This window comes from Azoarcus indigens (assembly GCF_004361735.1).
GTDB lineage: Bacteria > Pseudomonadota > Gammaproteobacteria > Burkholderiales > Rhodocyclaceae > Azoarcus > Azoarcus indigens.
Genome location: NZ_SNVV01000008.1, coordinates 114,462 through 170,050 on the forward strand (window position 1 = coordinate 114,462; position 55,589 = coordinate 170,050).

The following is a 55,589-nucleotide window of genomic DNA, read 5'->3' on the forward strand; positions in this document are numbered from 1 at the left end:
GGCCCTTCAGCACGACGAAGGCAACGATGGCTTCGCCGGTGACGTCGTCCGGACGGCCGACCACCGCCGCCTCGGCCACCTTCTCGTGGGCAACCAGCGCGGACTCGATCTCCATCGTGCCCATGCGGTGGCCGGAGACGTTCAGCACGTCGTCGATACGGCCGGTGATGGTGAAGTACCCGGTGTCCTTGTCGCGGATGGCGCCGTCGCCCGCCAGGTAGAGCTTGCCCTTGAAATCTTCCGGGTAGTAGGACTTCTTGAAGCGGTCCGGATCGCCCCAGATGGTGCGGATCATGGACGGCCACGGGCGCTTCACCACCAGGATGCCGCCCTGGCCGTTCGGCACTTCGGTGCCGGTCTCGTCCACCACCGCGGCCTGGATGCCGGGGAAAGGCAGCGTGCAGGACCCGGGCACCAGCGGCGTCGCGCCCGGCATCGGCGTGATCATGTGGGCGCCGGTCTCGGTCTGCCAGAAGGTATCGACGATGGGGCAACGGCCGCCGCCGACGTTCTCGTAATACCACTCCCAGGCCGCCGGGTTGATCGGCTCGCCCACCGAACCCAGGATGCGCAGGCTGGAAAGGTCGTACTTGCTCGGGTGCAGCGACGGGTTGTTGTCGGCGGCCTTGATCAGCGAGCGGATCGCCGTCGGCGCGGTGTAGAAGATGGTGACCTTCAGGTCCTGGATCATGCGCCAGAAGCGGCCGGCATCCGGGTAGGTCGGCACACCTTCGAACACCACCTGGGTGGCGCCGCAAGCCAGCGGGCCATAGGCGATGTAGCTGTGGCCGGTGACCCAGCCGATGTCGGCGGTGCACCAGAAGATGTCGGAGGGCTTGATGTCGAAGGTGTATTGCATCGACAGCACTGCCTGCAGCAGGTAGCCGCCGGTGGAATGCTGCACGCCCTTCGGCTTGCCAGTGGAACCGGAGGTGTAGAGCAGGAACAGCGGGTGCTCGGACTCCACCCATTCCGGCTCGGCGGTATCGGCCTTGCCTTCGATCAGGTCGGTGTACCAGATGTCGCGGCCGGCGGTGAAGCCGACCTCGGCGCCGGTGCGCTTGACCACCACCACCTTCTGCACCGACTCGCAGCCGCCCAGCGACAGCGCCTCGTCGGCGATCGGCTTCAGCGGCAGGCCCTTGCCGCCACGGAACTGACCGTCGGCGGTGATCACGACGGAAGCCTGGGTGTCGTTGATGCGGTCGCGCAGCGCCTGGGCGGAGAAGCCGCCGAACACCACAGAGTGGGTCGCGCCGATACGGGCGCAGGCCTGCATGGCGACGATGCCCTCGATGGACATCGGCAGGTAGATGACGACGCGGTCGCCCTTCTTCACGCCCAGGTCGCGCAGGCCATTGGCCAGTTTGCACACGCGGCCCAGCAACTCCTTGTAGGTGACGCGGGTCACCCGGCCGTCGTCGCCTTCGAAGATGATGGCGACCTTGTCACCCAGCCCGCGCTCGACGTTGCGGTCTAGGCAGTTGTAGGAGGCGTTGATCTTGCCGTCGGCAAACCACTTGAAGAAGGGCGCGTTGCTCTCGTCCAGCACCTGGGTGAACGGCGTGTGCCAGGTCAGCGCTTCGCGGGCACGGCGGGCCCAGAACCCTTCGTAGTCGTCCGCCGCTTCCTTGCACAGGGCGCGATACGCGTCCATACCCGGTACCGCAGCATTCTTCACCACTTCTTCCGAGGGGTTGTAGATGCGTACCTGCTGTTCGTTGGACATGCTCACCTCTCCTCAACGTGACTGATGGTCGATTCAGACCGTGTTCTGTCGGCAGCGGAACTCGGCGGTTCCCGTCCGCGACCGGTCGGTTCCGGCTGCACTCCGCACCACCGGGGTGCGGGATAGAGGGCATTGAAGAACAGGTATCTTACACAGGACTTACAGGCTGACGCAGGGGTTTTTCACCCCGCAGCGCACAATGCCATTTGGATTGACGCACCAAAATCGGGCAAAAAAAGACCGGCCAGGGCCGGTCTTTCCTATGCTGGATCGATGCGCCGGTCAAGCCTTCCCCGGCTCCCGCCGAAGGAGATAGATACCCACCAGAAAACCCACGCCACATAACGCGGCGACGTAATACGCCGGCCCCAGCGGATCTGCCTTGAGCATCAGCGACACCACCATGGGCGTCAGGCCGCCGAAGATGGCGTAGGAGAGGTTGTAGGAGAAGGACAACCCGGAAAAGCGCACCTTGGCCGGGAAAGCCTTCACCATTACATATGGCACTGCACCAATTACCCCCACGCACAAACCGGTCACCGCGTAGAGCGGAAACAGCAGCTCGGGATGGGTGTGGAGGCGGGTGTAGAACAGCCAGGAGACGACCGCCAGCAGCAGACTGCCGACGACGAAGGTGCGCCCGGCGCCAACCCGGTCGGCGATGGCGCCGGAGGCGGTACAGCCGATGCTCAGCAGCACGATGGCCAGGCTGTTGGCCTGCAGCGCGGTAGCCGCATCGAAGTGGTACACCGTCTGCAGCACGGTGGGCGTCATCAGGATCACCACCACGATGCCGGCGGACAGCACCCAGGTGAGCAGCATCGACACCACCACCGCGGCACGATGCTCCCGCACCACCGTCTTCAGCGGAATCTCTTCGGCCAGCGCCTCGCGCTGCTTCAGTTCGGCGAATACCGGCGTCTCTTCCAGCCAGCGCCGCAGATACACCGACAGCAGGCCGAACACCCCGCCGGCGATGAAGGGGATACGCCAGGCGTAGGCGGCAACCTCTTCGGCGATGAACACGGTGTTGATCAGCGTCGCCATCAGCGAACCCAGCAGGATGCCGGCGGTGAGGCCGCTGGTGAGCGTGCCGCAGGCATAGCCGACGTGCTTGGAGGGCACGTGCTCCGCCACGAACACCCAGGCGCCCGGCACTTCGCCGCCAATGGCAGCCCCCTGCACGACCCGCATGAGCAACAGCAGTAACGGCGCGGCAATGCCGATCTGGGCGTAGGTGGGCAACATGCCCATCACCAGCGTGGGCACCGCCATCATGAAGATGCTCAAGGTGAACATCCGCTTGCGGCCCAGCATGTCGCCGAAGTGCGCCAGCACGATGCCGCCCAGCGGACGAGCGAGATAGCCGGCGGCGAAGATGCCGAAGGTTTGCAGCTGTCGCAGCCATTCCGGCATGTCGGGCGGGAAGAAGAGCTTGCCGACGACGGTGGCGAAGAAGACGAAAATGATGAAGTCGTAGAACTCGAGTGCGCCGCCCAATGCGGAGAGGGACAGCGTCTTGTAGTCGCCGCGCGTCAGTGGACGCGCAGGAGCGGGAACATCCTGGGAAAGAGCGGACTGCATGATCGGGCGGAAGGGGCATGCTTCGTGAGGAAAGCCGAGAAGAATAGCAGAAACGCCAGTCACTTACCGAAGCGCCCCCCCTTCTTCAAGCTGGTCAGGTCCTGTCTTGCCGCCGCGCCGCGTGCCGGTCCGGGACAACCGCAAGCGGGGGGCTCAGTCACCGCTGGCTAGGTAAACTCGTCCAGCCTCCTCGCCCCACCGCCGCGGCCCTGCACGCCGCCTCGGCGCGAGCGCGGGCCGGAGAAGAAAGAGGCTTCTACCAAAGGGACTCCAGGCCCCTCCTGTCCTGCGCGTACGGCGCCCCTCTCGACCGACCAAATGGGTGCGCCCCATCTCGCCCAAGCAAGAGGCGACGCCGTTGGTTCCCTATGCGCTGCATCTGCTTCGCGCCACAATCATCAGCCCGGGTTTTCCCTAGGGCCGCCGGTGCTAAAATCCCGCGGTTTGCCCCCACTACGTTCTTTTCGTTCCCATCACCCCGGAGACCTCGCCATGACCGTGATTCGCGAAGAAGACCTCATCCAGTCCGTCGCGGATGCCTTCCAGTACATCAGCTACTACCATCCGCTCGACTACATCAAGGCACTGGGTGAGGCCTGGGAACGGGAAGAGAGCCCGGCGGCGAAGGATGCCATCGCCCAGATCCTCACCAACTCGCGCATGTGCGCCGAGGGCCACCGCCCCATTTGCCAGGACACCGGCATCGCCGTGGTCTTCCTCAAGGTCGGCATGAACGTGCAGTGGGACGCCAGGATGAGCGTCCAGGAGATGGTCAACGAGGGCGTGCGCCGCGCCTACAACCACCCGGACAACAAGCTGCGCGCCTCGGTGCTGCTCGACCCGGCCGGTGCCCGCAAGAACTCCAAGGACAACACCCCCGCCGTGGTGCATTACGAGATCGTTCCCGGCGACCATGTGGAAGTCACCTGTGCGGCCAAGGGCGGCGGCTCGGAGAACAAGTCCAAGATGGCCATGCTGAACCCGTCCGACTCGCTGGTGGACTGGGTGCTGAAGACGGTGCCGACCATGGGCGCCGGCTGGTGTCCGCCGGGCATCCTCGGCATCGGCATCGGCGGCACGCCGGAGAAGGCGATGCTGATGGCCAAGGAATCGCTGATGGCGCCGGTGGACATCCACGAGCTGCGCCAGAAGGCCGCCTCCGGCGCCGCGCTGAGCCGCGTCGAGGAACTGCGCCTGGAACTGATGGAGAAGGTGAACGCGCTGGGCATAGGCGCCCAGGGCCTGGGCGGCCTCACCACCGTGCTGGACGTGAAAATCCTCGACTACCCGACGCACGCCGCCTCCCTGCCGATCGCGATGATCCCCAACTGCGCCGCCACCCGCCACGTCCACTTCGAACTGGACGGCTCCGGCCCGGCAAAACTGGAAACGCCCCGCCTGGAAGACTGGCCGCAGGTCACCTGGACCGCCGACACCAACGTCGCCACCCGGGTGAACCTGGACACGCTGACCAAGGAAGAAGTCGCCGCCTGGAAGCCGGGCCAGATCCTGTTGCTGAACGGCAAGATGCTCACCGGCCGCGACGCCGCCCACAAGCGCATCCAGGACATGCTGGCCAAGGGCGAGAAACTGCCGGTGGACTTCACCAACCGCGTCATCTACTACGTCGGCCCCGTCGATCCGGTACGTGACGAAGTCGTCGGCCCGGCCGGCCCCACCACCGCCACCCGCATGGACAAGTTCACCCGCATGATGCTGGAGCAGACCGGCCTCATCTCCATGATCGGCAAGTCCGAGCGCGGGCCCGTTGCCATCGATGCCATCCGCGACAACAAGTCCGCCTACCTGATGGCGGTCGGCGGCTCCGCCTACCTGGTGTCCAAGGCCATCAAGGAGGCCAAGGTGGTCGGCTTCGCCGATCTGGGCATGGAAGCCATCTACGAATTCACCGTGCAGGACATGCCGGTGACGGTAGCGGTGGACTCCAGCGGCACCAGCGTGCACAACACCGGCCCGAAGGAATGGCAGGCCAAGATCGGCAAGATTCCGGTCGCGGTCGCCTGATCCGGCGCCTCTACGGCCCCAGCAAAGCCCGGTGGAGCGATCCACCGGGCTTTTTTCTTGCCCGGCCGGTTCGCGGCCGGCGCCAAATACCCCTACCGGCAACGCACATTAGCTGACATTTTCTTACGGGATACCCGGCTGTATTTACCTGCCGCCGTTGATTGACCAGAATGGGAAGTCTTCTCGTCCAGGCCATCGCGAACATCGTGCACTCCGCCCGTCGCACCCGTCTCCTGTACGGGATCTGCATCTTCGCCAACCTTGGCCTGCTGGCGGCCGCCGGGCTGGCGGCCTCCGGTCCGCTGGCGGGCTGGCCCACGAGCGCCCTGCTGGTCTGTCTGCTGCTGGCCTTCTCCGCCGCCACGCTGGGACTGGTGCGGCTCTTCGCCATCCCCAAGGCAGTCAGCACCACGCTCTCTGCCGCCCTGCGCCAGTTCGAACCCTTCGCCCAGCGCAGCGCCCTCGGCCTCAGCCTGGTGGATCTGCATGGCCGGGTACGCTACATCAACCCGGCGCTCGCCCGGCTGGTGGGCGAAGACAAGCCGCAGGACGCGGTCGGCCGCCGCATCAACACCTACTACCCGGAAGCCCAGCAGCGCCGGCTGGACGAAGAGATGCTTCCCTGCCTGGTGGAGCATGGCCACTGGGAGGGCGAGTTCGAATTGCTGTGCGGCGCCCACGCCCGGGTACCGGTGGAGGAGCAGGCCTTCCTGCTGCGCGACGGCGAGGGCCTGCCCCGGCTCATCGTCGCCATCTATCGCGATCTGCGCGAACAGCGCCGCACCGAGCAACAACTGGGTGACGAGCAGGCGCTGCACGAGCAACTCGTCGGCGTCCTGCCCGGCATCTACTGCGTGCTCGACGAAAGCGGCCGGCTGCGGCGCTGGAATCCCAACCTGGAGCGCTACACCGCCTGCACCACCGCCGAACTGTGCGGACAACTGCTGGCGGACCTGTTCGAGCCGGAGGATGGCGCCGAGATCACCGCCACGCTGAAGCGCGCGCTGAGCAATGGCCACGCCGAAGTGGAAACCGCCCTCACCCAGCGCGACGGCGGCCGTGCGCCCTTCCAGCTCTCGGCGCACCGCGCGGTGCTCGGCGGCCGCATCCACCTGCTCTGCTTCGGCCTGGACACCGCCGAGCGCAGCCGCGCGGATGCCCGCCTGCGGGTGCTCGGCGGCGTGTTCGAACACAGCCGGGAAGCCATCCTGGTGACCGACGCCGGCAACCGCATCATCGCCGTCAACCCCGCCTTCACCACGCTGACCGGCTACCAGCCGGAGGATGTGCTGGGGCAAGACCCCGGCTTGCTCTCTTCCGGCACCACGCCACCCGCGCTCTACCACGGCATGTGGCACGAGCTTCATCGCAAAGGCCACTGGGAAGGCGAGATCTGGGACAGGCGCAAGGACGGCAGCCTGTACCCCAAGTGGCTCAGCATTGACGTGGTGCGTGCCGCCAGCGGCGAGATTTCCCACCACATCGCCTGCTTCCACGACCTCTCCGAACGCAAGGAAGCGGAAGACCGCATCCGCCACCTCGCCCATCACGACGCCCTCACCGGCCTGCCCAACCGCCGCGCCTTCGTCGCCCGGCTGGCCGAGGCGCTGAGCGCGGCGCGCACCCAGGGCAGGCCGCTGACGGTCATGCAGATCGACATCGACCGCTTCAAGCGCATCAACGATCTCTGCGGCCCTGCGGTGGGCGATCAACTGCTGGTCGAACTGTCGCTACGCGCGGCCGATTGCGTCCAGGGCGGGGGCGCGGTGGCCCGCCTGGGGGGGGACGAGTTCGCGGTGCTGCTTGCCGGGGCCAGGCCGGCGGAGGAGATCGAGGAACTCGCCGACAAGCTGCTGCAGCGGCTGCGCGCGCCCTGCCTCGTCGGCAGCGAGGTGTTCGAGCTGACCGCCAGCATCGGCCTCAGCCGCTATCCGGAAGACGGCGACGATGCCGCGGTGCTGCTGCGCCACGCCGAAACCGCGGTACAGCACGCCAAGGCCCAGGGCCGCAACCGGCTGCAACGCTTCGCGCTTGGCCTGGACGCCACCTCCGCACTCGCCCTGCTGCAGGAAAACCGCCTGCGCGAAGCGCTGCGCGCCGGCCGCCTGCTGCTGCACTACCAGCCGCTGATCGATCTCGACAGCGGCGAAGTGCGCAGGGTGGAAGCGCTGGTGCGCTGGAACGATCCGGTGGAGGGGCTGATTCCGCCGGAACGTTTCATTCCCCTCGCCGAAGAATGCGGGCTGATAGACGCCATCGGCGCCTGGGTGGTGGATGAGGCATTGCGCCAGCTTGCCGAATGGCATCGTCAAGGGCTGGACTGGCTGAAGATGGCGGTCAACCTGTCCGCCTGCCAGCTCGAATCCCGGGAACTGCCGCAAGCCATCGCCGAAGCGCTGGCGCGCCACGGCCTCAGGCCTTCACACCTGGAACTGGAGATCACCGAATCGGCCGCGCTGCGCGATCCGGAAAACGCTGCCCAGGTGCTGACGCGGCTGAACGGCATGGGCGTGGCGCTGGCGCTGGACGATTTCGGTACCGGCTATTCCTCGCTGTCCCATCTCAAGCTGCTGCCGGTGGCCAGCCTGAAGATGGACCGCTCCTTCGTGCGCGGCATCGACTCCGACCCGGAAGACGCCGCCATCTGCGCCGCCACCATCGCCCTCGCCCATGAGCTGCAGTTGAACGTGGTGGCCGAGGGCGTGGAGAACGCCAGCCAGCTGGACAAGCTGAAGCGCCTGGGCTGCGACCTCGTCCAGGGTTTCCACTTCAGCCATCCGTTGGAAGCCGACCGCCTGGCCGCCCTGCTGGGCAGCGGCGCGCGGCCGTGGCTGAACGGAGGAGCCGCCGCCAGCTGAGGTCAATCGAGGTTGTAGGAGGGAGACAGGTCCCAGAGGTACTTGCCGGACAGGAACTGCAGGCGGCGCAGGGCCAGCGGCGTCAGACGACAGTCTTCGAAGCACTCGATGTTGCTGTTGAAGCTGCCGATCTCCACACCCAGGTTGACCAGTTCTTCCCGATCAGGCTCGAGGGCGTATATATCGCCCCGGTAAGCCGCAGGAACGCGGCGGTTACCGCCATATTGCGTAGCCATCATCGTCTCTCTCCGTGCCGGTTGTTCGTGCTGCCGGCTCATCATGCATACCTCAAGCGGACGAGGGCGCGAAGTACATCACGCTTCCCTCACCGTAGAAGCACATTGGCCGACAAGCGGCGACTGCACCCCATACGAATAAATTTCGCCCAAAAAGATTCTTTCGGTATCGAATTTCGGCGAAATGACTGCTTCATGCCACGTTAAGCAGAACACCAACCGGCAGAAAACGAGCCGACAGCCGGTCAACGTCCGACACTGTCCTACGCTGGCGGCAAGCCGGCCAGCAGCGCGGAGATCACACCGCGCAGCCAGCGGTTGCCAGGGTCATGATGGTAACGCTCGTGCCAATGCTGCTTGACTGCGTAATCGGGCAGTTCGAAGGGCACCGGGAAGATGCGGAAGCGCCCTCGCCCGGCCAGCACCTGGCCCAGCCGCAACGGGATTGTCACCAGCATGTCCGTATGCTCAACGACAAACGACACGCCCAGAAAGTTCGGCACCCGCAGGGCGACACGACGGTTGATGCCCTGGCGAGCGAGCTCCTTGTCCACGATCAGGTGGCCGGTGCCGGAACTGCTGACCACCGCATGCTCCTCGCGCTCGAAGTCCGCCAGCGTCAGCACTTCACCTATGCGCGGGTGATCCATGCTGGCGAGGCAGACGTAGTTCTGCCGGAACAGGGACTGCTGGTAGAAACCCGCCTCCAGCTGCGGCATGAAGCCCAGCGCCAGATCCGCCTCGCCGGACTCCAGCTGCCGGGCGGTCTCCGCCGACAGGTGGGCGATGTCGATGCGCACGCCGGGCGCCGCCTCGCGCAGGTGCGCCCACAGTGACGGCAGCAGCACCAGCTGGCTGATGTCGGTCATGCAGATGCGGAAAGTCCGCTCGGCGGTCGCCGGCTCGAAGGCGTTGCGATAGCCGAAGGCGGCGCCCAGCGCATCGATGGCCGCGCGCACCGGCCGCACCAGTTCCTCGCCCAGCGGCGTCGGCTCCATGCCGGCCGAAGTGCGCACGAACAGCGGGTCGCCGAAGTGTTCCCGCAGCTTGGCCAGCGCGATGCTCACCGCCGGCTGGCCGAGGCCGAGGTTGTCGGCGGCACGGGTCACGCTGCGCGTCTTGTAGATCTCGTCGAACACATTGAGCAAACGGATTTCCAGGGTCTGCACCGCCACCTCTATTCGAATTTCGAATGAAATGCATTGGTATCACTGCATGGATCAAATGTCGACGGCCGGCTAAATTCCGTCCAACAACGAAACGCCGCAGCCCTGCCAAGACAGCGGCCAGCGGCCCCGACAAAGGAGGAGCAGACATGCTGGAACTCGGCCGCCTGGACGATTTGCCGCTGGAGTATCGCGAAGCACTCACGGCCCACAACCTGGTGCCGCTATGGCCCAGCCTGCGGGCGGTGCTGCCGCCGGGCAAGCCGGGCCCGCGCACCAAACCCACCCACTGGTCCTACGAAACCCTGCGCCCGCTGCTGCTGCGCGCCGGCGAGCTGACGCCCATCGAGAAGGCCGAGCGCCGGGTGCTGGTGCTGGCCAACCCCGGCCACGGCCTGGACAAGATGCAGGCCAGCTCCTCGCTTTACCTCGGCATGCAGTTGCTGCTGCCAGGCGAGTTGGCCCCCTCCCATCGCCACACGCCGAACGCGGTGCGCATGATCGTGGAAGGCGAAGGCGCCTACACCACGGTGGATGGCGAGAAATGCCCGATGAGCCGCGGCGACCTCATCCTCACTCCCACCGGCCTGTGGCACGAGCACGGCCACGACGGCAACGAGCCGGTGGTGTGGCTGGACGTGCTGGACCTGCCGCTGGCCTACTACCTCGAAGCCTCCTACGTCACCGAAGGCCAGCCGCAAACGGTGAAAGGCCTGAGCGCGGAGCGCGCCTACCAGCGCGGCGGCGTGGTGCCCTCGCCGGTGTTCGCCCGCAGCGACAAGCGCTACCCGATGCTGCGCTACCCCTGGCAGGAAGTGCGCAGCGCGCTGCTCAAGCTCGCCGAAGCGCAGCCGGACATCGAAGCGGTACAGGTGGCCTATGTGAATCCGGAAACCGGCGGCGACTGCGAGAACATCCTCGGCTTCTTCGCGCTGATGCTGCGCCCCGGCGAAACGCTGGCGCTGCCCGCCCGCTCGCCGGCGGCGGTGTTCCACCAGATCGAGGGCGGCAGCCAGGTGGATATCGAAGGCACCGCCTTCACCCTGGCGGAAGCGGACACCTGCTGCGCCCCCGGCTACTCCCGGGTGACGTTGAAGAACCGCAGCGCCGACCGCCCCGCCTTCCTGTTCATCGCCGACGAATCGCCCCTGCACAAGAAGCTCGGCTTCTACGAAGTCCGCGCCTGAATCCCCAACGGAGTACGAGACCCCATGTCCCAAGCCACCTACCTCTGGACCCCGCCCGCCCCGCCTTCCCTGCCGGTGCGCGGCCGCAGCGAACGCCTGCCGGTGAACCGCATCTTCTGCGTCGGCCGCAACTACCACGCCCATGCGCTGGAAATGGGCGCGCCGGTGGACAAGGCCAGCGCCCGCCCCTTCTACTTCACCAAGACGCCCTCCGCCCTGGTCGAATCCGGGGCCACCGTGCCCTACCCCTGCGGCACGCAGAACTACCACTACGAGATGGAACTGGTGGTCGTCATCGGCAAGCCGGGCTTCCGCGTCCCCAAGGCGGAGGCGTCCGCCCTGATCTACGGCTACGCCGCCGGCCTGGACATGACCCGCCGCGACCTGCAGTTGGTCGCCCGCGACAAGGGCCGGCCGTGGGACCTGGGCAAGGACTTCGAACTCTCCGCCGTGTGCGCCGAAGTAGTGCCGGCCGAAGGCCTGGGCGTGCTCGCCGAAGGCGCCATCGAGCTGAAGGTGAATGGCGAGACCAAGCAGAAGTCCGACCTCGCCATGCTGATCTGGAACATCCCGGAGATCATCGCCGACCTGTCGGAGTTCTATCACCTGCAACCGGGCGACCTGATCTACACCGGCACGCCGGAAGGGGTGGGCGCGGTGAAGTCGGGAGACCGCATCAGCGGCAGCGTGGCCGGCGTCGGCGAAATCGCGCTGACCATAGGCCAGCCGGAGTAAATCCCGGGCCGGCCGGGCGACCTCCGCCCCGCCCGCCCGTTTTTCCCGCGCCGCCGGGCCTCGCAGGCCGCCCAACTCCGCCTGCCCAGTCCGCCAACCCGCCGGCGCGGGAAGACGGCCCCCGCACGCCCGCGCGGCGCGTAAAACGCGCAACGAGGAGACAACAGCATGAGCAGCCAACACCCAGTCATCATCGCCGGCGGCGGCATCGGCGGCCTGGCCGCCGCCCTCGCCCTGGTGCGCCAGGGCTTCGAAGTCCTGGTGCTCGAACAGGCGGCGGAGATCGGCGAGATCGGCGCCGGCATCCAGCTCGGCCCCAACGCCTTCCATGCCTTCGATGCCCTCGGCATCGGCGAGAAGGCGCGCGGCCGCGCGGTCTACACCGACTACATGGTGATGCACGACGCCCTCGACGAATACCAGGTCGGCAAGATTCCCACCGGCGAAGCCTTCCGCAAGCGCTTCGGCAATCCCTACGCGGTGATTCACCGTGTCGATGTGCATCTGTCCCTACTCGAAGGCGCGCAAGAGACCGGCAAGGTGAGGTTCATTACCTCGACCCACGTCGAGCGCGTGGAACAGGACGATCAGGGCGTCACCGTGATCGATGCCAAGGGCAACCGCTTCCGCGGCATCGCGGTGATCGGTGCGGACGGCGTCAAGTCGGCGGTGCGCCAGCAATATGTGAACGATCCGCCCCGGGTCACCGGCCATGTCGTCTACCGTGCGGTGATCGACAAGAAGGACTTCCCCGAGAACCTGCAGTGGAACGCCGCCAGCATCTGGGTCGGCCCCAACTGCCACCTGGTGCACTACCCCTTGCGCGGCGGCGAGCAATACAACGTCGTCGTCACCTTCCACAGCCGCAAGCAGGAAGAATGGGGCGTCACCGAAGGCAGCCCGGAAGAGGTGCAGAGCTACTTCCAGGGCATCTGCCCCAAGGCCCGCCAGTTGATCGACCTGCCCAAGAGCTGGAAGCGCTGGGCCACCGCCGACCGCGAGCCGATCGGCCAATGGACCTTCGGCCGCGCCACCCTGCTCGGCGACGCCGCCCACCCCACCACCCAGTACATGGCGCAGGGCGCCTGCATGGCGCTGGAAGACGCGGTGACGCTGGGCGAAGCGCTGCGGGCGCACAACAACGACTTCGAGAAGGCCTTCGACCTCTACCAGCGCTCCCGCATCGCCCGCACGGCCCGCATCGTGCTGTCCTCGCGGGAGATGGGCCGCATCTACCACGCCAAGGGCGTGGAGCGCCTGGTGCGCAACGACCTGTGGAAGGGCCGCACACCGGAACGCTTCTACGACGCCATGGAGTGGCTGTACGGCTGGAACGTCGACAACTGCCTCGCCAAGGACTGAACCAGACGCAAGGCCATCGCGCCGAAACCCCGGCCTCCCGAGGCCGGGGTTTCGGCATGTCGGCATTGCCTTCCCCGTTTCATGACAAGAGAGTGAAGCCATGATGAAGCTGCACAACTTCTTCCGCAGCGGCACCTCCCACCGCCTGCGCATCGCCCTCAACCTGAAAGGCATCGGGTATGACTATGTGGCGGTCGACCTGCGCACCGAGGAACACCTCGGCGCCGCATTCAAGGCCATCAATCCGCAGCAACTGGTGCCGGCGCTGGTCGATGGCGATCTGACGATGATCCAGACCCCCGCCATCATCGAATGGCTGGAAGAGCGCCACCCTACCCCACCACTGCTGCCTTCCGACCCGGACGACCGCGCCCGGGTACGCGCGCTTGCGGCCATCGTCGGCTGCGACATCCACCCGATCAATAACCGCCGCATCCTCGAATACCTGCGCAAGCAGTTCGGCCAGGATGAAATCGCGGTGCAGGCCTGGTGCGCCACCTGGATCGAAGCCGGCTTCGCCGCGCTGGAGACCCTGCTCGCCGCCGATACCCGCCGCGGCCGTTTCTGCTTCGGCGACACGCCCGGGCTGGCGGATGTCTATCTGATCCCGCAGGTGGAGAGCGCGCGCCGCTTCAAGGTGGACCTGAGCCCCTATCCCAACATCGTCGCCATCGACTCGGCCTGCGCCGAACTCGACGCCTTCCGCCGCGCCGAGCCCGCGCACCAGCCCGACGCCCCGGCCTGAATCCCTGCCGACGATTTCCAACAAGCATGCGCAGCATGCAAAAAACCCCACCAGGAGGAGATACGATGAGAAAAGGATTGATACGCGCGCTCAGGAGCGCCACCACCGCCGGTCTGTGCGCCCTGGCCTTCGGCGCCACCAGCGCCTCGGCGCAGGCGCTCAAGCTGGGCCACATCACCCCGCCCAGCCACGTCTGGCACCAAGTGTCGGAGAAGATCGCCACCGATCTCGAGAAAACCTCCGGCGGCAAGATGAAAATCGCCGTCAGCCCGCTGCAGAAGCTGGGCAACGAGGCCCAGATGATCAATCTGATGCAGGCCGGGGCGATGCAGTTCGGCGTGTTCACCGTCGGCGGACTATCCAATCGCGAGGAGTCCTTCCTCGCCTGGTCGCTGCCTTACACCTTCCGCGACGTCGAGCACGCCACCCGCGCAGCCTCCTCTCCCGCCGCGCGGGAAATGCTCAAGCGGCTGGAAGCGCACGGCATGGTCGGGCTGGGCTACGCCTTCGCCGGCATGCGCCACGTGCTGTCGCTGGAGCCGGTGAAGTCGCCCAAGGACCTTGCCAACAAGAAGATCCGCTCCTTCCCCAGCCCGATCTACAACGACTGGTGGACCGCCAACGGTGCCGCGCCGACCGCACTGCCGCTGTCCGAAGTGGCTCCCTCGCTGACCACCCGGCTGCTGGACGCGGTGGACGTGGACCTCGATGCGCTGGTCGGGCTCAAGTTCCACCAGCAGGCGCCCAACCTCACCCTCACCAACCACATGGCTTTCCCGGCCGCCATCGTGGTGTCGAAGAAGTGGTGGGACGCTCGCAGCGACACCGAGCGCGACATGATCCGCAAGGTCATCGCCGACGCCGAAGCCTGGGGCTACAAAGCCGCGATCGAAGCCGACAAGAGCAATCTCGACAAGGCCAAGGCCGACGGCGCCAAGGTGATCGACGCCGACATCAAGGCCTTCCAGGCGGTGGGTGGCGGGGTGCGCGACAAGTACACCGCGCGCAACCCGCTGATCGCCGACTTCTACAAACAGGCGCAGGACCTGTAAGCCACGGCCGGCGCCCGGACCACGCCCTGTTGCTGCCCGCCCGCACGCCGGGCGGCCACAGGGCGCGCGCCGTGCACATCCTGCCGCCGCCAGCCTGCGGCAATCGAGCCGGCAAGCGGGCAAGAGAAACCGTTCACCGCCAGCCCTGCGGCCGCATCCGGCCTGTCCCGCGCCCGCCGTGACCACAGTACCGACGACGGGCAGCCGCCCGCCTGGCTGCCCAACCCCGAGAGAGAAGCATGTTCATCCACGCCCTGATCCAGTCCCTGGACCGCGCCCTCGCCAGCGTCGAACGCCTGGTCGCAATCGCGCTTACCGCCGCGCTCACCGCCATCATGATCGCGCAGGTGATCCTGCGTTACTTCTTCAACGCGCCGCTGTTCTGGGCCGAAGAAATCGCCGTCCAGCTGCTGGTGTTCATCACCCTGATCGGCCTGTCGCTGCTGGTACACGGCGGCCAGCTCGTCACCATCGACTTCCTGCCGCGGGCCCTCGGCCCGCGCGGGCGCGGCCTGCTTGCGGTCGTGCTCGGCCTCGGCTTCCTGGTGCTGCTGGCCTTCATCGCCAAGCTCGGCTGGGACTGGGTGATGCGGGCCGACGTGCGCCTGGAACTGGGCGCCACCACCCAGCTGCCACGCTGGTACAACTACGCGCTGCTGCCGGGGGCGATGCTGGCAATGGCCTTCCACCAGTTCGCCGCGGTGCTGCGCCAGGTGCGCGGGCTGGCGGGAGCGCGCGCATGATCACGCTGATCGTCTTCTTCGCGCTGCTGTTCTGCGGCTTCCCCATCTTCGGCGCCATCCTCGCCGGCGCGGTGGTGTTCATGGCCACCAACGACCTGGCGGTGCTCTACGACTCCATCCCCATCCAGTTCTACGGCGCGCTCGAGATCAACGGCCTGCTCGCGATCCCGCTCTTCATGCTGGTCGGCGAGATCATGAACCAAGGCGGCCTCACCCAGCGCCTCATCGCGGTGGCCGAGGTGCTCGTCGGCCGCTTCAAGGGCGGGCTGGCCTACGCCAACCTGATCACCAATGCGATGGCCGCCTCCATCCTCGGCTCGGCCGTTGCGCAGATCGGCGTCATGAGCAAGGTGATGATTCCGGAGATGGAGAAGAAGGGCTACGACAAGGCCTTCTCCGGCGCGGTCACGGTCTCCGCGGGGCTGCTCGGGCCCATCATTCCGCCGTCGATGCTGATGATCATCTACGGTGTCGTGGCGGTGCAGCCGATCGCCCCGCTGTTCATCGCCGGCATCGTGCCCGGCCTGCTCATCGTCGCGGTGCTGGCCGGCGTGATCCTGCTCTACGGCCTGTTCGGCTCCCAGCTGCCGGAAGGCTCGCCCACGCCGCTGCGCGACAGTTGGGGCACGCTGGCCGCCGGCATCGCCCCCGGCCTGATTCCGGCGGTGGTCATCGTCGGCATCATGAGCGGCGCGATGACGCCGACCGAGTCGGGCGCGGTGGCCTCGCTGATCGCGCTGGTCCTCGGTTTCCTCTACCGCGAACTGAAGCTGGCCGACCTGCCCGGCATCCTGCGCAGCGTGGCGGTGAACACCGCCACCATCACCGGCCTGATCGCCGCCGCCTCGGTGTTCAGCTGGGTGCTCGCCTTCCAGGGCGTACCCGACCAGCTGGTGGCCTTGATCGCCGGCGTGACCGACTCACCGGTCGTGTTCCTGCTGCTGGTGACGCTGCTGATGCTGGTGCTGGGCATGTTCCTGGAGAGCATCAGCGTGCTGATCGTTGTCGTGCCCATCCTGATGCCGGTGGTGACTGCGCTGGGCGTAGACCCCATCCAGTTCGGCGTGGTGTGCACCATCGCCACGGTGATCGGCATCGTCACTCCGCCGGTGGGCCCCGGCCTGTACATCGCCATGGTCCAGGCCGACATGCCGATGGGTCCGCTGTTCCGCGCCACCGCGCCTTTCCTCGCGGCGGTGCTGGCGGTATTGATTGCCATCTGCGCCTTTCCGGCGCTGTCCACCTGGCTGCCCGCACTAGCCACCGCCAACTGAGAAAACGGACGCGGCCCCGGATGAGGCCGCGCCGCCCCCAGGGCCGAACGAAGTCAGCGGCCGAGGTCTTTCGCGGTCTGGCCGGCGATGCCCCAGTTGGCCTTGGGCACCTCGTGTATCCACACCCGCACCCGCTCGCGCGGCGTATCGACCGCCTCGACCAGCGCCTGGGTAACCTTCTCGATCACCGCGCGCTTCTCATCCTCGCTACGGCCTTCCAGCAGATAGATCTGGGCGAACGGCATGTCGCGGCTCCTTGTAATGTCGCGGCGCTCAGCGGAAACGCACCGACGTTGAACCCAGGCCCTGCACCCGCAGCGTGACCGCGTCGCCCGCCTGCACCGCGACCGCCTCGGTGATGCCGCCGGAGAGGATCAGCGTGCCGGCGGGAATCTCCTCGCCCCGCTCGCCCAGCATGTTCGCCAGCATGGCGACCGCCGCCGCCGGATGGCCCAGCACCGCGGCACCGGCGCCGAAGGCCACCGGCTCGCCGTTCTTCTCCAGCACGATGCCTGTCGTGCGCAGGTCCAGCCCGGCGACGTCGCCCATGCGGCCGCCGACCACGAAGCGGCTGGAGGAGCAGTTGTCCGCCACCACGCTCTTGAGGTCGAACTTGAAGTCGCGGTAGCGGCTGTCGATGATCTCGATGGCCGGGATCACGAAGTCGGTGGCGGCCAGCACCGCGGCGATGTGGCAGCCCGGCCCGCGCAGCGGCGCCTTGGTGACGAAGGCGATTTCCGGCTCCACCTTGGGATGGATCAGCTTGCCGGTGTCGATCTCGCCGCCGTCGGCCACGCTGAAGTAGTCGGCGAGGAAGCCGAACACCGGCGTTTCCACCCCCATCTGCTTCATCTTGGCGTGGGAGGTGAGGCCAGCCTTGAGGCCGACGATGCGGGCGCCGCGCGCGATCTTGCGGCGCTTGATCTCATCCTGGATGGCGTAGGCGTCGTCCCAGTCCATGTCCGGATGATCGTCGGTGATCTTGGGCGTGTCCTGCGCCTGCAGCTCGCAGTTCTCGAGACGGATGGCGAGCTGTTCGATGACTTCCTGTGCGAGCTTCATGCTGCGACTCCTTGCCGTGCCCTGGCCAGGGTGATGGCCGTATCCTCGATCATGTCCTCCTGCCCGCCGACCATGCCGCGCCGGCCCATCTCCACCAGGATCTCGCGCGCCGGCACGCCGTACTTCTTCTCCGCCCGCTTGGCGAACAGCAGGAAGGAGCCGTATACCCCGGCATAGCCCAGCGTCAGCGCATCGCGGTCGATGCGGATCGGGAAGTCCATGATGGGCACCACCAGGTCCTCGGCCACGTCCTGGATCTTGAACACGTCCACGCCCGTCTCGATGCCCATCAGCGCGCACACCGCCACCAGCACTTCCATCGGCGTGTTGCCGGCACCCGCGCCCAGGCCGGCGGCGGCGGCATCGATGCGGGTGGCGCCGGCCTCGATGGCGGCAATGCTGTTGGCCACCCCCATGGCGAGGTTGTGGTGGCCGTGGAAGCCGAGTTCGGTTTCGGGCTTGAGCGCCTCGCGCACGGCGGCGATGCGGGCCTTCACCGTGTCCGGCAGCAGGTGGCCGGCGGAGTCGGTGACGTAGATGCAGTTGGCGCCGTAGCCTTCCATCAGCTTCGCCTGCTTGACCAGGCCTTCGGGGCTGTTCATGTGGCTCATCATCAGGAAGCCGACGGTGTCCATGCCCAGCTTGCGCGCCATGCCGATGTGTTGTTCGGAGACGTCGGCCTCGGTGCAGTGGGTGGCGACCCGCAGGGTGTTCACGCCGAGTTCGTGGGCGCGCTTGAGGTGTTCGACGGTGCCGATGCCGGGCAGCAGCAGCGCGGAGACCTTGGCCTGTTTCATCAGCGGGATGACGGCGCCGAGGTATTCCTCGTCGGTGTGGGCGGGGAAGCCGTAGTTCACCGAGCTGCCGCCCAGGCCGTCGCCGTGGGTGACTTCGATCAGCGGGATGCCGGCGGCGTCCAGGCCGCAGGCGATGGTCTGCATCTGCTCCAGCGTCATGAGGTGGCGCTTGGGGTGCATGCCGTCACGCAGGGTCATGTCGTGGACGGTGATCTTCTTGCCGTGAAGCGTCATGGTTGTCTCCAGGGTCAGGCCAGCACGGCGCGGGTGGATTCGAGGCTGAGGCGGCCGGCGAGGATTTCTTCGGCGAACATCTCGGCGGTGCGGGCGGCGGCGGCGGTCATGATGTCGAGGTTGCCGGCGTAGCGCGGCAGGTAGTCGCCCAGGCCTTCGACTTCGAGGTAGATGGAGACGCGCTTGCCGTCGAACACCGGGCCGTTCACCAGCTTGTAGCCGGGCACGTACTTCTGCACTTCTCCCACCATGGCGTGGATGGATTCGGTGATGCGGGCCTGGTCGGGTTCGGTCTCGGTGAGGCAGTGCACCGTGTCGCGCATGATGAGCGGCGGGTCGGCGGGGTTGAGGATGATGATGGCCTTGCCGACTTTGGCGCCGCCCACTTTCTCGACGGCGCCGGCGGTGGTGCGGGTGAATTCGTCGATGTTCTTGCGCGTGCCGGGGCCAGCGGAGCGGCTGGAAACGGTGGCGACGATTTCGCCATAGGCCACCGGCTGCACGCGGGAGACGGCGGCGACCATGGGGATGGTGGCCTGACCGCCGCAGGTGACCATGTTGACGTTCATTTCGCCCCGGCCGACGTGGGCCTTGAGGTTTACGGGCGGCACGCAGTAGGGGCCGATGGCGGCGGGGGTGAGGTCGATCATGAGCACGCCGAGCTCGTTGAGCTTGCGGCTGTTCTCGGCGTGGACGTAGGCGCTGGTGGCGTCGAAGGCGATCTGCACGCCATCGGCGAGAACATGGGGCAGCAGGCCGTCCACGCCCTCGGCGGTGGTCTTGAGGCCGAGTTCGCGGGCGCGCGCAAGGCCTTCGGATTCAGGGTCGATGCCGACCATCCATACCGGGTCCAGCACCGGGCTGCGCTTGAGTTTGTACAGCAGGTCGGTGCCGATGTTGCCGGGGCCTATCAAGGCGCATTTGATCTTGCGGGTCATCATGGATTCCTTGTCGTCGGGAAGCTGCGGGCGGCGTGCTGGCACAAGGGCAGGAGGCGCCGCCGGCGCATGGGGGAAAACGGAAGATCAGACGAAGCGCACCGAGCAGCCGCCGATGCCGCCTATGGTCACGCGCAGGTTGTCGCCCGCCTTCACCGGCACCATGGCCGCGAGCGAGCCGGAGAGAATGACTTCGCCCGCCTTCAGGCCGATGTCCAGGCTGCCGAGCATGTTGGCCAGCCAGGCCACCGCGTTGGCCGGTGCGCCCAGCGCGGCCGCGCCGGCGCCGGTGGCGACGATCTCGCCGTTCTTCTCCAGGATCATTCCGCAGGTGTTGAGATCCACCCGGCGCGGGTCCACCAGGCTGTCGCCGAGCACGAAGACGCCGCAGGAGGCGTTGTCCGCCACCGTGTCCTGGATCTTGATCCTCCAGTCGCGGATGCGGGAATCGACGATCTCGAAGCAGGTCATCACCCCTTCGGTGGCCGCCAGCACATCCGCGGCGGTCACGCCCGGGCCCTTCAGATCCTTCTTCAGCAGGAAGGCGATCTCGCCTTCGGCCTTGGGCTGGATCAGCGTATTGGCCGGAATGGCCTCGCCCTCGTTGTAGAGCATGCCGTCCAGCAGGTAGCCGAAGTCCGGCTGGTACACGCCCAGCATGTTCATCACCGCCTTCGAGGTGACGCCTATCTTCTTGCCGACCACCCGCTCGCCCGCTTCCAGCCGGCGCGCGAGCATGCGCTGCTGGATGAAGTAGGCGTCCTCTATCGTCATCTCCGGATGCCGCTCGGTGAGCGGCGCCAGCACCTCGCGCTTCACCAGCGCCTGGTACAGCTCGTCGCCCAGCCGTTCGATCAGGGTCTTGTCCATTCGGTGTCTCCTAGATGTCCTCGTGCGGCGGCGGAACGGCCTGGCGCGATGCGCCGGCCCGCCCTGTCCCGCCTCACAACTTGATGCAGATGTTCTTCTGCTCGGTGTAGAACTCGAGCGAATGCACGCCGCCCTCGCGGCCGATGCCGGACTGCTTGGCACCGCCGAAAGGCGTGCGCAGGTCGCGCAGGAACCAGGAGTTCACCCACACCAGCCCGGCCTCGATGCGGCCGGCGACACGGTGCGCGCGGGCGAGGTCGCGGGTCCAGATCGAGCAGGCCAGGCCGTAGTCGGTGTCGTTGGCGCGGCAGATGACTTCGTCCTCGGCGTCGAAGGGCTGGATCAGGGTGCAGGGGCCGAAGATTTCCTCGCGGGCAATCGGCGAGTCATCGCCCAGGCCAGTCCAGATCGTCGGCTCCACCCAGGCGCCGCCGGCCAGCTCGCCGGCCATGCGCGGCACCCCGCCGCCGGTGACCACGGTGGCGCCCAGCTCGCGCGCCTTCTCGTAATAGGACAGCACCTTGTTCTTGTGCTCCTGCGAGATCAGCGGCCCCATGCCGGTAGCGCCGTCTTCCGGGCGGCCGAGCTTGAGGCCCTCGGCGCCCTGCTTCAGCGCGGCGACGAACTTGTCGAAGATGGGCCGCTCGACATACACCCGCTCGGTGCCCAGGCAGACCTGGCCGCAGTTGGCGAACACCGAGCGCATCGTGCCTTCGATGGCGGCGTCGAAATCGCAGTCGGCGAAGACGATGGCCGGGTTCTTGCCGCCCATCTCCAGCGACACCGGCCGCGCGCCGGCCGCCGCCGCCTTCATGATGGCGGCGCCGGTGCGGGTCTCGCCGGTGAAGGTGATCGCGTTCACCCGCGGATGGGTGGTGACGAACTCGCCCGCCGATCCCGGCCCGAAGCCATGCACCACGTTGTACACGCCCTTGGGCATGCCGACTTCGTTCATCACCTCGCCCAGCAGGGTGGCGGTCTGCGGCGTTTCCTCCGAGGGCTTGACCACCACGGTGTTGCCGCAGGCCAGCGCCGGGCCCACCTTCCAGGTCATCAGCAGTAGCGGCAGGTTCCACGGGCAGATCACGCCGACCACGCCCACCGGGCGGCGCAGCGCGTAGTTGAGCGCGCCGCGGCCGTCGGGCGTGGCCATCTCGAAGAACTCGGTGGGCACGCTCTTGATGACGTCGGCGAACACCTTGAAGTTGTCCGCGCCGCGCGGAATGTCGATGTGGCTGGCGAGGCTGCGCGGCTTGCCGGTATCCGCGCATTCGGCGGCGAGGAAATCGTCGAAGCGGCGCTTGATGCCATCGGCCACCGCGTTGAGCAGCTCCACCCGCTCGGCCACCGTCATCCGCCCCCAGGGCCCGTTCAGCGCGGCATGCGCGGCGGCGACAGCGGCATCCACCTCCAGCTTGCCCGCCTCGTGCACCTGGGCGATGCGCTGCCCATCCAGCGGCGACAGCTTGTCGAAGACCTGGGCGGTGGCAACGAACTCGCCGTTGATGAAGTTGTGGATCTGTTTCATGCGCTTGCTCCCTTGCCGGCCGGCGTCCCCGCCGGCCGGTACTTGTTGTTCAGATCTGGATGTCGTCGGCGCCGATTGCGCGCAGCCCGGCCAGCGCGCATTCCGCGTCCTGCGCCGCCGAGGCGCCGGAGACGCCGATGCCGCCCGCCAGCTCGCCGCCCACCCGCAGCGGCAGGCCGCCGCCGAACACGATCAGCCGCGGCTGGGCGGAGAAGCCCAGCTTCATGCCTTCGTCCTCGCCGAACACCGCCATCCACTTCGCCGTCGGAAAGCCGAAGCCACCGGCGGTGTAGGCCTTGTCGATGGCGATCTGGATGGACTGCGGAAACGCCCCCGGCATGCGCAGGAAAGCCATCAGGTTGCCTGCGGCGTCGGTGACGCCGACGTTGATGCGCAGGCCGAGCGACTCGGCGTGACGCACCGCCGCCTCGGCGGCGCGGTGGGCGGCCTCCCAGCTCAGGCTGGCCTGGGTGACGACTAGCTTCATCTCGACGCTCCTTTCCACCCTGCCGGCGACGGTGTGGAACCAATGGCAAGGCAATTCGTGAAATTACGGTTTATATAACTAATATCGAGATTTTTATTCGAGGCAAAAAAGAGAGCTGCCTGCGCCGGACCGGGCCGCCCGGCTCTGGGCGGGCGGCCCGGTCCCGTCACGCCGGGGCGCGCCGGCGCTGGCCGCCTTCAGGACACCACACTGAGGAAGCGCTCGTTGAGCGCACGGTCGTGATAGAAGATGCCGGCTCCCACTTCGTCCCAGGTCCATTTGATCGGCTTCCAGTCTGGGTAACTCTGGTAGCCACCGCTGAAGGTTTCGAAGCGGTTGCCGGAGGGATCGAAGGCGTAGATGGTGGTGCCGCGGGTGACGCCGTGGCGGGTCGGGCCGATGTCCACCGAAACCCGGTTCATCGACATGATGTCGGCCGCCCGCAGCACCTTCTCCCAGCTGTCCAGCATGAAGGAGATGTGGTGCAGCTTGCCCGGCTCGGGGTGGCGCACGAAGGCGATGTCGTGCGCCTTCATCGAGCACGACAGCCAGATGCCGAGGTCGGTCTCGCCGTCTTCCATCACCACATGCTCCACCAGGTAGAAGCCGAGCACGTTCACGAAGATGTCGTGCACCTTCTCGATGTCCGGTCCGTAGAGCAGGCAATGGTCCATGCGGATCGGCGCGATGCCGCGCTCGGCGTCCTTCGTCCAGGGGTCGGGATTCACATAGGACATGCCGTTGCCGACGTCGGTCTTGTCGGCGTAGAGCTCGATGTCGTGGCCGGAGGGAAGGCGGAAGCGCACCCGCTCGCCGGTCTCCAGCATCTCGCCGGCGGGGATGCGCTCGGTGGGAATGCCGTATTCGCGCAGGCGGCCATCCAGCTTCTCCAGCGCGCCGCGGCTGGACACCTTGAAGGCGAAGAAGTCGATGCCGGCCTCGTCCGCCTCGCGGATCAGCAGGCTGTTGTGGTCGCGCTCGTCCCAGCTCTTGAAATACACCCGGCCCTGGCTGTCGCGGCCGGTCTCGATCAGGCCGAGCACGTTCTTGTAATGGTGGATCCCCGCTTCGAGATCCAGAACCCGCAGCGAAACGTGGCCCGGGCGCAGTACGTCGGTCATTGCCATGCTTGTCTCCTCCAGTGGTTTTTCTCCCGGCGCCTGCTCGGGGCCGGTGTAATCAGGCAGATGGATGCTACGACTCTACACAACAAAACTCAATAATCTCGATATTTTTTATTTCAGTTCATATTCTCTTGAACAAGGGGCTGCGCACCTGCTGGACGTCGGCCGCCGAGAAGAACTTCTCCACATGGATGTCGCCCTCGAACAGCCGGCCCTGCATCAACGTGGTGATGCAGGCGTCGATCATGGGCGGCGGGCCGCACAGGTAGGCCTTGTGGCCGCGGAAGTCGCCGTCGAAGTGCGCTCGTGCGGCCTCGTGCACATAGCCGCGGAACACTGCTCCGCCGCCCTCCCCGCCCTCGCCCTCCTCGGACAGGGCCGGCAGGTAGCTGAAGTTGGGATGCAGGGCGGCGAGTGCGAGGAACTCGTCGTGGTAGTACAGCTCGGCCCGGCTGCGCTGGCCGTAGACCAGGGTGATGGGCCTACTGTCGCCGGCGGCCAGCAGGTCGAGGATCATGGCGCGCGGGCTGGACAGCCCGGAGCCGCCGGCCATGAAGAGCAGCCCCTGCGGCGCCGACTTGCGCACGAAGAAGCGCCCGTAGGGGCCGGAGAGCTTTACCCGGTCGCCAGGCCGGAGCTGCTGGTGCACCCAGCTGGTGCCTTGCCCGCCCGGCACCAGGCGGATGTTGAGCTCCACCTCGCGCCCGGTGGACGGCGGATTGGCCAGCGAGAAAGCGCGGCTGCATTCGCCGCCGTTGATGTCGAGGTTGATGTACTGGCCGGCCTGGAAGTGGATGGCCTCGTCCAGCGTCACGAACACGCCCTTGATCGTCGGCGTGAGGTCTTCGATGCGGCTGACGGTGCCGTGGAAGTCGCGTACCGGAATGCTCTCCGCATCCGGCTCGTCCTCGATCTCCGCTTCGATGACGGCGTCGCTCTGCAGCCGCGCGCAACAGGCGAGCGCCTTGCCCTCGTCACGCTCGAAGTCCATCAGCGCGAAGCTGGAGGCCTCGCCATGCTCCACCTCGCCGTCCACCACCTGCACCTTGCAGGTGGCGCACAGGCCGTGGCAGCAGGCATGCGGGAGCCAGATGCCGGCGCGCAGGGCGGCGTCCAGGATGGTCTGGTCGTCTTCGACCGCGATGGTCTGGCCCAGGGGTTCGATGGTGAGTTCGTAGCTCATGGGGTGAATCCGTTTTGGGTTGAACTTTGGGGGAGCCGGGAGCTGGACAGCACTGCTGCCGCTCGCCCACCGGCGTTGGCCCACGCGATGACAGAAGGTCCTGCGGTCACGGCCTCCGGCGCGGCAGCTCCCTCGCGGAGGAGGAGCGGCGTCGGGGGGAGAGAAACCAGGCTGGAGAAGGCTCAAGCGGCGTCGTCCGCCCCTGCGGGGCGCCCCCTCTCCCCGACCCTCTCCCGCGAGGGGAGAGGGGGAAAACCGCGCCGCCGGACTACTCCCGGACCGCTTCGAAATACCCGGAGAACGCTCGTGAGCTGCTCATGCCCTGCCCTCGAAGCTCTCCTGAACTGCACGTGAAGCCGGCGCCCGGTCCGATCCACACACCGGCCTCACGACCCAGCCGCCGCCCCGCTCAGCTGCACGACCCCGCGATCCCCCTCAAGCCGGGCGTGCGGAAACGGATCACGTCCTTGTGCCGCAGGCCGTTCTCCGCCAGTGATTTGTCGAAGTCCGGCCGCCAGGGCTGGCCGGACTTGAACCACTCTGCCTGCGCCCAGTCGATGCGGGCGAAATCCGGGTGGTAGCCGAAGCTGCCGGGCAGCACCTCCTCAACCACCGCGCGGAACGGCATGGTCGGCGGGAAGGGAAAGGCGAAGGGGGCGCAGAACAGCAGGTGGTCTTCCCAGCCGATGTAGAGCAGTTGGGCGCCGTGGAACTTCTCGAGCGCGTCGGCGGGCTCGAATTCGTATTTGCCGATGGCAGCGACAGCCATGTCGGGTCTCCTCGTTGTTCAGTGATGTGGGGGGCGGCGTCCGCAGCCGGCCTCCTTCGTCCGGCCCGGAGCGCGGCGCTCGCAGGAGTAACCTCCCGGCCCCTGCGGCTCCGCTCCCGAGCGGCTGGCCGTAGGCCTGGGGATGAACGGCCTTGCCTGCCCGCCTGGTGAAGGAAGCTCAGCCGTTCTTCGTCGCCTGGCCGCGCCAGAGGTCGAAATTCTTCTGGTCTTCCGAGCCTTCGAAGTCCAGGTTGTCGCGGCCGAATTCCAGGTGGTAGTACTGCAGCACCGCGGCCAGCGGGTCGAAGCCTTCGGCGCTCGGGTCGGTGCCTTCGGGAAAGCAGCTGCCCTGGTAGATCTGGTGCACCGGCAGCCACGATTGCACGTACTTTTCCGGCTCGTGCTCGAAGATCTCTTTGCAGTGGTCGGAGCAGAAGTGGTACTTGCTGCCCTGGTAATCTACCTCGCGGTAGCAGATCTTGGTCGGGTCGCCCGGCTCGGTGAACAGCATCGGTATCTGGCAGGTCTGGCACAGCATGGGCAGCGTCTTGTTGTAGAAGCGATTGCCCTTGGCCGCCTGTTCGCGCCAGAACTCCAGGCGCGGGCGGTAGTACTTGTCGAAGCTCTGCGGATACTTGGCGGCGAGCCAGTCCATCTCCTCCTTCTCCGGCACCCAGGTATGGAAGGCCGCCGCCGCGCCGTAGTTGTAGAAGGTGCCCCAGGCCTGGTGCGAGAGGTGGTCCTTCTCCAGCGCGATGGTCTCGGCGCACCTGGGCATGGTGATGCCGTAGCGGGCCAGATCCTTGAACAGCGCGCCGCCGTTCTCCTCGAAATACACCTCCCAGGCTTCCTTCCAGCTCATGGTCCGCTTGGGCAGCATGTAGTCCATCATCATCGCCACCAGCGTCAGCACGCGGTAACCGCGCCAGGTCCATTTGTCGATCCAGCGCTGGACGATGGGCAGGTTGTCCGGGTCCTGCTCGAGGATGAACTTGATCACCTCCAGGCCCAGCGTCATGTGGCGCGCCTCGTCCGACTGGGCGGAGAAGCCGAAGGTCATGGTGCCCATGTCGCCGTTGTAGGCGGCACCCGAAACGAAGGGCACGAACAGCAGGTTGGTGAGCACGTACTCGAAGGAGAAGCCGATGGCCACCATGAACTCGAAGGGGCCGGCGGTGACAGCGTCGTCGAAGAAGCTCTTCGGCACCGACAGGTACCAGACGCGGTCGTGCATGTGGCGGAAGTCGTGCAGGCCGTTGTAGTGCTTGTTGAAGTTGGACAGGGCGTGGATCTGGGTCTGGGCGTGACGGATCTCGTCCAGCGACTGCATCAGGCAGGCCACTCGCGGCCCCGCGCCGGGAAACGCCCGGCCGGCGTGGGCGAAGCCGCGGTGGGCCATGTATTCGAGCGGGCTGACGCCGGTGAGGAAGAGCTTCACCGTGTTGATGTAGCGCGCATCGGTGACGTTGAGGTGGCCGTTGTTCTGCGCGTAGGCGTCGATGATGGCGTAGAGCTTGCGCTCCTTCTCCGCCTGGTATTTCCAGTAGGCATCCATGGTGAGGCGGAAGGGGTCTTCCCATTTGTCCCAGTCGTGGATCTTGATGCCCTCGTAGCTGGCGTAGGGGTAGATGTCTTCCTTCTTCTGGTAGCTCGGCTCCCAGTCCAGGCCGCGGGTCATGACCTGGTATTTCTCCTTCAGGCCCAGCTTCTTCTTGGCGACTTGCATGTCCATGGGGTGTCTCCTTTCTTGTGGGCGGCGCTCAGGCGTGCCAGCTCAGCGTCAGTTCGTCGTCGGTCTCGTCGATGTTTCCGGAGAGCGAGATCAGGTTGATGTGCAGCTCCTGCAGGTCGAAACCGCGGCCGATGCGGTCCTCGATGCTGGCCCGGCGCACGGTGAGGCGGCCTTCGGCGTCTATCTTCACCATGGCCGGCGCTTCGTTGATGCGCGCCTGCGGGTTGTCGGCGGCGATCGCCTCGATGATGGGGCGGGTGTCTTCGTTGGCCTGCAGGGCGATGAATACGGTGGACATCGCGCACTCCTCAGAGGGCCACGCCGGCCTTGGCCAGCCGGGCGTTGAACTGCTGGACCACCTCGGCGAGCACCGCGTCGGCCCCCTCCTGCAGGGCGATGCGCGCCACCGGCAGCAGCGCCCCGGCGGCGCGGTCGCGCCAGCGGGCGATCCACTTCTCCAGCAGCGCCTTGTTGTCGGCGGACTCGGCGGCGGCCGTCTTCACCGTGGCGTCTACCCACTTCCTGGTCTCGCCGAACCAGTCGGTCATGAAACGGGTGAGCATGGCCACCGCGGTGCCGCCGCGGGCCGACAGCACGCCATCTATCACCGTTTCGTACACCAGCGGGTACAGCAGGCCGTCGAGCACCACGTTCTGCGCCACGTAGAGTTCGAAGGGGTCCTTGAGCACGAAGCTGTCCTCGACGTAGCGGCGCAGGCCCTGCCAGGCGCCGTCGTCCATCCACGCCGCCTTGGCCTCGTCCAGCACGTCCACGTCACCCAACAGCAGGCCGATGCGGGTGAGGTACTGGGCGATGCCGAGCTGGTCCATGGCCTGATAGACGCAGGGCTGGGTGAAGGCGGTGCCGTAGCCGTAGGCGCAGATGGCGGCGTTGTTCATGTTGGAACCCCAGGCCACATGGCGCAGCGGCACCAGCAGCTTGAGCACGGTGTCGCGCAGCGCGGCCGGCAGTTCGTCGGCGAGGCCGCGGCCTTCGACGAAATCGAAGTTGCCCTCGGCGGTGTCCTGCTGCTTCGCCCGCGCCAACGCATAGGCGCCGTAGTAGAACTGGCGCGGATCCTTGAAGGCGTACCAGTCGGCCATGCGGATGGCGCTGCGGCTGGGGTCGAAGATCTCGTGCTGCGGGTCCCAGGTCGGCCGGTAGTGAAAGTTGGCGGTCGCCTGCAGGTCGAAAGTGCCTTCCTGGTAGCGCGAAGCCGGCTTGTCGCCACCGATGCGGCGGGCGACGTGGTCGAAGGTTTGGCGCAGCGGCTTGATGCTCACTGTGCGCAAGTCGATATGCATCTGGGTCTCCTCCTTGTGCTGGCCTGTTGCGGCCTTATGGGTGCTGCGGGGTAGTGCGGGATGCGGTGCTGGAATGGCGCCGCCTGAGGACACCATCCGGAGGCGGCGATCAGCGGAAGCGCTGGTGCGTCGCCTGGTGCAGGCTCCAGTTCCAGTCCGCGGCAGCCTCGCCGGCCTCCACCGGAGCCCGCGCCGGCAGCTCGGTCACCGCGTTGCGCTGGCAGAAAGCCTGGAAGGCCGCCTCCGGCAGCAGCAACTCGGCGCACAACTCCGGCTCGCCGATGGCGAATTCGAACTCGACGAGGCCATCTGCCCTGCGCTCGATCAGGCGGACGAATTTCCTGCTGACGTCTATGGCGGTGGAGGTAGCGGGGGTGGCGGACATCCGGGGCTCCTGCGGTTTTGATCCAGTCGGCTGGTGCTTGCCCACCTTCAACACAAGAGGCGTGCCAGCTTCCGCAGCGCGCTGATAACACTGAGATTTTTTAATTTCTCGATATATCTCTTCCAATAATTCCGGCTTATCGATTGATCAATTGATCAAATCGAGGGCTCGCTTGATCAAATGATCAATCCGGAATTTCCGCGCTGCACCAAGGGCTTGCACCGCCAAGACGCAAAAAAAGGGCGGCGGCCGCCCCCTTGCGGGTAGGCGGCCGCCGCCCTGGATGTCCGGTCGGCTGACGATGGATCAGCGCCGCGACGAACACACCGTCTTGCGCATCCCGCCCACCACCTCCAATGCCAGATCGCTGGCCGGAAACAGCTTGCAGGCCAACACCACGCCCGCCTTCTCCTCTTCTTCGCTGACGCAGGCGCGGCTCATCTTGCCGGCCTGGAAGTCGCCGGCAGTCACCCGCACCTTGCACACGCCGCAGCCACCGCCGCGGCAGCCCACCGGGATGCCGCGGCGGCCAAGCGCCTCCATGGCGCGCAGCAGGTTCCTGCTGCCGTCGCAGGCGAAGGTTTCTCCGCTGTCCTGGATCAGGACGGAATAAGGCTTGTCCATGCGTTCTGTCTCCTCCCGCCGATACGTGCCGGCGTGTTGTGGATCACCCGGTCACTTTTCGTGCCGGGGCGTGGTACTCAACCAAGAAGCGTGCCACACTGCATCATAATTTCGAGATTTTTGTCCATATGTAAAATTAAGCCTGAAGCCGCCGCGACGGCGGGCGCAGGCATTACTTTGGTAGAAGCTGGGGTATCGTTACAGCCGACCAGCGCACCGGGAGCCGGCCGTCAGAGCCCGCCCTGCGCAAACCCAGGCAGCCGCCCGCAAGTGGCCGGCACCAGGAGGAGACGTGAAGGAAATCCGCTACCCGGAGAACGCCGATCTTCGGCAACTGCTCCGCTTTTCCGACAAGGACGGGCTGATCTGGCTGGGCGAGCACCGCATGGTGCTGCTGCACAGCGCGGCGCTGTCCGAACTGCGTAAGGAACTGATCGAATCGGTGGGCGCCGAGCAGGCGCGCCGCATCCTCACCCGCATGGGCTTCGCTTCCGGCATGCGCGATGCCGAACTGGCACGCAAGATCCGCGGCAGCGGCAATCTGGTCGATGCCTTCGTGGTCGGCCCGCAACTGCACATGCTGGAAGGCTGCGTGGAAGTCGAGCCGGTACGGCTGGACATCGACGCCGAGGCCGGCAAGTTCCACGGCGAGTTCATCTGGCGCCAGTCGTGGGAGGCGGAGGTGCACGTGCAGCAGTTCGGCGAGGTGGACCACCCGGTGTGCTGGATGATGATCGGCTATGCCTCCGGTTATACCTCCGCCTTCATGGGCCGCTTCATCCTCTACCGCGAAACCGAATGCGCGGCCACCGGCGACGGCCATTGCCACATCGTCGGCAAGCCGGTGGAGGACTGGCCGGACGCGCACGAGCTGACGCCCTACTTCGAGCCCGACTCCATCGTCGGCCGCCTGCTGGAGCTGCGCGAGGAGGTGGAGGCGATGCGCCAGCGCATCGCCTGCCCGCGCAGCATCCCCAACCTGATCGGCACCGCCGCCGGCTTCCGCAACGCCTACGAGCTGGTCACCAAGGCGGCGGACACCAACGTCACCGTGCTGCTGCTGGGCGAGACCGGCGTCGGCAAGGAACGCTTCGCCCGCGCCCTGCACGAACTCAGCCCGCGCAAGGCGGCGCCCTTCGTCGCGGTGAACTGCGCGGCGCTGCCGGACGAGCTGATCGAGTCCGAGCTCTTCGGCGTGGAGCGCGGCGCCTTCACCGGCGCCCATGCCTCCCGCGCCGGCAAGTTCGAGCGCGCCGACGGCGGCACCCTGTTCCTCGATGAGGTCGGCGAACTGCCGCTGCCCGCCCAGGCCAAGCTGCTGCGGGTGCTGCAGGAAGGCGAGATCGAACGCCTGGGCGATGAGCGCACCCGCAAGATCAATGTGCGCCTGGTGGCCGCCACCAATGTGGACCTGCAGGAAGCGGTCGCCGCCGGCCGCTTCCGCCGCGACCTCTATTACCGCCTCAACGTCTACCCGGTCACCATCCCACCGCTGCGCGAACGCGTGTCGGACATCCCGCCGCTGGTCGAGGCGATGAATGCCCGCTTCTGCTCGCTGCACGCCAAGCGCATCGCCGGCATCACCGACAAGGCCATGCTGGCGTTGAAGAGCCATCACTGGCCGGGCAATGTGCGCGAGTTGGAAAACGTGATCGAACGCGGGGTGATCCTTGCCCCGGCCAACGGCTGGGTAGAGGCGGAACACCTGTTCGTCGGCACCGTGCCGGTGCCGGACGCCCATGCCTGCATAGACCGCAGCGGCAAGCTCGGCAGCCAGGCCCCGGCCGGCCACGATCTGCCGGACGCGGTGCTGGACGCCGGCCTGTCGCTGGAGGCGCTGGAGCAGGACATCCTGCAGCGCGCGGTGCAGCGGGCCAAAGGCAACCTCGCCGCCGCCGCCCGCATGCTGGGGATGACCCGGCCGCAGCTCAACTACCGGCTGAAGAAACAGTCCGCGCGCGGCGGGGAATCAGCCGCCGCCGGCTGCTGAAGCTGGCGTCCCGCCCGCCATCGCTTCCGGCGGCAAGCCGCCCCTGCCTGCCGCGCTCGCTGCTCGCGGCTGGCAGCTTCAGCACGGCCGGAGGATTCGCTGCCACAGGCTCGCCGGAAACCCTGGGGGAGCGGCCCGATTCTCGGATAAGCCACTTAAAACCGATAATTCTTTTGCCAACAGAAGAAATGACGCCTCCGCTAGAATTCCGTCATTCCGCCCCCCCCGCCGCCGCCTCATGATCAGTACCGCCACCGCCGGCACGACCGATGCCCAGGAACCCAAGACCCTGGTTGAGGGCGCCTACCACCGCCTGCGGCGCGACATCATCGAGGGCGTGCATCCGCCCGGCGAGAAGCTGCGGGTGGAGCATCTCAAGGACCAGTACGAAGTCGGCGCCGGGACCCTGCGCGAAGCCCTGCTGCTGTTGGTGACCGACGCTCTGGTGGTGGCCCAGGGCCAGCGTGGCTTCCGGGTGGCGCCGATTTCGGTTGCAGATTTCGAGGACATCACCCGCACCCGCGTGCTGCTGGAGACCGAGGCCCTGCGCCAGTCCATCAGCCTGGGCGACGACGCCTGGGAAGCCGACCTGGTTGCGGCCTTCCACCGCCTCTCGCGCGCCGAGCAGAAGCTGGCCGACCACGACACCGGCACCACCGAGGAATGGGAGCTGCGCAACCGCGCCTTCCACGAGGCGCTGATCGCCGCCTCGCCGTCGCGCTGGATCCGCCATTTCCAGCACATCCTCTACCAGCAGTCGGAGCGCTACCGCCGCATCAGCCTGTTCCGCCAGCCCATCGTGCGCGATATCCACGCCGAGCATCAGGCCATCTTCGACGCCACGCTGGCGCGGGACGCGACCCGCGCGACCTCCATCCTCACCGAACACATCCTGCGCACGCTGGATGCGGTGAAGCGCATGCCGGCCGACTTCTTCACCCGGCCCGCGGCGCCACGCTGAACCGCACCGCGCGCGCCAGCCCGCAGGCCGCGCCGGCAGCGGCATTGCGGGCCATCCGCACAAGCAGGATTCCTCCTACACGCTAATCCGCCATTACGGACATTCCGCCGCAGGGCGCGCTCCTATAGTGCAGACAGACCTTCCCCGCATCATCGGCAGGTCAGGCACAAAAACCCAAGGAGAATGCCATGCGACACACTGCCCTCAGCCTCGCCCTTTCCGGCCTGCTCGCCTTCACCGCCGTGGGTTGCGCCGTCACCCGCGACCAATCCACCGTCGGCCAGTATGTGGACGACGCCACCATCACCACCCGCGTCAAGGCCAAGTTCGCCGAGGACAAGGCGGTAAGCGCCATGGCCCTGCAAGTGGAAACCCTGCGCGGCACCGTGCAACTCTCCGGCTTCGCCAAGAGCAGCGCCGAGAAGAGCCGCGCCGGCATGCTTGCCGAATCGGTGCCCGGCGTGAAGCAGGTGAAGAACGACATCGTCGTCAAGCCGTAAGCCCGGGCGCCGCGGCGCCCGCCCGGCCCTACCGCCCGCGCCGCACCGGCACTCCGCTGCCGGTGCGGCACGGGCGTTGCGTTCGGGGCCAGCCTGCCATGAATGGGCAGGCGGTCAGCGTCTTCCTACAGGGGAATCCACCCCGGCTGACAGGGCCGGCGGCAGGGACGGCGTAAGCTGAAGTCGTCGCCGGGGAGCGCGCCTCACCCGGCTTTCCCATCCCCGATTGCCAAGGAGAACGACATGGCACGCACCAACACCCGCACAGCTCCGACCGCTCCCGACATCGACACTCCGGTGGATCAGGCCAATACGCCGCTGTTGGCGGAAACCGACACCCTGGACAGCATCCTGCAGGAGTTCCGCAGTGTCTCCGACGAGAATCTGCCGGCCCTGCGCCAGCGCCTGGACGATCTGCTCGCCGCCGGCAGCAAGACCGGCACCGCGTATTACGCCACCCTCAAGCGCAGTTCCGGCCGCCTCGGGCAGATCGCCAGGCATGAACTGGAGCACTCCCGCGAAGTGGCCGACACCTATGTGAAGGAGAACCCGTGGCGCACGGTCGCCCTCGCCGGCGGCGTCGCCTTCCTTGGCGGCCTGCTGCTAGGCCGGCGCTGAGGCGGCCCCGGCAAACGCCCAGGTGAAGAGAGACGGCGGGCCCCCCGCAAGGAAGCTGGCCGTCTTCCGTTCACGCTGCCGGGTTCAGGCCGCTCGCGCCGCCTCGCCCAGGCGCTGCGCCTGCCTGTGGCGGAGTTCATGCACACGGTGCAATTGCCGCGTCACCTCGGCGCCGTAGAGCAGGATCATGGAAACGTAGTAAACCCAGACCAGGATCACCGCCAGCGAACCGGCCGCGCCGAAGGTGGTGCTCACCGAGGCGCGGCCGAGGTAGAGGCCTATGCCCCACTTGCCCACCTCGAACAGCATCGCGGTAACCATCGCGCCGCCGAACACCGTTTTCAGCCGCAGCGGAATCGGCGCCAGTACCTTGTAGATGATGGCGAACAGCCCGGCCTGCATCAGCAGCGCGATCACCGCCTGCAGCACCCAGGCCACCCACAACAGCGAGGCGATGCCCTGGGTGAGGTACTGGCCGACGACGACGATGGCGGCGCTGGCGATCAGCGACACCATCAGCAGGAAGCCGACGCCAACGATCACCGTCAATGCGCGCAGGCGCTGCAGCACCATGCCCAGCCAGAAGGTCTTGTAAGTGCGGCGGGCGCGGAAGATGCGCTCGAAGGCGGCGCCCATTTCCATGAACAGCGCGCTCGCCCCCAGCGCCACAGAGAACAGCGCCACCGCCCCGGCGACGAAGCCGCTGCCGGATTCGTAGCTGGCCGCCAGCAGCCGCTGCACCAGGGCCGCGCCCTGGGCGCCCAGCAGTTCCCCCAACTCCGCCACCACCCGCCCTTCCACCGCCGCCTGGCCGAACACCAGCCCGGCCACCGCCACCGCGATGACGAGGATGGGTGCGAGCGCGAAGGCGGCGTAATAGGCCAGCGCGGCGGCATAGGTGGTACAGCGGTCCTTGGCCCAGGCCTGGCCGGCGCGCAGCGGCACTTTCCACAGAGCGGGATCGATCATCGGCAACTCTCCTCCTGGTGGCCTGAAGGCGCCTAGTGGCAGCACGCCCGCCGTCATTTCACCATGAGGGTGGGGCTGGCCAAAACCACGAGCGGAAAAGCGCAGTGCCCAAAGCGCCACTGCAGCGGGCCCCAGTGGCGGTTGCCTACGGCTGCGGCCTGCATGTGGCCCGGCACCAGCTTTGCGCCGGCGGACAAGAACTCAGGGACGGATGCGCCACCACCTCGGCGGCCATGCCGCACGCCGCCGCGGCAGCGCGGGAAGACGCCCCAAGCAGCCTAGACGGCCTCCTCCTGCGCCGGCCGCCGCATCGGCAGCCTGCCGCGGCAACCGGGAAAGCGGCGGCAACCCCAGAAAGCGCCGCGAGCGCTCTCGCGGGCGGTCATCTTGTCGCCGCATTGCGGGCAGCTAGGCGTGGTCCAGTCGCCCTCGGTCGCCAGTGCCAGCAGGCGGGCGGAAGCATCCGCCGGCAGCCGCTGCAGCATCGCGAGAAAGAGCTTGCCATCCACCAGGGTGATGCGGTTGTCGGCGGCAAAGGCGCGCGCTTCCGGGCTGAAGCCGCGCGGCGCCATGAAGAAGCCCTTGTCCACCTTCTCGTGCGCCATCACACCGCGCAACTCCCGCACCGTGGCCACGCCCACCGGACGGCTCAGCGCCTTGCACTGGACCACCGCGGTCGCCCGGCCGGCGTCGGCCTCGTCCTGGAACAGGCGGATGTCCACCCCGCCATCCGCGCCCAGCGCCGTGGTCCGGGCGGCAATCCCCTTCTCGCGGTAGAAGGCGCAGCACAGATCCTCGAAGCGCTTCCACTCCACCTGGTCCAGCGCAGCAAGCGACCAGGCGGTGGGCCGCGGCGGGCGGGCCGGCGGTAGCTCGGCCCTCGAGCCGGCGGCCGGACCGGCAGCGGCCAGGCCGCTTGCCGGGTGCTCCTGCTCCGCGGCCGTCTTTCCGCCTGCGCTCCCACCTGCGGGCACCGGCGGCCGTGCCGGCGCCTGTTCGCGGAAGGCGGTGCCGGCGGACAGCGCTTCTGTACCACCAGCACCAGCGGACGAGCGGCCCAGGAAGCGGATCACGGCGATGACGGCGAACAGGAAGGCCAGCCCCCAGGCGGGCAGCGCCAGCACGTTGAAAATGGGTTGCAGCAGCGGATGACCGGCGGCATAGCCGGGCAGGATGACGGTGCCGGCAAACAGGCAGCAGGCGGAAAGAAAGGCGGAAAGCCGCCAGTCCGACTGCATCGCCACGGCAATCACGCCCTGTTTCTTCTTTCTTCTCTTGCGGTAAGCGGCCATCGCTTGCCGGCCGGCCCTGCGCCGCGGGAGCCTGCCGAATACCTCACTGCGGAAGTGGTCAATGGCTCCCGATATTACTTTTCGGTAAATACATCGGCATGTGTCGTGGATCACGCCACGGGGAAATCGGCGACCGCCGCCCGCGGCCCGGCGCGACATTTCCGATGATGGGCCGGGTTTGCGGACACCCCGCCGCTGCCTTCAGCCCGGTGGACGGGCCCGCGTGCGGGAAACGGCATCGGCCTCCTGCAGGCATACCAGCCTGTGCAGCGCCCTGTGGGTGGGCACGTCGGCGCCCTGTGCCTGCGCCATCTGCAGCAGCACGCCGGTGATGGCATCCAGTTCCGTGCGGCGGCCCGCCAGCAGATCCTGCAGCATGCTGGTGCGGTTGGCGGCGGTGGCCCGCACTACCGCCCATACCCTTTCGCGCGCCTGCGCTTCGTCCAGCGCCAGGCCGGCGCTGCGCAGCACCGGCCAGGCTTCGGCCACCAGCGCCTCGACGTAGGCGGGATACGGCGGCTCCAGCAGGGCGCTGGTAGGCACCCGGAATACCGCCGTCAGCGGATTGAGGGCGAGGTTCACCAGCAACTTGGCGAGGCGGGCGGCGGCGATCTCCGGCTCCACCCGCGCCGGGAAGCCGGCTTCCCCCAGCCATTGCGCCAGCACCTCGAAGCCCGGCGGCAGCAGCGTTTCGCCGCTGCCCGCAAGGGTCACCACCCGGCCCTTGCGGTGCGCGCCCATGGTGGTCACGCCCTGGCCTACCAGCGGCACGCCCGCGGCAGCCTCCCGCAGCCGGCTTTCCACCAACCCGTTCTGCAGCGACAGCAGGCCGCGCACCCCCAGTGCGGCAGCCGTGCCGGCCGCGGCGGCGGTGTCGCCGGCCTTCACCAGCAGCAGGGCCCATTCCGCCCGCGGCAAGCGGGGCACCGACCAGACCTCCGGCTGCCACTCGGCGCCATCCACCTGCACGCCGGCGCGCAACGCCACCGCACGCGCCGGCGAGGACGCCACCAGCGCCACCCGCATCCGCCGCGCCAGCCGGGCGCCGATGCTGAGGCCGAGCGCGCCGGCACCGATGATGGCCAGCGGATAGGGCGCCCCATCCTGTCCGGGCCCGCCGTCGCGCCCTGCCGCTGCGTCCGCTGCAACCGCCCCGCCCTTGCCGTCCATATCTCTCCCGCCTTCATACCGGTTGCCGCACGCCGGCCCGCCGGCGATACGGATAGGGCCCGCAGTTTAGGGGAGGCATGCCCGTGCGCGGCGGGATATCGCCGCTTGCGCGCCCGCCCGGCCATCCGGCGGCGCACAGCGAGCGCGCCACCTCCGACGGGAAAAGGGCGACAATCCCTGCCCATGAACGACTTGCCGCCCCAGCGCCCGCATTCCTCCGACAATCCGCCCAGACGCAGGCGCCTCCAGACGGAGCCGGCAGCACTGGCCGACGATCTGGCCGGCCTGCTGGCCCTGCCCAGCCCCTTCCCCACCGAGGCCGGCACCGTGCTGCTGCAGGAGCCGGCCGGCAGCTGCCCGATGGAGCTGGGCACCCGGCTGAACGAAGGCAGCTACGGCCGCCCCTTCGTGCTGGAGCAGGACGGCTACCGCTACCTGCACTTCAACCTGCGCTTCCAGCAGAGCGGCATGTGCCTCGCCCGGCCGCAGGCGCTGGACCTGGCCTACACCCGCGGCATGATGGCTTTCCTGCTGTTCGTGCCGCGGCCGCGCGCCATCCTGCTGCTGGGCCTGGGCGGCGGCTCGCTGGCCAAGTTCTGCCACCAGCACCTGCCGGCCACCGACATCACCGCGGTGGAGGTGGACGCCGACGTGATCGGCTTCCGCCGCGCCTTCCGCATTCCCCCGGACGACCACCGCTTCCGCATCATCCACGGCGACGGCGCCAGCGTGCTGGCGATGGAGGAACGCCGCCAGGACGTCATCCTGGTGGACGTGTTCGACGAATACGGCGTGCCCGCCTCGCTCGCCAACAGCCACTTCTACGAGACCATCCACCAGCGCCTGTCGGCCAACGGCGTGCTGGTGATGAACATCGCCGGCGACCGCGAGGACTACCGCCTGCATGTGGACAACATGGCCATTGCCTTCGACGACCGGGTGATCGCCATGTCGATCAAGGACGACGGCAACTACCTCTTGTTCGCCTTCAAGAGCCCGGACTTCGACCCGCGCTGGAAGTGGATGCCGGCGCAGGCGCGCGAGCTGCAGGCCCGCCTGGGCCTGGACTTCCCGGAGTTCGCCCGCCAGCTGGAGCGCGGCCAGAAGCTGCGGCTGGCGCAGCGGCTGGCGCGCTGAGCAGCCGCCCCTGGCGGCGGACCGCGCTCACAGCTTTTCGACGACCGCTTCCGCGATCGCCAGCGCCGAGGTCAGCCCCGGCGATTCGATGCCGAACAGGTTCACCAGCCCGCGCACGCCGTGCTCCGCCTCGCCCTGGATGAGAAAATCCGCCGCCGGCTCGCCGGGCCCCGATAGCTTGGGGCGGATGCCGGCGTAGGCCGGTTGCAGCGCGCCATCCGGCAGGCCCGGCCAGTAGCGGCGGATGGCGGCATAGAAGGCGTCGGCGCGTCGCGGGTCCACCGTGTAGTCGATACGCTCCAGCCACTCCACGTCCGGCCCGAAGCGCGCCTGGCCGCCCAGGTCCAGCGTCAGATGCACGCCCAGCCCCCCCGGCTCCGGCACCGGGTAGATCAGGCGCGAGAATGGCGAGCGCCCCGCCAGGCTGTAGTAATTGCCCTTGGCCAGGTGCAGCGGCGGCACCGTCGCCGGGTCCAGGCCGGCCAGCGCGGCGGCCACGCGCTGCGCCTGCAGCCCGGCACAATTCACCACCACGCCGGCCTTCACCGCCATCGGCTGCGCGCCGCCCACCTCCAGCAGGATGCCGTCGCCGGCCACCTCGCCGCGCAACACCGGCGAACCCAGCGCCACCGCGCCGCCGGCCGCCTCGCAGTCCCCCTGCAGGGCCAGCATGAAGGCGTGGCTGTCGAGGATGCCGGTATCTGCGCTGTGCAGCGCGGCCACGCATTGCAGGTTCGGCTCGGCCGCCCGCGCCATCGCGGCCGGCATCATCTCCAGCGCCGCCACCCCGTTCGCCCGCCCCGCCGCTAGCAGGTGTTCCAGCGCATCCGCCTGCGCCGCCGCGGTGGCGACGATGAACTTGCCGCAGCGCCGGTGGGCGATGCCGCGCGCCGCGCAGTACTCGTACAACAGCTGCCGGCCGCGCACGCACAGCGCCGCCTTCAGCGAGCCGGCTGGGTAGTAGATGCCGGCATGGATGACCTCGCTGTTGCGCGAGCTGGTGGCGGTGCCCGGCGCCCGCTCACGCTCCAGCACCACCGTCTCCAGCCCGCGCTGCGCCAGCGCCCGCGCCACCGCGAGGCCGACGACGCCGGCGCCGATGACGATGCAATCCACTCTTTCCATCCGCCAGCAGCCATCCGAAAGACAGACCCCGGACGATAAGCCAGTTCGCCGCTCAAGCGGGAGTCATCCGGCCCGGCGGGCCAGCGCCGCGGTGTTATCCTCGGCCACATCCCCGCGCCCCGCCGCGGGCTCAGACCAAAACCAGAAACCCCAAGGAAAGCAGCAGCATGGACATCGGCCAGATCAGCGAGGCCATACAGCGCGACGGCGTCTGGGTCGTCTTCGTCAACGTGCTGCTGCAGCAGCTCGGCCTGCCGGTGCCGGCGGTGCCCACGCTGCTGCTGGCCGGCAGCCTGGCGCTGTCCTCCGGCCAGGCGGGGCAGATGCTGCTGGCGGCGGTGGCCGCCTCGGTGCTGGCGGACTGGCTGTGGTACCTCGCCGGCCGCGGTTTCGGCTACCGGGTGCTGAACGGCTTGTGCCGGCTGTCCATCAACCCCGGCTCCTGCGTGTCCGAAACCGAGAGCCGCTTCCTGCGCTGGGGGCTGGGCTCGCTGGTGCTGGCCAAATTCATTCCTGGCTTCTCCACCGTGGCCCCGCCGATTGCCGGCGCGCTGCGCATGCCGCTGCCGGGCTTCATCGCCGCGGTGTCGGCCGGCGCCATGCTGTGGGCCGGCGGAGCCCTCCTGGCCGGCTGGCTGCTGCGGGAGCGGGTGCGGGAGGCCATCGCCACGCTGAACGAGCATGGCGTGCTGGTCGTCACCGCGCTGGCCGTCGCGGTGGCGGTGTGGCTGGGCTGGAAGCTGTGGCAGAAGTACCGCTTCGAGTGCCTGGCCGCCATTCCCCACATCACGCCGGCGGAGCTCATCGAAGCCCTGGCCTCGCCGGCGCCGCCACTGTTGCTGGACCTGCGCGGCGCCACCATGCAGGCGGAAACCGGGCCCATTCCCGGCGCAACGCCGATCTCCCTCGACGAACTCCGCGCGCTGGTGGGCAAGGAGCCCTGGGACCGCGCCATCGTCACCCTCTGCGCCTGCCCCGGGGACGCCAGCGCCATCCAGGCCGCCCGCGCACTGGGCAAACTGGGCTACACCTCGGTGCGGCCACTGCGCGGCGGCTACGAAGCCTGGCTGGCGTCCGCCCGGCCGCAGGAGGCCATCGAAGCGATCCAGCCCGGCGCCCAGCAGTAATACCAGTGACACCCGGCGGACCGCGCCCCGCCGCCCGCGGCGAGACACGCGCCTCAGCCGATGCCGCACTGCGGCGGGCCGAGGGCGGCGAGTTCCGGGATAATGCCCGGCCCGGTGACCGGCGCCGCCCCGCCGGCTCTCCCGTCTATCCGCCCCTGCCCTAAGCCCGCGCCTCCCAGCTCATGCCCGCCCCGGAACAGAACTCCACCATCCAGCGCAAAGTCGTCGTCGCCGCCTGCTTCGGCACCTTCCTCGAGTGGTACGACTTCCTCACCTTCGCCACCCTGGCCATCTATTTCAGCGTGCTGTTCTTCCCGCCGGACGACCCGGTGACCGCGCTGCTCGCCAGCCTGGGCACCTTCGGCGTCGGCATGATCGTGCGGCCGCTGGGCGCGGCGCTGTTCGGCTCGCTGGGCGACCGCTACGGCCGCCGCGCCATCTTCCTCGCCACCATCGTGCTGATGGGCGCCTCCACCTTCTGCGTCGGCCTGCTGCCCACCTACGCCCGCATCGGCATCGCCGCGCCGCTGCTGTTGCTGGTGCTGCGCATGCTGCAGGGGCTGTCGGTGGGCGGCGAGATCGGCGGCGCCGCGGTGTATCTCACCGAGCACGCGCCCACCGGCCGGCGCGGCTTCTACACCAGCGTGCTGCAGCTGATGGGCCCGCTGGGCATGATGGCCTCCACCCTGCAGATCGTGGCGCTGCAGGCCTTCCTCAGCGATGCGGAGTTCCGCGACTGGGGCTGGCGGGTGCCCTTCCTGGTCTCCATCCTGCTGCTGGCCATCTCCATCCGCAGCCGGCTCAACCTGCACGAATCGCCGGTGTTCCGCCACCTGCGGGAGAAGAACGCGCTGGCCAAGGCGCCGCTGCGCGAGTGCTTCCGCGACCGCCACACCCTGGGCCGCATGGCGCTGCTGTTCTTCTGCATTTCCGCCGGCGGATCGCTGCTGTTCTTCTCCGCCCAGGTCTACACCACCGTGTTCCTGAAGAACGTGGTGAAGCTGGACGCCGCCACCACCAGCCAGCTGGTGCTGGTCGCCACGCTGGCGCTGTTCCCGCTCACCCTGTACGCCGGCCGCCTGTCCGACCGCATCGGCCGCCGGCCGGTGCTGCTGGCCGGGCTCATCCTCGGCGCCATCGCCATCCTGCCCGCCTTCCACGGCCTGCTCACCTACGGCAACCCGGCGCTGGAACGCTTCAACCGGGAAGTGCCGGTGGTGCTGCTAGGGGCCGACTGCCGCTACGACCCCTTCACCGCCCCGCGCAACGACTGCGAGCGCTACCAGGAACTGTTCGCCCGCCTGGGCGTGGTGCACAGCCGCGCGCCCGGTGAACTCGCGGTGCGGGTGGGCGGGCAACAACTGGCCGGCTACCAGCCGGCCGAAGTGCAGGCGGCCATGATCGCCGCCGGCCGGCCGGACGCGGCCGACCCGGCGCAGATGAACCGCCTCGCCATCGTCGGCCTGCTGCTGGTGCTGGTGGTGGCGCTGGCCTGCATCACCGGGCCGCAGACGGCGACGCTGGCCGAGCTGTTCCCGGCGCGCACCCGCTATACCGCGGTGGCGCTGCCGCACAACCTCTCCGCCGGCTGGATAGGCGGCCTGTCGCCCTTCATGGTCACTTGGCTCAGCGTGCGCGCCGGCGACACCCTGGCCGGCCTGTGGTACCTGGTCGGCCTGCTGGGGGTGGCCGCCGTCGTCGGCCTGCTGTTCCTGCCGGAAGTGCGCGACCGCGACCTGGAGACCTGAACGTCTCCTTCCCCGGGCACGCCGAATGCATGCCTGCGCGCTGCCGCAGGCAAACCGCGGCCACGCCAGCAAGCCGGCGCGGCATGGCGTACAAAGAATTCAGCAAGCGGATCGAACCGCCGGCGCCCGGCATGCTCTATCGCGATGCCGGCGGTACGATCCCGGCCGCCCGCAGGCCTGAGGCGGCACCGCCCACGCGGCAACCCGTCGCGCCGAACCGGAGACTGCAATGACGTCTGCCCACGACTTGTCGCCCCGACTCACCCGCGCCCAGTTCCTGCGCCTGGCCGCCGGCACCGTTGCCGGCCTGGCGCTCCCTCCGGGGCATGCCGCCTCGCCCCGCCCCGCATCGGCACCGGCCGACGCCGCAGACCGCCCGGGCAAGCTCCTCACCCGCCCCATTCCCGCCACCGGCGAAGCCCTGCCGGTGATCGGCTGCGGCACCTACATCGGCTTCGACGCCGCCCCGGACACGCCGGAATACCAGCGCCTGCCGGCGGTGCTGCAGACCCTGTTCGACGCCGGCGGCTCAGTGCTCGACAGCTCGCCGATGTACGGCCGCGCCGAAGCCACCACCGGCGAGCTGCTGGCCGCCAGCGGCAGCCGCAAGCGCGCCTTCATCGCCACCAAGGTGTGGATACGCGGCCGCGCCAACGGCATCCGCCAGATGGAAGACTCCCTGCGCCTGCTGCAGACGCGGCAGCTGGACCTGATGCAGATCCACAACCTGGTGGACTGGCGCGCCCACCTCGCCACCCTGCGGCAGTGGAAGGAAGAGCAGCGGGTGCGCTACCTCGGCATCACCCACTACACCGCCGCCGCCTACCGCGAGCTGGAGTCGGTGATGCGCAACGAGCGCTTCGACTTCCTGCAGATCAACTATTCGCTGGACGCCCGCGAGGCCGAGCAGCGCATCCTGCCGCTGGCGGCCGAGCGCGGCATGGCGGTGCTCATCAACCGCCCCTTCGGCGGCGGCGGCCTGCTGCGCAAGCTGCGCGACCGCCCGCTGCCGCCGTGGGCGGCCGACATCGGCGCCGCCAGCTGGGCGCAGCTGCTGCTGAAGTTCGTGCTCGGCCATCCAGCCGTCACCTGCGCCATCCCCGGCACCGGCCGCCCGGAACACATGGAAGACAACGTCGCCGCCGGCATGGGCACCATTCCCGGGCCGGAGTTCTGGCACCACCATGCGGATCTGATCGAGCTGTAAGCGGGCCGCCTCCGCCCCGGCGGAGCAACCCACCGGTGGCGATCGCCAAAGCCTCTCGGCAGGCAGACGGGGACCACCCGCCTCACTTGCCGAACAGCTCGTCCAGCGGATTGGGCCTGGCTGCCCCCGCCACGGCCGCCTTCGCGCCAGCGCGCCCGGCGTACTCCTCCTCGATGTTGTCGCGGTAATAGCTCCAGGCCGAGCTGGAGCCGGACAAGCGGCGCCATACCTCCTCGCTGACGCCGCTGTGCTCCACCACCCGGCCGTCGTCCAACTCAACCCGCAGCAAGCGCTCACGCGCCGCATAGCCGATGGCCCGCAGCTTGCCGGAATTGACGCGCTTCATCTCCATGCTGACGCCTCCTTGCTCACTCCGCCGGCCAGGGCGCCGGGAGTCGATCGAAAAATGGGAAACCCGGGCAGTATGGCGCGATCGCGCCGCCCATGCCCGGTGCCGCTCGCAACCGGGCCGCGCCCTTGCGGTGGAGCCTCCGGCGAGGCACCGCCAGCCAGCTGGACCGCAGCACCGCGGAAGGGCGGTTTGCGCCGCCCAGCGGCGGCGGTATGACCCTGCGCCGAAGAATGCATACAATGCCGGCAATTTTCTCCGACTGTATGCCTTAGATGCCACCCCGCAAGCCCGTCTGGACCCCCTCCGGCCTCGCCACCGACAAGCCGGCCTACCTCGCCATCGCCGACGCCATCGCCGAAGACATCCGCCAGGGCAGACTGGGGCCGAACGCTCAGCTGCCGCCGCAGCGCCAACTCGCCGACGCCCTGGGCTACAACTTCACCACCATCAGCCGCGCCTATGCCGAGGCCCAGCGCCGCGGCCTGACCGATGCGCGGGTGGGCCAGGGCACCTTCGTGCGCGCCGACGCCGCCCCGCGCGCCCGGCCGGCGCCGACGCGCGCGCCGCTGATGGACATGTCGATGAACCTGCCGCCGGAGCCGGACCGCCCGGAACTGCTGGCGCGCATGGAGACCGGCATGAAACGCCTGTGCGGCGACATCCGCGGCCTGCTGCGCTACCAGCCCTTCGGCGGCGGGCCGGAGGAACGCGAGGCGGCGGTGCAGTGGCTGGCACGGCGGGGCATCCACACCGCCGCCGAGCGGGTGCTGGTCTGCCCCGGCACCCACGCGGTACTCAATGCCCTGCTCCTGCTGCTGGCCGGCAACGGTGGCCGGCTGTGCTGCGACAACCTCACCTACCCCGGACTGCGCGCGCTGGCCGCGGTGCATGGCGTCAGCCTGATCGGCCTCGCCGCCGACCGCGACGGCATCCTGCCGGAAGCCTTCGACGCCGCGTGCCGCGACAACCGCCCGGCGGCGCTGTATTGCAACCCCACGCTGCAGAACCCGAACACCGTCACCCTGCCGCTGGCCCGGCGCGAGGCCCTGGCGGAGATCGCCGCCCGCCACCGCGTGCCCATCATCGAAGACGACCCCTACGGCCTGCTGCCGGAAGCCCCGCCCCCCAGCTTCTTCAGCCTGCTGCCCGAGCTCACCTACCACGTCTGCGGCCTGTCCAAGACGCTGGGCGCCGGGCTGCGCATCGCCTACCTGGCGATACCCGACCCGCGCCAGCTGCCGCGCCTGTCCGCCATCCTGCGCGCCGGCACGGTGATGGCGCCGCCAATCTCGATGGCGATCGCCACCGAGTGGGTGGGCGACGGCACCGGCGACGCGCTGGTGACCTTCGTCCGCGAGGAATCCCGCGCCCGCCAGGCACTGGCGGCCGCGGCCCTGGGAGCGGTGGACTATCTCGCCGCGGCCGACGGCTTCCACCTCTGGCTGCCGCTGCCCGAAGGCTGGAGCCGGGTGAGCTTCGCCACCCATCTGCGCTCCAGCGGCATCGGCGTGGTCACCAGCGACGCCTTCCTCGTCAGCGGGCCGGCGGTGGAAGCAGTGCGCATCTGCCTGGGCGGCACTGCCAGCCGCGCCGACGTCAGCCACGCCATGGAGCTGGTGGGCGCAGCGCTGTCGCATCCGCCGGCCATCTACTCCTCCATCGTCTGATTCCCGGCGGGCCACGCCGCCGGCGCAGGGCGGCCGGCGTCCGCGCCGCCGCCCTCCTGCCGCCCGCGGCCCAGCGCCCGCTCCCGCAGCGGCGCACAAACATACCCCCGCCACCAACCCAGCCCGGCCTGGTCCCGCCTGCTGGCGGCCTCCCCCAAACGCCCCGCGCGGGCAGCGCCGCCCGCTTACCGATTCGCCCCCGCTCCAGCCCTTCTCACCCTCAGCCGCGAAATTGCATGCATACAAACCATGCACTATCGCCGTGCGCCCGCACGCCACAAACGCACTCTGCCTGTGCGCGCAACCCCTTCAGCCTGCAAGCGCTTTTTCCTGCACCCCGCGCCCTTCCCACAGCCATTCCCGCTACACGCTTGCCGATTATTGTATGCATACAATAATCGGTCATTGATGGCACGCACGTTGCTAAATTGATCCGGCGCACCGCCGCGGATCAGCCTGTCCGGAGCCGCAGCATCCCACCCACGGCGGCGCGCTTCCCACCCCAACCTGTAGAGGAACCGACATGCCTGCTGTGACCCTTCCCCCCCACGCCGCCGGTGATTTCTTCGTCGACTACGAAGAGAAAGTGTTCGAGGACGTCAAGGCCGAGCCCGGCCAGAAGGCGCTGGTGACCTTCCACACCGTTGCCTTTGAAGGCTCCATCGGCCTGGTGAACCTGCTGCAGGCCACCCGCCTGCTGCGCAAGGGCTTCGACACCACCATCCTGCTCTACGGCCCGGGCGTGACCCTGGGCGTGCAACGCGGCTTCCCGCGCATCGGCGACGAAGCCTTCCCCGGCCACTTGGCGATGAACAAGCAGATCGCCAAGTTCATCGAGGAAGGCGGCAAGGTCTATGCGTGCCGCTTCGCCCTGCAGGCGCTGTACGGCCACGGCGAGCCCTCGCTGATTCCCGGCATCCGCCCGATCAGCCCGCTGGACGTGATGGACCTGCAACTGCTCGCCAAGCGCGACAACGCCTTCGTCGTAAACACCTGGACGCTCTGAGCACGGCGAGGAGACGAGCATGACGACCCCGCGTATCGTCCGCGTCGCCGCGGTGCAGCTGGCGCCCGACCTGGACTCGGCGACCGGCACGGTGGACAAGGTCTGCCGTGCCATCCAGGAGGCCGGCGAGCAAGGCGCACGCATGGTGGTCTTCCCCGAGACCTTCGTGCCCTACTACCCCTACTTCTCCTTCATCCAGCCCGCAGTGGCGATGGGCGCCGCCCATCTCCAGCTGTACGAGCGGGCGGTGACGGTGCCCGGCCCGGTCACCCGGGCCATCGGCGAGGCGGCGCGACGGGCGGGCGCGGTGGTCGTGCTCGGCGTCAATGAACGCGACCATGGTTCGCTCTACAACACCCAGCTGATATTCGACGCCGACGGCGAACTGCTGCTCAAGCGCCGCAAGATCACCCCCACCTACCACGAGCGCATGGTCTGGGGGCAGGGCGACGGCAGCGGCCTCAAGGTGGTCGAGAGCGCGATAGGCCGCATCGGCGCGCTGGCCTGCTGGGAGCACTACAACCCGCTGGCGCGCTACGCGCTGATGGCGCAGCACGAGGAGATCCACGCCGCCCAGTTCCCCGGCTCCATGGTCGGCCAGATCTTCGCCGACCAGATGGCGGTGACCATACGCCACCACGCGCTGGAATCCGGCTGCTTCGTGGTGAACGCCACCGGCTGGCTGAGCGAGGCGCAGATCGCCGCCCTCACCCCCGACCCGGCCATGCAGCGCGCGCTGCGCGGCGGCTGCCACACCGCCATCGTGTCGCCGGAAGGCAACTACCTCTGCCCGCCGCTCACCGAGGGCGAAGGCATGCTGGTGGCCGACCTCGACATGGCCCTGGTGACCAAGCGCAAGCGGATGATGGATTCGGTGGGCCACTACGCCCGCCCCGAACTGCTCTCGCTGCGCGCCGACCTCGCCCCCAAGCCGCCGCTGCAAGCCGCCGCGGCGCCCTTCCCCCACCCCGCAGGAGCCGAGCATGTCGACGATGACCGCGCTGCGTCCGCAACAGCTGATCTCTGAACTGCAGAGCCACGGCTTCCGCCTGGAAGGCCGTCCGTCCGAGATCCACACCCGGCGCGGCGGCGCCGGCCCCTCGGACCACGCCACCGTGCTCATCGAGGGCCGCCCGGTGATGATCCCCATCCACACCGGCCGTGCGCTCAACTCGCCCTACCTCGCCTCGCCGCCGGATGCCGCCGGGCAGGCCACGGTGCGGCGCGACGGCCAGACGGTGGCGCGCATCGCCTTCGCCCGCCAGCCGCGCTTCTACCGCCTGCAGACACTGGACGGCGTGCCCTACAGCCACATCGCCACCCTGCACAGCACCGACGTGCTGGCCACCACCGTGCTGCAGACCTGCGTGCGCTACCAGAGCCGCAGCAAGAGCTGCCAGTTCTGCAGCATCGGCCAGTCGCTCGCCGCCGGCCGCACGGTGGCGCACAAGACGCCGCAGCAACTCGCCGAAGTCGCCCGCGCGGCGGTGCTGCTCGACGGCGTGCGCCACATGGTGATGACCACCGGCACCCCGCCCACCGCCGACCGCGGCGCCCGCGTCATGTGCGAAAGCGCCGAGGCCATCCGCGCCGCGGTCGATCTGCCGCTGCAGGCGCAGTTCGAACCGCCGGACGATTTCGGCTGGTTCCGCCGGGTGCGCGAGGCCGGCGTGGACAGCCTGGGCATGCACCTGGAGGTGCTCACCCCGGCCTTGCGCCAGCGCCTGATGCCGGGCAAGGCGGCCATCCCGGTGGAACGCTACGAGGAAGCCTTCGCCGCCGCGGTGGAGGTGTTCGGCCGCGGCCAGGTCTCCACCTACATCCTCGCCGGCCTGGGCGACAGCCGCGACACCATCCTGGAAACCTGCCGCCGGCTGGTGGCGCTGGGCGTGTATCCCTTCGTCGTGCCCTTCGTGCCGATTTCCGGCACGCCGCTGGAAGACCATCCGGCGCCGGACGCCGCCTTCATGGACGCGGTGCTGGCCCCGCTGGCCGGCATGTTGCAGGAAGGCGGCCTGTCGGCGCGCGGCATGAAGGCCGGCTGCGGCAAATGCGGCGCCTGCTCCGCCCTGTCCAGCTACGAGGTGCCGGCATGAACGCACCCCAGCCCCTCGCCGCGCGGCTGCAGCTGCCGCGCCGCTACCGCGTCGTCCATGCCGACGCTGACGGCCGCGCCGCCGCCCTGCGGCTGCGCCGCGCGGTGTTCTGCGAGGAACAGGGCCTGTTCGCCGGCGACGATGCCGACGACATCGACCGCCATGCGCTGACGCTGATCGCCCGGCCGCTGGCGGAGCCGGCCGCCGGCCCCGGCCCGGTGGTCGGCACGGTGCGCATCCACCGCCTCGCGCCGCGCGTCTGGCAGGGCTCCCGGCTGGCGGTGGCGGCGGATTTCCGCCGCGTCGGCGCCATCGGCGGCGCCCTCATCCAGCTCGCGGTGCGCAGCGCCAACACCCTGGGCTGCGACCGCTTCGTCGCCCAGGTCCAGGCGCGCAACGTCCCCCTGTTCGAGCGCCTGCACTGGCGCAGCGTCGAGGCCCTGGAGCTGCACGGCCAGCCCCACCACCTGATGGAAGCCGACCTGGCCCACTATCCGGCCTTCGCCGCCGGTGAGGCGATGCAGGTCGAGCTGCAGCGGGGAGGCTGACATGGCCGCCGACGCCCTGCACCGCCTGGTCGCCGAACTGCGCGGCCACGCCGGCATCGCCCACAAGCGCGACATCGACGCCGTGCTCGCCGCCCTCGGCACCCCGGCCCTGCCCGCCGCCGACGCCTGGCTGGGCGACGACTGCGCCGCCATCGCCCGCGGCGGGAACGGCGAGGACGGCCACCTGCTGTTCGCCATCGAAGGCTTCATCAATGCCTTCGTCGCCCACGATCCCTGGTTCGCCGGCTGGTGCGGGGTGATGGTGAACCTCTCCGACATCGCCGCCATGGGCGGCCGCCCGCTGGCGGTGGTGAATGCGCTGTGGAGCGACGGCGCCGCCCAGGCCCAGGCGGTGATGGCCGGCATGGCCGCCGCCGCCCGGGCCTACGCGGTTCCCATCGTCGGCGGCCACAGCAACACCCGCACGCCGCAGGCCCAGCTGGCGGTGGCGGTGCTGGGCGAGGCCGGGCGCCTGCTCAGCAGCTTCGCCGCCCGGCCGGGCGACGTGCTGGTGGCCGCCATCGACCTGCGCGGCGCCTACCGCGAGCCCTTCGACAACTGGAACGCCGCCACCACCGCAGCGCCGCAGCGCCTGCGCGGCGACCTCGCCCTGCTGCCGGCCATCGCCGAGGCCGAGCTCGCCCACGCCGCCAAGGACATCAGCCAGGCCGGCCTGCTCGGCACCACGCTGATGCTGATGGAGTGCTCCGGCGTCGGCGCCCGCATCGCCCTCGACCGCGTGCCGCAGCCGGCCGGCGTGGCGCTGGCGCGCTGGCTGCGCAGCTTCCCCAGTTTCGGCTTCCTGCTCGCCTGCCGGCCGCAGCAGGCCGACGCACTGGTGGCACGCTTCGCCGCCCGCGGCATCGCCGCCGCCGCCATCGGCGACATCACCGCCGGCAGCCGGCTGGACCTCAGCCTGAGCGAGGGCGGCGCAAGCGCCGAAGCGGTGTTCTGGGACCTCGCCAGCGAACGCCTGATGGGCGTCGCCCCTGCGCAGGGAGCCCGCCATGCAGCCTGAGCGCCTGGGCCGCCAGCCTGCGCCGCAACGTCAGCTGGGCTCGCCGCGCGCGGCCGGCAACCAGCCGGAGCGGCGGCTGCGCATCGCCCTCCTCACCCACTCGATCAACCCGCGCGGCGGCGTGGTGCACTGCCTGGAGCTGGGCGAGGCGCTGACCGCCCTGGGCCATGAAGTCACCCTGCACGCGCCGGCCGCCGAGGGCGCCCGCCTGTTCCGCGACAGCCGTTGCGAAATCCGCCTGATTGCCGAGCACGGCCGGCACAGCACGCTGCGCAGCCTGGTGCAGGCCCGCATCGCCGCCTTCACCGACTGGTTCGCCGCCCCGGGGCGGGCCGGCTTCGACCTCTATCACGCGCATGACGGCATCGGCGCCAACGCCCTGCTGGCCCTGCGCCAGCGCGGCCTGCTGCCCGCCTACCTGCGCACGGTGCATCACCTGGAAAGCAGCTTCGGCGACCCGGTGGTGGATGCGCTGGAGCTGCGCTCCATCCAGCGGGCCGACCGCCTGTTGTGCGTCAGCCCCAGCTGGCAGCAGGCGCTGCGGGAACGCCTGGGCCTGGCCGCCGGGCTGGTCGGCAATGGCGTGGACCTCGCCCGCTTCCAGCCCCGGCCGGACGCCGGCGACGCCGCGCTGAAGGCCCGCCTCGGCCTCGGCGACGCGCCGGTTTTCCTTGCCGTGGGCGGCATCGAGGCACGCAAGAACACCCTGGGCACGCTGCGCGCCTTCGCCCGCCTGCGCCGCACCCTGGGCGCGGCGCAGCTGGTGATCGCCGGCGGCGCCAGCCTGCTGGACCACGGCGCCTACCGCCGCGCCTTCGATGCCGCGCTGGCGGCGGAAGGCCTGGCGCAAGGCGAGCACGGCGGCGCGGTGATCCTCGCCGGCGTGCTCGCCGATGCCGAGATGCCGGCGCTCTACCGCCTGGCCGACGCCCTGGTCTTTCCGTCGCTGGTGGAAGGCTTCGGCCTCGCCATCCTCGAAGCGATGGCCAGCGGCACGCCGGCAGTGGTGTCGCGCATTGCGCCCTTCACCGATTTCCTCGGCGCCGAAGACTGCCTGTGGGCCGATCCGCAGGACGCGGAATCCATCGCCAGCGCCATGTGCCGGGCGCTGATGCCCGGCACCCGCGAACGGGTGATCGCCGCCGGCCATGCGACAGCCGCCCGCCATGACTGGCCCGCCTGCGCCCGCGCCCACCTCGCTGCCTATGGCGAACTGCTCGCCGCCACCCGTTTCCCGGAGACCCCACATGCCTGAACTCTACTTCCACGTGCGCTGGCCCGACGGCCAGGAAGAAGCCTGCTACTCGCCCTCGCTGGTGATCGCCGACCACCTCGCCGCCGGCCAGACCTACCCGGTGCCGGAGTTCGTCGCCCGCTGCGAGCAGGCGCTCAACGAAGCCAGCGAGCGGGTGCGGCAGAAGTACGGCTTCTACTGCTCCAGCGCCATGGATCAGCTCGGCCATATCCGCAGCCGCGCCCGCGATTTCGAAACCCAGCCCGACAGCCGCGTCACCGTCGCCCGCTTCGAGCCGGGCGCGCGCTGACGCGCCCTCCACCGCAACGCCTCTTCATCCAGGAGCACGCCCATGAACACCCTCTTCCCCCAATCGACCCAGCTGCTGTCACGCGCCCACTACCCGGTCATCGTCGTCGGCGGCGGCCAGGCCGGGCTGTCGATCAGCCATTGCCTGCAGCAGCAGGGCATAGAGCACATCGTGTTCGAGAAGAACCGCGTCGCCCATTCCTGGCGCAACGACCGCTGGGACACCTTCTGCCTGGTCACGCCCAACTGGCAGTGCCGCCTGCCCGACTTCCCCTACCAGGGCGACGATCCCCAAGGCTTCATGCTCAAGGACCAGATCGCCGAATACGTCGAAGCCTTCGCCCGCAAGATCGCGCCGCCCATCGTCGAAGGCGTGGGCGTGCAGCATGTGGTGCGCGGCAAGTCCGGCCGGCTGGAGGTGACGACCAGCGCCGGCCAGTTCAGCACCGACCACATCGTGGTCGCCACCGGCGGCTACGACATCCCCATCGTGCCGGCCTATGCCGCCAGCCTGCCGGCGCACATCAAGCAGATCCACTCGGTGGATTACCGCAACCCGCAAGCGCTGCCCGAGGGCGAGGTGCTGGTGGTGGGCTCGGGCCAGTCCGGCGTGCAGATCATGGAAGACCTGCACCTGGCCGGCCGCAAGGTGCATCTGTGCGTCGGCCCGGCGCCGCGCTCGCCGCGCATGTACCGCGGCCGCGAGGCCACCGAATGGCTGATGGACATGGGCTACTACGAACTCACGGTGGATCGCCATCCGCTGGGCGAAAAGGCGCGCGAGAAGACCAACCACTACATGACCGGCCGCGACGGCGGCCACGAGATTGACCTGCGCAAGTTCGCGCTGGAGGGCGTGAAGCTCTACGGCAGCATGGCCGACATCCACGGCAGCCGCCTGGAATTCCTGCCCGACCTGACGCAGAACCTGGACGACGCCGACGAGGTATACGTGAGCATCCGCCGCGACATCGACAAGTACATCGCCGCCCAGGGCCTGGACGCACCGGAGGAAGCGCCCTTCGAGAAGGTCTGGGCGCCCGCGGCCGACCCGCTGGCGCTGGACTGCGACGCCGCTGGCATCACCACCATCATCTGGGCCATCGGCTTCCGCCCCGATTACCGCTGGATAGAGCTGCCCGCCTTCGACGGCCGCGGCAACCCGAAATACACCCGCGGCGTCTCGCCAGTGCCCGGGCTCTACTTCCTCGGCCTGCCCTGGCTGCACACCTGGGGCTCCGGCCGCTTCCTCGGCGTGGCCGAAGACGCGGCGCACCTCGCTGGCGTGATCGCCGGGCGCCTGGCCACCGGCGAATCCGGCCCTGCGGCCGAAGCTGCGGTGGCCTGAGGGGAGATCAGCCCGACCTGCCGGGCCGAAGCCGCATCCGACCCCGCCGCCCGAGCGGCCCGGCGCCCACGCGCCGGGGCCTCACGCCAGCCACCATCCCATCCACCCCTCCCATCCCGCTCCGTCCGAACCGCCCCGGAATCCCGCCATGTCCACCGCCACCCTGAGCGCCGCCCCGCCGCTGTTCTCCTTCCTGCCGCCGGGCGCCGCCGGCCACTACCGGGTGGGCATGCCCCAGCTGGGCCTGAACGGTCTGTCCGAGAGCTGGCTGCTGGCCGAATGTGGCGACCGCCACTGGCAGCTGCTCGCCCAGGCCTGCGGCATGCCGGTGTCACAGCTGCGCGACGCACGCCACCGCCGCGTCTATCCCGCCTTCCGCTCGGTGCGCCTGCGCCATGCGGAACTGGATGCGGTGCTGGAGAACGACCAGCTGGAGATCGCCAGCAGCCTGGGCCGGGTAAGCCGCACCCAGTTCTACAGCAAGCATGTGGTCTCCAGCGCGCACGGCCTGCGCGCGGTGGTGGACATGCTGTCGGCATTCGTCGCCCGCGAGCGCGCCGGCGACAACACCTCCGCCGCCCGCAGCGCGGTCAGCGGTTTCGATGCCGTGCCGCCGCTGGAAGAAGGCGAACGCTTCGCCGCCCACAACCGCGCCTGGCTGCAGGCACGCCGCGAGGGCGACGCCGCGCGCAACGGCCGTCCGGCGCACAGCTATGCGCCGCAGGCCATCCGCCCCTGCCCTTCAGTGCATTTCAACGGCGCCGGCTTTCTCTACTTCGCCCGCTTCCACGAGTTGGTCGATCACGCCGAAGCCGCCTGGTTCGGCCCCTGGGCGGCGCGCTGCGTCACCACCGAACGCCACACCCTGTACCACGGCAACGCCGATGTCGGCAGCACCCTGAGCCTGCAACTGTGCGAATTCGAGCGCCACGGCAGCCAACTAGACCACCACGCCCAGATCGTGCGCAGCGACGACCACCGGGTGATCGCCGACGTCACCACCCGCCGCCGCCTGCGCCAGCCGGGAGCGGACTTCCTCGAAACCCTGTTCGAGAAGGCCGGCTGAGCACGCCGGCAGGCGGCAGCCAGCCGGATCAGGCCCGCGCCGGGGCTGCCGCTGCCTGGCCCGCGCTGCGCGCCGCGCCCAGCGCCACCGCCACCGCGCCCGCCTGCAGCACCGCCACGCCCGCCATCACCAGCGAGAAATGGGCGTGGTCCATCAAGGGGCCGAACACCAGCGGCGACAGCGCCATGCCGCCATCTATGCCGGAATACACCAGGCCGTAGATGCGGCCGTAGGCGCCGGAGCCGAAGCGTGACACCGCCGCCCGCCGCACCAGGATGTCGCGCGACGGCCCGGCGATGCCGGTGCAGAAGCCGATCGCCGCCAGCGCCGGCACCGCCGCCCAGGGCGGCAGCACGCCGGCGGCCAGGGTCACCGCGGTCAGCGCGGAAAAGCCGAGGAAGGCGGCCACCACCCGCTCGTGCGCCGCCACCCGCGCCGCCAGGAAACCGCCGCTGAACACCCCGGCCGCCGAAGCCAACAGGAACACGGTGATGCCGCTGGCCGCCACCGGCAGGCTGAGGTCGAACAGCGCCTGCAGCAGCGGCGTGCCGTAGTTCTGGAAAGCGCCGAAGCCCATGGTGGTGAAGAAGAAGAACAGGAAGCACAACCACACCGCCGGCACGCGGATGAAATCCAGCGAGCGCGCCTTCTCCGGCCGCGCGCGCGCGGCCACCCGCTCCGCTTCGTCCGCCAGCCAGCCGCGGGCGAGGAAGAGGCAGCCAACGCCGGCGAAGGCCACCAGCGCCGCCCCCACCGCCGCCGCCCGCCAGCCGGCCACGCTGGCGATGCCGACGATGAACACCGGCGCCAACGCCCAGCCGATGTTGCCGGACAGGCCGTGGGCGGAGAAGGCATGGCCAAGCCGCTTCTCCGACACCTTGCGATTGAGCAGGCTGAAATCCGCCGGATGGAACACCGCGTTGCCCACGCCCGCCACCGCCGCCGCCACCAGCAGGCCGCCCAGGCCCTGCGCCACCGAGATCAACAAGGCCGCCACGCCCAGGCAGGCCACGCCCCCGCTCAGCACCCGGTAGGCGCCGAAGCGGTCCACCGCGAAACCGGCCGCCGCCTGCCCGAAGGCTGACACCAGGAAGAAGGTGCTGGTGGCCAGGCCGACGCGGGTGAAGTCCAGGCCGAAGGCCGGAATCAGCCAGGGAAACAGCGCCGGCAGCACCAGCTGGAAGAAGTGGGAGGTGCCATGCACGAAGGCCACCACCGCGATCACGCCGAAATCGTGGCGCGCCGGCGCGGGTCCGGAAGGGGGAAGCGTAAGGATCTGGGTCGTCATGGAACTGCCGCAAGGAAGGGGTTTGCGGCATCATAGACGGGCAGGAACTGGCAGGAGACAGCCAGTCAGACAATAACTAT

General features: G+C 68.8%; 52 protein-coding genes (1 of these 52 only partly in view). 27 read left to right on the forward strand and 25 right to left on the reverse strand.

Translation table 11 applies throughout. The features are described 5' to 3' along the window. Nucleotides 1-1,729, reverse strand: partial view of an acetate--CoA ligase gene (gene acs, locus C7389_RS10950; RefSeq protein ID WP_133591291.1) — the 5' portion only. 245 nt of this gene lie to the left of the window's left edge; only the first 1,729 of its 1,974 coding nucleotides appear in the window; it begins with the start codon at nucleotides 1,727-1,729; its stop codon lies beyond the left edge, outside the window. A 282-nt stretch (nucleotides 1,730-2,011) separates the two neighbouring features. Then, entirely contained in the window at nucleotides 2,012-3,313 is a 1,302-nt protein-coding gene (locus C7389_RS10955) for an MFS transporter (protein WP_133591293.1), read from the reverse strand. 492 nt (nucleotides 3,314-3,805) lie between these two features. Here C7389_RS10955 and C7389_RS10960 point away from each other — a divergent pair, with 492 nt between their 5' ends. Next, a complete protein-coding gene (locus C7389_RS10960) occupies nucleotides 3,806-5,338 on the forward strand; it encodes a fumarate hydratase (RefSeq protein ID WP_133591295.1) in 1,533 nt (510 codons plus the stop codon). Nucleotides 5,339-5,508: 170 nt separating this feature from the next. Further along, complete coding sequence (locus tag C7389_RS10965; protein WP_133591297.1) at nucleotides 5,509-8,196, forward strand: sensor domain-containing protein; 2,688 nt, start codon at nucleotides 5,509-5,511, stop codon at nucleotides 8,194-8,196. 2 nt (nucleotides 8,197-8,198) lie between these two features. Here C7389_RS10965 and C7389_RS10970 read toward each other — a convergent pair whose 3' ends face one another. Together C7389_RS10970 and C7389_RS10975 are read right to left on the reverse strand one after the other, a co-directional pair. Then, nucleotides 8,199-8,435 carry a hypothetical protein gene (locus tag C7389_RS10970; RefSeq protein ID WP_133591299.1) on the reverse strand — a complete coding sequence of 79 codons (237 nt, stop codon included), beginning with the start codon at nucleotides 8,433-8,435 and terminating at the stop codon, nucleotides 8,199-8,201. Nucleotides 8,436-8,695: 260 nt separating this feature from the next. Beyond that, nucleotides 8,696-9,607: a LysR family transcriptional regulator gene (locus C7389_RS10975; protein ID WP_246034710.1), complete on the reverse strand. Its 912-nt coding sequence runs from the start codon at nucleotides 9,605-9,607 to the stop codon at nucleotides 8,696-8,698. Nucleotides 9,608-9,747: 140 nt separating this feature from the next. Between C7389_RS10975 and C7389_RS10980 the strand changes: the two genes are divergently transcribed. The 7 genes from C7389_RS10980 (at nucleotide 9,748) to C7389_RS11015 (ending at nucleotide 16,696) form a co-directional block, all read left to right on the forward strand. After that, nucleotides 9,748-10,785 (forward strand): cupin domain-containing protein, encoded by a 1,038-nt coding sequence (locus C7389_RS10980; RefSeq protein WP_133591301.1) that lies wholly within the window; start codon nucleotides 9,748-9,750, stop codon nucleotides 10,783-10,785. A gap of 24 nt (nucleotides 10,786-10,809) precedes the next feature. Beyond that, nucleotides 10,810-11,520: a fumarylacetoacetate hydrolase family protein gene (locus C7389_RS10985; RefSeq protein ID WP_133591303.1), complete on the forward strand. Its 711-nt coding sequence runs from the start codon at nucleotides 10,810-10,812 to the stop codon at nucleotides 11,518-11,520. Nucleotides 11,521-11,688: 168 nt separating this feature from the next. After that, nucleotides 11,689-12,882, forward strand: coding sequence for a 3-hydroxybenzoate 6-monooxygenase (locus C7389_RS10995; RefSeq protein ID WP_133591305.1), 1,194 nt, complete (start codon nucleotides 11,689-11,691; stop codon nucleotides 12,880-12,882). 103 nt (nucleotides 12,883-12,985) lie between these two features. Further along, nucleotides 12,986-13,627, forward strand: a complete 642-nt coding sequence (gene maiA / locus C7389_RS11000) for a maleylacetoacetate isomerase (protein WP_211168267.1) — start codon at nucleotides 12,986-12,988, stop codon at nucleotides 13,625-13,627. Nucleotides 13,628-13,692: 65 nt separating this feature from the next. After that, nucleotides 13,693-14,679 (forward strand): TRAP transporter substrate-binding protein, encoded by a 987-nt coding sequence (locus tag C7389_RS11005; RefSeq protein WP_133591309.1) that lies wholly within the window; start codon nucleotides 13,693-13,695, stop codon nucleotides 14,677-14,679. A gap of 239 nt (nucleotides 14,680-14,918) precedes the next feature. Then, complete coding sequence (locus C7389_RS11010) at nucleotides 14,919-15,422, forward strand: TRAP transporter small permease (RefSeq protein ID WP_133591311.1); 504 nt, start codon at nucleotides 14,919-14,921, stop codon at nucleotides 15,420-15,422. Further along, entirely contained in the window at nucleotides 15,419-16,696 is a 1,278-nt protein-coding gene (locus C7389_RS11015; RefSeq protein WP_133591313.1) for a TRAP transporter large permease, read from the forward strand. Before C7389_RS11010 ends, C7389_RS11015 begins: the two co-directional genes overlap by 4 nt. A gap of 53 nt (nucleotides 16,697-16,749) precedes the next feature. Here the strand turns inward: C7389_RS11015 and C7389_RS11020 are convergent, their stop codons facing one another. From C7389_RS11020 to C7389_RS11090, 15 genes are all read right to left on the reverse strand, one after another. Next, nucleotides 16,750-16,959, reverse strand: a complete 210-nt coding sequence (locus C7389_RS11020) for a 2-hydroxymuconate tautomerase (protein WP_281275378.1) — start codon at nucleotides 16,957-16,959, stop codon at nucleotides 16,750-16,752. A 10-nt stretch (nucleotides 16,960-16,969) separates the two neighbouring features. Next, nucleotides 16,970-17,758 carry a 2-oxo-3-hexenedioate decarboxylase gene (gene dmpH, locus C7389_RS11025; protein ID WP_133591317.1) on the reverse strand — a complete coding sequence of 263 codons (789 nt, stop codon included), beginning with the start codon at nucleotides 17,756-17,758 and terminating at the stop codon, nucleotides 16,970-16,972. Continuing rightward, nucleotides 17,755-18,789 carry a 4-hydroxy-2-oxovalerate aldolase gene (gene dmpG / locus C7389_RS11030; protein WP_133591319.1) on the reverse strand — a complete coding sequence of 345 codons (1,035 nt, stop codon included), beginning with the start codon at nucleotides 18,787-18,789 and terminating at the stop codon, nucleotides 17,755-17,757. The genes dmpH and dmpG overlap by 4 nt, the downstream gene beginning before the upstream one ends. A 14-nt stretch (nucleotides 18,790-18,803) precedes the next feature. Continuing rightward, entirely contained in the window at nucleotides 18,804-19,727 is a 924-nt protein-coding gene (locus C7389_RS11035) for an acetaldehyde dehydrogenase (acetylating) (RefSeq protein ID WP_133591448.1), read from the reverse strand. A gap of 87 nt (nucleotides 19,728-19,814) precedes the next feature. Then, nucleotides 19,815-20,597: a 2-oxopent-4-enoate hydratase gene (gene dmpE, locus C7389_RS11040; RefSeq protein WP_133591321.1), complete on the reverse strand. Its 783-nt coding sequence runs from the start codon at nucleotides 20,595-20,597 to the stop codon at nucleotides 19,815-19,817. A 73-nt stretch (nucleotides 20,598-20,670) separates the two neighbouring features. Continuing rightward, entirely contained in the window at nucleotides 20,671-22,125 is a 1,455-nt protein-coding gene (locus C7389_RS11045; RefSeq protein ID WP_133591323.1) for a 2-hydroxymuconic semialdehyde dehydrogenase, read from the reverse strand. A gap of 49 nt (nucleotides 22,126-22,174) precedes the next feature. Further along, nucleotides 22,175-22,612: a GlcG/HbpS family heme-binding protein gene (locus C7389_RS11050; RefSeq protein ID WP_133591325.1), complete on the reverse strand. Its 438-nt coding sequence runs from the start codon at nucleotides 22,610-22,612 to the stop codon at nucleotides 22,175-22,177. A 197-nt stretch (nucleotides 22,613-22,809) separates the two neighbouring features. Continuing rightward, the gene (locus C7389_RS11055) at nucleotides 22,810-23,739 is read right to left on the reverse strand and encodes a catechol 2,3-dioxygenase (protein ID WP_133591327.1); all 930 of its coding nucleotides are present in this window, start codon (nucleotides 23,737-23,739) and stop codon (nucleotides 22,810-22,812) included. A gap of 118 nt (nucleotides 23,740-23,857) precedes the next feature. Next, nucleotides 23,858-24,919 (reverse strand): NADH:ubiquinone reductase (Na(+)-transporting) subunit F, encoded by a 1,062-nt coding sequence (locus C7389_RS11060; protein WP_133591328.1) that lies wholly within the window; start codon nucleotides 24,917-24,919, stop codon nucleotides 23,858-23,860. A gap of 409 nt (nucleotides 24,920-25,328) precedes the next feature. After that, nucleotides 25,329-25,688: a phenol hydroxylase subunit P4 gene (locus tag C7389_RS11065; RefSeq protein ID WP_133591330.1), complete on the reverse strand. Its 360-nt coding sequence runs from the start codon at nucleotides 25,686-25,688 to the stop codon at nucleotides 25,329-25,331. Nucleotides 25,689-25,866: 178 nt separating this feature from the next. After that, complete coding sequence (locus C7389_RS11070) at nucleotides 25,867-27,420, reverse strand: aromatic/alkene/methane monooxygenase hydroxylase/oxygenase subunit alpha (protein ID WP_133591332.1); 1,554 nt, start codon at nucleotides 27,418-27,420, stop codon at nucleotides 25,867-25,869. A gap of 28 nt (nucleotides 27,421-27,448) precedes the next feature. Then, nucleotides 27,449-27,718, reverse strand: a complete 270-nt coding sequence (locus C7389_RS11075; protein ID WP_133591334.1) for an MmoB/DmpM family protein — start codon at nucleotides 27,716-27,718, stop codon at nucleotides 27,449-27,451. Nucleotides 27,719-27,728: 10 nt separating this feature from the next. Then, a complete protein-coding gene (locus tag C7389_RS11080; RefSeq protein WP_133591336.1) occupies nucleotides 27,729-28,724 on the reverse strand; it encodes an aromatic/alkene monooxygenase hydroxylase subunit beta in 996 nt (331 codons plus the stop codon). Between the two features lie 109 nt (nucleotides 28,725-28,833). Then, nucleotides 28,834-29,109 carry a phenol hydroxylase subunit gene (locus C7389_RS11085; protein WP_133591338.1) on the reverse strand — a complete coding sequence of 92 codons (276 nt, stop codon included), beginning with the start codon at nucleotides 29,107-29,109 and terminating at the stop codon, nucleotides 28,834-28,836. 306 nt (nucleotides 29,110-29,415) lie between these two features. Beyond that, a complete protein-coding gene (locus C7389_RS11090) occupies nucleotides 29,416-29,733 on the reverse strand; it encodes a 2Fe-2S iron-sulfur cluster binding domain-containing protein (RefSeq protein ID WP_133591340.1) in 318 nt (105 codons plus the stop codon). A gap of 292 nt (nucleotides 29,734-30,025) precedes the next feature. Between C7389_RS11090 and C7389_RS11095 the strand changes: the two genes are divergently transcribed. From C7389_RS11095 to C7389_RS11110, 4 genes are all read left to right on the forward strand, one after another. Continuing rightward, nucleotides 30,026-31,723, forward strand: a complete 1,698-nt coding sequence (locus C7389_RS11095) for a sigma-54-dependent Fis family transcriptional regulator (protein WP_133591342.1) — start codon at nucleotides 30,026-30,028, stop codon at nucleotides 31,721-31,723. A gap of 238 nt (nucleotides 31,724-31,961) precedes the next feature. Next, entirely contained in the window at nucleotides 31,962-32,684 is a 723-nt protein-coding gene (locus C7389_RS11100) for an FCD domain-containing protein (RefSeq protein ID WP_133591344.1), read from the forward strand. Nucleotides 32,685-32,872: 188 nt separating this feature from the next. Next, nucleotides 32,873-33,184, forward strand: coding sequence for a BON domain-containing protein (locus C7389_RS11105; RefSeq protein ID WP_133591346.1), 312 nt, complete (start codon nucleotides 32,873-32,875; stop codon nucleotides 33,182-33,184). Nucleotides 33,185-33,427: 243 nt separating this feature from the next. After that, complete coding sequence (locus C7389_RS11110) at nucleotides 33,428-33,802, forward strand: ElaB/YgaM/YqjD family protein (protein WP_133591348.1); 375 nt, start codon at nucleotides 33,428-33,430, stop codon at nucleotides 33,800-33,802. A gap of 84 nt (nucleotides 33,803-33,886) precedes the next feature. On the opposite strand, the gene C7389_RS11115 is transcribed toward C7389_RS11110, so the two are convergent. The 3 genes from C7389_RS11115 to C7389_RS11125 all read right to left on the reverse strand — a co-directional run bounded on the left by C7389_RS11115 (nucleotide 33,887) and on the right by C7389_RS11125 (nucleotide 37,233). Continuing rightward, nucleotides 33,887-34,771, reverse strand: a complete 885-nt coding sequence (locus C7389_RS11115; protein ID WP_162851716.1) for a YihY/virulence factor BrkB family protein — start codon at nucleotides 34,769-34,771, stop codon at nucleotides 33,887-33,889. Between the two features lie 278 nt (nucleotides 34,772-35,049). Beyond that, nucleotides 35,050-36,063 (reverse strand): restriction endonuclease, encoded by a 1,014-nt coding sequence (locus C7389_RS11120; RefSeq protein ID WP_133591352.1) that lies wholly within the window; start codon nucleotides 36,061-36,063, stop codon nucleotides 35,050-35,052. A gap of 201 nt (nucleotides 36,064-36,264) precedes the next feature. Then, nucleotides 36,265-37,233 carry a ketopantoate reductase family protein gene (locus C7389_RS11125; RefSeq protein ID WP_133591354.1) on the reverse strand — a complete coding sequence of 323 codons (969 nt, stop codon included), beginning with the start codon at nucleotides 37,231-37,233 and terminating at the stop codon, nucleotides 36,265-36,267. A gap of 183 nt (nucleotides 37,234-37,416) precedes the next feature. Between C7389_RS11125 and C7389_RS11130 the strand changes: the two genes are divergently transcribed. Beyond that, the gene (locus C7389_RS11130; RefSeq protein ID WP_246034711.1) at nucleotides 37,417-38,370 is read left to right on the forward strand and encodes a fused MFS/spermidine synthase; all 954 of its coding nucleotides are present in this window, start codon (nucleotides 37,417-37,419) and stop codon (nucleotides 38,368-38,370) included. A gap of 27 nt (nucleotides 38,371-38,397) precedes the next feature. Here the strand turns inward: C7389_RS11130 and C7389_RS11135 are convergent, their stop codons facing one another. Further along, on the reverse strand, nucleotides 38,398-39,495 hold the full coding sequence (locus C7389_RS11135) for an NAD(P)/FAD-dependent oxidoreductase (RefSeq protein ID WP_133591356.1): 1,098 nt from the start codon (nucleotides 39,493-39,495) through the stop codon (nucleotides 38,398-38,400). Between the two features lie 167 nt (nucleotides 39,496-39,662). Here C7389_RS11135 and C7389_RS11140 point away from each other — a divergent pair, with 167 nt between their 5' ends. The 3 genes from C7389_RS11140 to C7389_RS11150 all read left to right on the forward strand — a co-directional run bounded on the left by C7389_RS11140 (nucleotide 39,663) and on the right by C7389_RS11150 (nucleotide 43,577). Further along, nucleotides 39,663-40,622, forward strand: a complete 960-nt coding sequence (locus C7389_RS11140; RefSeq protein ID WP_133591358.1) for a VTT domain-containing protein — start codon at nucleotides 39,663-39,665, stop codon at nucleotides 40,620-40,622. A 182-nt stretch (nucleotides 40,623-40,804) separates the two neighbouring features. Continuing rightward, nucleotides 40,805-42,370: an MFS transporter gene (locus tag C7389_RS11145; protein ID WP_133591360.1), complete on the forward strand. Its 1,566-nt coding sequence runs from the start codon at nucleotides 40,805-40,807 to the stop codon at nucleotides 42,368-42,370. Nucleotides 42,371-42,599: 229 nt separating this feature from the next. After that, nucleotides 42,600-43,577, forward strand: coding sequence for an aldo/keto reductase (locus tag C7389_RS11150; protein ID WP_133591362.1), 978 nt, complete (start codon nucleotides 42,600-42,602; stop codon nucleotides 43,575-43,577). A gap of 82 nt (nucleotides 43,578-43,659) precedes the next feature. On the opposite strand, the gene C7389_RS11155 is transcribed toward C7389_RS11150, so the two are convergent. Further along, a complete protein-coding gene (locus C7389_RS11155) occupies nucleotides 43,660-43,929 on the reverse strand; it encodes a KTSC domain-containing protein (RefSeq protein ID WP_133591364.1) in 270 nt (89 codons plus the stop codon). 272 nt (nucleotides 43,930-44,201) lie between these two features. Between C7389_RS11155 and C7389_RS11160 the strand changes: the two genes are divergently transcribed. The 10 genes from C7389_RS11160 to C7389_RS11205 all read left to right on the forward strand — a co-directional run bounded on the left by C7389_RS11160 (nucleotide 44,202) and on the right by C7389_RS11205 (nucleotide 54,221). Next, a complete protein-coding gene (locus C7389_RS11160; protein ID WP_133591366.1) occupies nucleotides 44,202-45,596 on the forward strand; it encodes an aminotransferase-like domain-containing protein in 1,395 nt (464 codons plus the stop codon). Nucleotides 45,597-46,119: 523 nt separating this feature from the next. Next, nucleotides 46,120-46,602 (forward strand): MSMEG_0572/Sll0783 family nitrogen starvation response protein, encoded by a 483-nt coding sequence (locus C7389_RS11165; protein ID WP_133591368.1) that lies wholly within the window; start codon nucleotides 46,120-46,122, stop codon nucleotides 46,600-46,602. A 19-nt stretch (nucleotides 46,603-46,621) separates the two neighbouring features. Then, entirely contained in the window at nucleotides 46,622-47,629 is a 1,008-nt protein-coding gene (locus C7389_RS11170) for a Nit6803 family nitrilase (protein ID WP_133591369.1), read from the forward strand. Further along, nucleotides 47,586-48,698, forward strand: coding sequence for an MSMEG_0568 family radical SAM protein (locus tag C7389_RS11175; protein ID WP_211168263.1), 1,113 nt, complete (start codon nucleotides 47,586-47,588; stop codon nucleotides 48,696-48,698). Before C7389_RS11170 ends, C7389_RS11175 begins: the two co-directional genes overlap by 44 nt. Further along, nucleotides 48,695-49,246, forward strand: a complete 552-nt coding sequence (locus tag C7389_RS11180) for an MSMEG_0567/Sll0786 family nitrogen starvation N-acetyltransferase (RefSeq protein WP_133591371.1) — start codon at nucleotides 48,695-48,697, stop codon at nucleotides 49,244-49,246. Before C7389_RS11175 ends, C7389_RS11180 begins: the two co-directional genes overlap by 4 nt. A 1-nt stretch (nucleotide 49,247) precedes the next feature. Further along, the gene (locus tag C7389_RS11185) at nucleotides 49,248-50,264 is read left to right on the forward strand and encodes a sll0787 family AIR synthase-like protein (RefSeq protein ID WP_133591373.1); all 1,017 of its coding nucleotides are present in this window, start codon (nucleotides 49,248-49,250) and stop codon (nucleotides 50,262-50,264) included. After that, the gene (locus C7389_RS11190) at nucleotides 50,254-51,519 is read left to right on the forward strand and encodes an MSMEG_0565 family glycosyltransferase (protein ID WP_133591375.1); all 1,266 of its coding nucleotides are present in this window, start codon (nucleotides 50,254-50,256) and stop codon (nucleotides 51,517-51,519) included. The genes C7389_RS11185 and C7389_RS11190 overlap by 11 nt, the downstream gene beginning before the upstream one ends. Continuing rightward, the gene (locus C7389_RS11195) at nucleotides 51,512-51,808 is read left to right on the forward strand and encodes an MSMEG_0570 family nitrogen starvation response protein (RefSeq protein WP_133591377.1); all 297 of its coding nucleotides are present in this window, start codon (nucleotides 51,512-51,514) and stop codon (nucleotides 51,806-51,808) included. The genes C7389_RS11190 and C7389_RS11195 overlap by 8 nt, the downstream gene beginning before the upstream one ends. A gap of 42 nt (nucleotides 51,809-51,850) precedes the next feature. After that, on the forward strand, nucleotides 51,851-53,155 hold the full coding sequence (locus C7389_RS11200) for an MSMEG_0569 family flavin-dependent oxidoreductase (protein WP_133591379.1): 1,305 nt from the start codon (nucleotides 51,851-51,853) through the stop codon (nucleotides 53,153-53,155). Between the two features lie 148 nt (nucleotides 53,156-53,303). After that, on the forward strand, nucleotides 53,304-54,221 hold the full coding sequence (locus tag C7389_RS11205) for a Pnap_2097 family protein (RefSeq protein ID WP_133591381.1): 918 nt from the start codon (nucleotides 53,304-53,306) through the stop codon (nucleotides 54,219-54,221). A gap of 28 nt (nucleotides 54,222-54,249) precedes the next feature. On the opposite strand, the gene C7389_RS11210 is transcribed toward C7389_RS11205, so the two are convergent. After that, complete coding sequence (locus tag C7389_RS11210; protein ID WP_133591383.1) at nucleotides 54,250-55,509, reverse strand: MFS transporter; 1,260 nt, start codon at nucleotides 55,507-55,509, stop codon at nucleotides 54,250-54,252. Between the last annotated feature and the right edge of the window lie 80 nt (nucleotides 55,510-55,589).

Excerpts from the sequence above, each read along its gene's own strand:
- C7389_RS10955 (WP_133591293.1), bottom strand. The coding sequence starts at position 3,313 with ATGCAGTCCGCTCTTTCCCAGGATGTTCCCGCTCCTGCGCGTCCACTG.
- C7389_RS10960 (WP_133591295.1), top strand. The coding sequence starts at position 3,806 with ATGACCGTGATTCGCGAAGAAGACCTCATCCAGTCCGTCGCGGATGCC.
- dmpE (WP_133591321.1), bottom strand. The coding sequence starts at position 20,597 with ATGGACAAGACCCTGATCGAACGGCTGGGCGACGAGCTGTACCAGGCG.
- C7389_RS11160 (WP_133591366.1), top strand. The coding sequence starts at position 44,202 with ATGCCACCCCGCAAGCCCGTCTGGACCCCCTCCGGCCTCGCCACCGAC.
- C7389_RS11035 (WP_133591448.1), bottom strand. The coding sequence starts at position 19,727 with ATGACCCGCAAGATCAAATGCGCCTTGATAGGCCCCGGCAACATCGGC.
- C7389_RS11105 (WP_133591346.1), top strand. The coding sequence starts at position 32,873 with ATGCGACACACTGCCCTCAGCCTCGCCCTTTCCGGCCTGCTCGCCTTC.
- dmpH (WP_133591317.1), bottom strand. The coding sequence starts at position 17,758 with ATGAAGCTCGCACAGGAAGTCATCGAACAGCTCGCCATCCGTCTCGAG.
- C7389_RS11195 (WP_133591377.1), top strand. The coding sequence starts at position 51,512 with ATGCCTGAACTCTACTTCCACGTGCGCTGGCCCGACGGCCAGGAAGAA.
- C7389_RS11060 (WP_133591328.1), bottom strand. The coding sequence starts at position 24,919 with ATGAGCTACGAACTCACCATCGAACCCCTGGGCCAGACCATCGCGGTC.
- C7389_RS10985 (WP_133591303.1), top strand. The coding sequence starts at position 10,810 with ATGTCCCAAGCCACCTACCTCTGGACCCCGCCCGCCCCGCCTTCCCTG.
- C7389_RS11065 (WP_133591330.1), bottom strand. The coding sequence starts at position 25,688 with ATGGCTGTCGCTGCCATCGGCAAATACGAATTCGAGCCCGCCGACGCG.
- C7389_RS11190 (WP_133591375.1), top strand. The coding sequence starts at position 50,254 with ATGCAGCCTGAGCGCCTGGGCCGCCAGCCTGCGCCGCAACGTCAGCTG.
- C7389_RS11210 (WP_133591383.1), bottom strand. The coding sequence starts at position 55,509 with ATGACGACCCAGATCCTTACGCTTCCCCCTTCCGGACCCGCGCCGGCG.
- C7389_RS11155 (WP_133591364.1), bottom strand. The coding sequence starts at position 43,929 with ATGGAGATGAAGCGCGTCAATTCCGGCAAGCTGCGGGCCATCGGCTAT.
- maiA (WP_211168267.1), top strand. The coding sequence starts at position 12,986 with ATGAAGCTGCACAACTTCTTCCGCAGCGGCACCTCCCACCGCCTGCGC.
- C7389_RS11100 (WP_133591344.1), top strand. The coding sequence starts at position 31,962 with ATGATCAGTACCGCCACCGCCGGCACGACCGATGCCCAGGAACCCAAG.
- C7389_RS11080 (WP_133591336.1), bottom strand. The coding sequence starts at position 28,724 with ATGCATATCGACTTGCGCACAGTGAGCATCAAGCCGCTGCGCCAAACC.
- C7389_RS11050 (WP_133591325.1), bottom strand. The coding sequence starts at position 22,612 with ATGAAGCTAGTCGTCACCCAGGCCAGCCTGAGCTGGGAGGCCGCCCAC.
- C7389_RS11130 (WP_246034711.1), top strand. The coding sequence starts at position 37,417 with ATGAACGACTTGCCGCCCCAGCGCCCGCATTCCTCCGACAATCCGCCC.
- C7389_RS10980 (WP_133591301.1), top strand. The coding sequence starts at position 9,748 with ATGCTGGAACTCGGCCGCCTGGACGATTTGCCGCTGGAGTATCGCGAA.
- C7389_RS11055 (WP_133591327.1), bottom strand. The coding sequence starts at position 23,739 with ATGGCAATGACCGACGTACTGCGCCCGGGCCACGTTTCGCTGCGGGTT.
- C7389_RS11185 (WP_133591373.1), top strand. The coding sequence starts at position 49,248 with ATGGCCGCCGACGCCCTGCACCGCCTGGTCGCCGAACTGCGCGGCCAC.
- C7389_RS11115 (WP_162851716.1), bottom strand. The coding sequence starts at position 34,771 with ATGATCGATCCCGCTCTGTGGAAAGTGCCGCTGCGCGCCGGCCAGGCC.
- C7389_RS10965 (WP_133591297.1), top strand. The coding sequence starts at position 5,509 with ATGGGAAGTCTTCTCGTCCAGGCCATCGCGAACATCGTGCACTCCGCC.
- C7389_RS11110 (WP_133591348.1), top strand. The coding sequence starts at position 33,428 with ATGGCACGCACCAACACCCGCACAGCTCCGACCGCTCCCGACATCGAC.
- C7389_RS11015 (WP_133591313.1), top strand. The coding sequence starts at position 15,419 with ATGATCACGCTGATCGTCTTCTTCGCGCTGCTGTTCTGCGGCTTCCCC.
- C7389_RS11180 (WP_133591371.1), top strand. The coding sequence starts at position 48,695 with ATGAACGCACCCCAGCCCCTCGCCGCGCGGCTGCAGCTGCCGCGCCGC.
- C7389_RS11010 (WP_133591311.1), top strand. The coding sequence starts at position 14,919 with ATGTTCATCCACGCCCTGATCCAGTCCCTGGACCGCGCCCTCGCCAGC.
- C7389_RS11045 (WP_133591323.1), bottom strand. The coding sequence starts at position 22,125 with ATGAAACAGATCCACAACTTCATCAACGGCGAGTTCGTTGCCACCGCC.
- C7389_RS11150 (WP_133591362.1), top strand. The coding sequence starts at position 42,600 with ATGACGTCTGCCCACGACTTGTCGCCCCGACTCACCCGCGCCCAGTTC.
- C7389_RS11075 (WP_133591334.1), bottom strand. The coding sequence starts at position 27,718 with ATGTCCACCGTATTCATCGCCCTGCAGGCCAACGAAGACACCCGCCCC.
- C7389_RS11200 (WP_133591379.1), top strand. The coding sequence starts at position 51,851 with ATGAACACCCTCTTCCCCCAATCGACCCAGCTGCTGTCACGCGCCCAC.
- dmpG (WP_133591319.1), bottom strand. The coding sequence starts at position 18,789 with ATGACGCTTCACGGCAAGAAGATCACCGTCCACGACATGACCCTGCGT.
- C7389_RS11070 (WP_133591332.1), bottom strand. The coding sequence starts at position 27,420 with ATGGACATGCAAGTCGCCAAGAAGAAGCTGGGCCTGAAGGAGAAATAC.
- C7389_RS11135 (WP_133591356.1), bottom strand. The coding sequence starts at position 39,495 with ATGGAAAGAGTGGATTGCATCGTCATCGGCGCCGGCGTCGTCGGCCTC.
- C7389_RS11120 (WP_133591352.1), bottom strand. The coding sequence starts at position 36,063 with ATGGCCGCTTACCGCAAGAGAAGAAAGAAGAAACAGGGCGTGATTGCC.
- C7389_RS10970 (WP_133591299.1), bottom strand. The coding sequence starts at position 8,435 with ATGATGGCTACGCAATATGGCGGTAACCGCCGCGTTCCTGCGGCTTAC.
- C7389_RS11205 (WP_133591381.1), top strand. The coding sequence starts at position 53,304 with ATGTCCACCGCCACCCTGAGCGCCGCCCCGCCGCTGTTCTCCTTCCTG.
- C7389_RS11140 (WP_133591358.1), top strand. The coding sequence starts at position 39,663 with ATGGACATCGGCCAGATCAGCGAGGCCATACAGCGCGACGGCGTCTGG.
- C7389_RS11170 (WP_133591369.1), top strand. The coding sequence starts at position 46,622 with ATGACGACCCCGCGTATCGTCCGCGTCGCCGCGGTGCAGCTGGCGCCC.
- C7389_RS11175 (WP_211168263.1), top strand. The coding sequence starts at position 47,586 with ATGTCGACGATGACCGCGCTGCGTCCGCAACAGCTGATCTCTGAACTG.
- C7389_RS11165 (WP_133591368.1), top strand. The coding sequence starts at position 46,120 with ATGCCTGCTGTGACCCTTCCCCCCCACGCCGCCGGTGATTTCTTCGTC.
- C7389_RS11005 (WP_133591309.1), top strand. The coding sequence starts at position 13,693 with ATGAGAAAAGGATTGATACGCGCGCTCAGGAGCGCCACCACCGCCGGT.
- C7389_RS11145 (WP_133591360.1), top strand. The coding sequence starts at position 40,805 with ATGCCCGCCCCGGAACAGAACTCCACCATCCAGCGCAAAGTCGTCGTC.
- C7389_RS10995 (WP_133591305.1), top strand. The coding sequence starts at position 11,689 with ATGAGCAGCCAACACCCAGTCATCATCGCCGGCGGCGGCATCGGCGGC.
- C7389_RS11085 (WP_133591338.1), bottom strand. The coding sequence starts at position 29,109 with ATGTCCGCCACCCCCGCTACCTCCACCGCCATAGACGTCAGCAGGAAA.
- C7389_RS11125 (WP_133591354.1), bottom strand. The coding sequence starts at position 37,233 with ATGGACGGCAAGGGCGGGGCGGTTGCAGCGGACGCAGCGGCAGGGCGC.
- C7389_RS11090 (WP_133591340.1), bottom strand. The coding sequence starts at position 29,733 with ATGGACAAGCCTTATTCCGTCCTGATCCAGGACAGCGGAGAAACCTTC.